The 52,837-nt window shown below is 63.7% G+C and carries 60 protein-coding genes, 2 tRNA genes and 1 pseudogene (2 of these 63 only partly in view); 37 read left to right on the top strand and 26 right to left on the bottom strand.

Annotated features, from left to right (window positions below; all coding sequences use genetic code 11):
* From HAP54_RS41790 to HAP54_RS41740, 11 genes are all read left to right on the top strand, one after another.
* Positions 1-424, top strand: the 3' portion of a protein-coding gene (locus HAP54_RS41790; protein WP_176422110.1) for a hypothetical protein. The gene continues 410 nt to the left of window position 1, outside the view; only the last 424 of its 834 coding nucleotides appear in the window; the start codon falls outside the window, past its left edge; it ends in the stop codon at positions 422-424.
* 531 nt (positions 425-955) lie between these two features.
* A complete protein-coding gene (locus tag HAP54_RS41785) occupies positions 956-1,507 on the top strand; it encodes a hypothetical protein (RefSeq protein WP_166297090.1) in 552 nt (183 codons plus the stop codon).
* Positions 1,500-1,748 (top strand): hypothetical protein, encoded by a 249-nt coding sequence (locus HAP54_RS41780; protein WP_166297088.1) that lies wholly within the window; start codon positions 1,500-1,502, stop codon positions 1,746-1,748. Before HAP54_RS41785 ends, HAP54_RS41780 begins: the two co-directional genes overlap by 8 nt.
* A complete protein-coding gene (locus HAP54_RS41775; protein WP_166297085.1) occupies positions 1,748-2,167 on the top strand; it encodes a hypothetical protein in 420 nt (139 codons plus the stop codon). Before HAP54_RS41780 ends, HAP54_RS41775 begins: the two co-directional genes overlap by 1 nt.
* Complete coding sequence (locus HAP54_RS41770) at positions 2,164-2,502, top strand: YkgJ family cysteine cluster protein (protein WP_166297083.1); 339 nt, start codon at positions 2,164-2,166, stop codon at positions 2,500-2,502. Before HAP54_RS41775 ends, HAP54_RS41770 begins: the two co-directional genes overlap by 4 nt.
* Positions 2,495-2,911 (top strand): helix-turn-helix domain-containing protein, encoded by a 417-nt coding sequence (locus HAP54_RS41765; protein ID WP_166205726.1) that lies wholly within the window; start codon positions 2,495-2,497, stop codon positions 2,909-2,911. The genes HAP54_RS41770 and HAP54_RS41765 overlap by 8 nt, the downstream gene beginning before the upstream one ends.
* Before the next feature lie 2 nt (positions 2,912-2,913).
* The gene (locus HAP54_RS41760) at positions 2,914-3,096 is read left to right on the top strand and encodes a hypothetical protein (protein WP_166205725.1); all 183 of its coding nucleotides are present in this window, start codon (positions 2,914-2,916) and stop codon (positions 3,094-3,096) included.
* Complete coding sequence (locus HAP54_RS41755) at positions 3,096-3,605, top strand: hypothetical protein (protein WP_166293450.1); 510 nt, start codon at positions 3,096-3,098, stop codon at positions 3,603-3,605. Before HAP54_RS41760 ends, HAP54_RS41755 begins: the two co-directional genes overlap by 1 nt.
* A 219-nt stretch (positions 3,606-3,824) precedes the next feature.
* Positions 3,825-4,034 (top strand): hypothetical protein, encoded by a 210-nt coding sequence (locus HAP54_RS41750; protein ID WP_166297081.1) that lies wholly within the window; start codon positions 3,825-3,827, stop codon positions 4,032-4,034.
* Positions 4,035-4,039: 5 nt separating this feature from the next.
* Positions 4,040-4,282: a hypothetical protein gene (locus HAP54_RS41745; RefSeq protein WP_166297079.1), complete on the top strand. Its 243-nt coding sequence runs from the start codon at positions 4,040-4,042 to the stop codon at positions 4,280-4,282.
* A gap of 28 nt (positions 4,283-4,310) precedes the next feature.
* Complete coding sequence (locus HAP54_RS41740) at positions 4,311-4,529, top strand: hypothetical protein (protein WP_210297469.1); 219 nt, start codon at positions 4,311-4,313, stop codon at positions 4,527-4,529.
* 157 nt (positions 4,530-4,686) lie between these two features.
* Here HAP54_RS41740 and HAP54_RS41735 read toward each other — a convergent pair.
* From HAP54_RS41735 to HAP54_RS41720, 4 genes and pseudogenes are all read right to left on the bottom strand, one after another.
* Positions 4,687-5,004: pseudogene (locus HAP54_RS41735) on the bottom strand (IS21 family transposase); the annotation flags it as partial.
* Between the two features lie 35 nt (positions 5,005-5,039).
* Positions 5,040-5,357: a hypothetical protein gene (locus HAP54_RS41730; protein ID WP_166297075.1), complete on the bottom strand. Its 318-nt coding sequence runs from the start codon at positions 5,355-5,357 to the stop codon at positions 5,040-5,042.
* A gap of 409 nt (positions 5,358-5,766) precedes the next feature.
* Positions 5,767-6,165 carry a hypothetical protein gene (locus tag HAP54_RS41725; RefSeq protein WP_166297073.1) on the bottom strand — a complete coding sequence of 133 codons (399 nt, stop codon included), beginning with the start codon at positions 6,163-6,165 and terminating at the stop codon, positions 5,767-5,769.
* 269 nt (positions 6,166-6,434) lie between these two features.
* Entirely contained in the window at positions 6,435-7,778 is a 1,344-nt protein-coding gene (locus HAP54_RS41720) for an IS1380-like element ISBdi2 family transposase (RefSeq protein WP_166204320.1), read from the bottom strand.
* A gap of 378 nt (positions 7,779-8,156) precedes the next feature.
* Here HAP54_RS41720 and HAP54_RS41715 point away from each other — a divergent pair, with 378 nt between their 5' ends.
* Positions 8,157-8,528, top strand: coding sequence for a hypothetical protein (locus tag HAP54_RS41715; RefSeq protein ID WP_166297071.1), 372 nt, complete (start codon positions 8,157-8,159; stop codon positions 8,526-8,528).
* Positions 8,529-8,575: 47 nt separating this feature from the next.
* Here HAP54_RS41715 and HAP54_RS41710 read toward each other — a convergent pair whose 3' ends face one another.
* Positions 8,576-8,722, bottom strand: a complete 147-nt coding sequence (locus HAP54_RS41710; RefSeq protein ID WP_166297069.1) for a hypothetical protein — start codon at positions 8,720-8,722, stop codon at positions 8,576-8,578.
* Positions 8,723-9,838: 1,116 nt separating this feature from the next.
* On the opposite strand from HAP54_RS41710, the gene HAP54_RS41705 reads away from it, so the two are divergent.
* A complete protein-coding gene (locus HAP54_RS41705; protein ID WP_166297067.1) occupies positions 9,839-11,185 on the top strand; it encodes an IS5 family transposase in 1,347 nt (448 codons plus the stop codon).
* 11 nt (positions 11,186-11,196) lie between these two features.
* On the opposite strand, the gene HAP54_RS41700 is transcribed toward HAP54_RS41705, so the two are convergent.
* The 3 genes from HAP54_RS41700 to HAP54_RS41690 form a co-directional block, all read right to left on the bottom strand.
* Complete coding sequence (locus HAP54_RS41700; RefSeq protein ID WP_166306962.1) at positions 11,197-11,553, bottom strand: PBECR2 nuclease fold domain-containing protein; 357 nt, start codon at positions 11,551-11,553, stop codon at positions 11,197-11,199.
* 121 nt (positions 11,554-11,674) lie between these two features.
* The gene (locus HAP54_RS41695; protein WP_283843147.1) at positions 11,675-11,800 is read right to left on the bottom strand and encodes a hypothetical protein; all 126 of its coding nucleotides are present in this window, start codon (positions 11,798-11,800) and stop codon (positions 11,675-11,677) included.
* Positions 11,801-11,825: 25 nt separating this feature from the next.
* Complete coding sequence (locus tag HAP54_RS41690; protein WP_166297065.1) at positions 11,826-12,464, bottom strand: P63C domain-containing protein; 639 nt, start codon at positions 12,462-12,464, stop codon at positions 11,826-11,828.
* 53 nt (positions 12,465-12,517) lie between these two features.
* Here HAP54_RS41690 and HAP54_RS41685 point away from each other — a divergent pair, with 53 nt between their 5' ends.
* Entirely contained in the window at positions 12,518-12,658 is a 141-nt protein-coding gene (locus HAP54_RS41685) for a hypothetical protein (protein WP_224741554.1), read from the top strand.
* A 91-nt stretch (positions 12,659-12,749) separates the two neighbouring features.
* A complete protein-coding gene (locus HAP54_RS41680; RefSeq protein ID WP_166297063.1) occupies positions 12,750-13,346 on the top strand; it encodes a hypothetical protein in 597 nt (198 codons plus the stop codon).
* On the opposite strand, the gene HAP54_RS41675 is transcribed toward HAP54_RS41680, so the two are convergent.
* A complete protein-coding gene (locus tag HAP54_RS41675; RefSeq protein ID WP_166297061.1) occupies positions 13,343-13,633 on the bottom strand; it encodes a hypothetical protein in 291 nt (96 codons plus the stop codon). The genes HAP54_RS41680 and HAP54_RS41675 overlap by 4 nt on opposite strands.
* 774 nt (positions 13,634-14,407) lie before the next feature.
* Here HAP54_RS41675 and HAP54_RS41670 point away from each other — a divergent pair.
* Positions 14,408-14,776: a hypothetical protein gene (locus HAP54_RS41670; protein ID WP_166297059.1), complete on the top strand. Its 369-nt coding sequence runs from the start codon at positions 14,408-14,410 to the stop codon at positions 14,774-14,776.
* A 16-nt stretch (positions 14,777-14,792) separates the two neighbouring features.
* Here the strand turns inward: HAP54_RS41670 and HAP54_RS41665 are convergent.
* Together HAP54_RS41665 and HAP54_RS41660 are read right to left on the bottom strand one after the other, a co-directional pair.
* A tRNA-Arg gene (locus HAP54_RS41665) sits at positions 14,793-14,869 on the bottom strand.
* Between the two features lie 99 nt (positions 14,870-14,968).
* Positions 14,969-15,244, bottom strand: a complete 276-nt coding sequence (locus HAP54_RS41660) for a hypothetical protein (RefSeq protein WP_166297057.1) — start codon at positions 15,242-15,244, stop codon at positions 14,969-14,971.
* A 212-nt stretch (positions 15,245-15,456) separates the two neighbouring features.
* Here HAP54_RS41660 and HAP54_RS41655 point away from each other — a divergent pair, with 212 nt between their 5' ends.
* The 4 genes from HAP54_RS41655 to HAP54_RS41640 all read left to right on the top strand — a co-directional run bounded on the left by HAP54_RS41655 (position 15,457) and on the right by HAP54_RS41640 (position 19,538).
* On the top strand, positions 15,457-15,903 hold the full coding sequence (locus HAP54_RS41655; RefSeq protein ID WP_166297055.1) for a hypothetical protein: 447 nt from the start codon (positions 15,457-15,459) through the stop codon (positions 15,901-15,903).
* A gap of 346 nt (positions 15,904-16,249) precedes the next feature.
* A complete protein-coding gene (locus tag HAP54_RS41650) occupies positions 16,250-16,372 on the top strand; it encodes a hypothetical protein (RefSeq protein ID WP_283843148.1) in 123 nt (40 codons plus the stop codon).
* A gap of 583 nt (positions 16,373-16,955) precedes the next feature.
* The gene (locus HAP54_RS41645; protein WP_248114368.1) at positions 16,956-17,393 is read left to right on the top strand and encodes a hypothetical protein; all 438 of its coding nucleotides are present in this window, start codon (positions 16,956-16,958) and stop codon (positions 17,391-17,393) included.
* 1,272 nt (positions 17,394-18,665) lie between these two features.
* Positions 18,666-19,538, top strand: coding sequence for a DMT family transporter (locus HAP54_RS41640; RefSeq protein ID WP_166297053.1), 873 nt, complete (start codon positions 18,666-18,668; stop codon positions 19,536-19,538).
* Here the strand turns inward: HAP54_RS41640 and HAP54_RS41635 are convergent.
* Positions 19,535-20,998, bottom strand: a complete 1,464-nt coding sequence (locus HAP54_RS41635; RefSeq protein WP_176422112.1) for a cryptochrome/photolyase family protein — start codon at positions 20,996-20,998, stop codon at positions 19,535-19,537. The genes HAP54_RS41640 and HAP54_RS41635 overlap by 4 nt on opposite strands.
* A 21-nt stretch (positions 20,999-21,019) precedes the next feature.
* Positions 21,020-21,679 carry a peroxiredoxin gene (locus HAP54_RS41630; protein ID WP_166297051.1) on the bottom strand — a complete coding sequence of 220 codons (660 nt, stop codon included), beginning with the start codon at positions 21,677-21,679 and terminating at the stop codon, positions 21,020-21,022.
* Between the two features lie 387 nt (positions 21,680-22,066).
* Between HAP54_RS41630 and HAP54_RS41625 the strand changes: the two genes are divergently transcribed.
* Positions 22,067-22,648, top strand: coding sequence for a hypothetical protein (locus HAP54_RS41625; RefSeq protein WP_166297049.1), 582 nt, complete (start codon positions 22,067-22,069; stop codon positions 22,646-22,648).
* A 60-nt stretch (positions 22,649-22,708) separates the two neighbouring features.
* Here HAP54_RS41625 and HAP54_RS41620 read toward each other — a convergent pair whose 3' ends face one another.
* The 5 genes from HAP54_RS41620 to HAP54_RS41600 all read right to left on the bottom strand — a co-directional run bounded on the left by HAP54_RS41620 (position 22,709) and on the right by HAP54_RS41600 (position 29,910).
* On the bottom strand, positions 22,709-24,550 hold the full coding sequence (locus tag HAP54_RS41620; protein WP_166297047.1) for an alkaline phosphatase family protein: 1,842 nt from the start codon (positions 24,548-24,550) through the stop codon (positions 22,709-22,711).
* A 138-nt stretch (positions 24,551-24,688) separates the two neighbouring features.
* Entirely contained in the window at positions 24,689-27,913 is a 3,225-nt protein-coding gene (locus HAP54_RS41615) for an efflux RND transporter permease subunit (RefSeq protein WP_166297045.1), read from the bottom strand.
* Positions 27,906-29,126, bottom strand: coding sequence for an efflux RND transporter periplasmic adaptor subunit (locus HAP54_RS41610; protein ID WP_166297043.1), 1,221 nt, complete (start codon positions 29,124-29,126; stop codon positions 27,906-27,908). Before HAP54_RS41610 ends, HAP54_RS41615 begins: the two co-directional genes overlap by 8 nt.
* Positions 29,127-29,239: 113 nt before the next feature.
* Positions 29,240-29,608 (bottom strand): hypothetical protein, encoded by a 369-nt coding sequence (locus HAP54_RS41605; RefSeq protein WP_166297042.1) that lies wholly within the window; start codon positions 29,606-29,608, stop codon positions 29,240-29,242.
* Between the two features lie 74 nt (positions 29,609-29,682).
* Positions 29,683-29,910 (bottom strand): hypothetical protein, encoded by a 228-nt coding sequence (locus HAP54_RS41600; protein ID WP_166306953.1) that lies wholly within the window; start codon positions 29,908-29,910, stop codon positions 29,683-29,685.
* Positions 29,911-30,002: 92 nt separating this feature from the next.
* Between HAP54_RS41600 and HAP54_RS41595 the strand changes: the two genes are divergently transcribed.
* The 4 genes from HAP54_RS41595 (at position 30,003) to HAP54_RS41580 (ending at position 34,525) form a co-directional block, all read left to right on the top strand.
* The gene (locus HAP54_RS41595) at positions 30,003-30,497 is read left to right on the top strand and encodes an ArsI/CadI family heavy metal resistance metalloenzyme (protein WP_166297040.1); all 495 of its coding nucleotides are present in this window, start codon (positions 30,003-30,005) and stop codon (positions 30,495-30,497) included.
* A 290-nt stretch (positions 30,498-30,787) separates the two neighbouring features.
* Positions 30,788-31,318, top strand: a complete 531-nt coding sequence (locus HAP54_RS41590) for a hypothetical protein (RefSeq protein WP_166297038.1) — start codon at positions 30,788-30,790, stop codon at positions 31,316-31,318.
* Positions 31,319-31,425: 107 nt separating this feature from the next.
* Entirely contained in the window at positions 31,426-34,137 is a 2,712-nt protein-coding gene (locus HAP54_RS41585; RefSeq protein ID WP_166297036.1) for a bifunctional diguanylate cyclase/phosphodiesterase, read from the top strand.
* Positions 34,138-34,183: 46 nt separating this feature from the next.
* Entirely contained in the window at positions 34,184-34,525 is a 342-nt protein-coding gene (locus HAP54_RS41580) for a septal ring lytic transglycosylase RlpA family protein (protein ID WP_312022780.1), read from the top strand.
* 19 nt (positions 34,526-34,544) lie between these two features.
* On the opposite strand, the gene HAP54_RS41575 is transcribed toward HAP54_RS41580, so the two are convergent.
* On the bottom strand, positions 34,545-37,007 hold the full coding sequence (locus HAP54_RS41575; RefSeq protein ID WP_166297034.1) for a hybrid sensor histidine kinase/response regulator: 2,463 nt from the start codon (positions 37,005-37,007) through the stop codon (positions 34,545-34,547).
* 91 nt (positions 37,008-37,098) lie between these two features.
* Positions 37,099-37,890 carry a thermonuclease family protein gene (locus HAP54_RS41570; protein WP_166297032.1) on the bottom strand — a complete coding sequence of 264 codons (792 nt, stop codon included), beginning with the start codon at positions 37,888-37,890 and terminating at the stop codon, positions 37,099-37,101.
* 243 nt (positions 37,891-38,133) lie between these two features.
* Here HAP54_RS41570 and HAP54_RS41565 point away from each other — a divergent pair, with 243 nt between their 5' ends.
* The 4 genes from HAP54_RS41565 (at position 38,134) to HAP54_RS41550 (ending at position 41,775) form a co-directional block, all read left to right on the top strand.
* Positions 38,134-38,340, top strand: coding sequence for a hypothetical protein (locus HAP54_RS41565; protein WP_016840474.1), 207 nt, complete (start codon positions 38,134-38,136; stop codon positions 38,338-38,340).
* Positions 38,341-38,517: 177 nt separating this feature from the next.
* Entirely contained in the window at positions 38,518-40,533 is a 2,016-nt protein-coding gene (locus HAP54_RS41560) for an acetyl-CoA carboxylase biotin carboxylase subunit (RefSeq protein ID WP_166297030.1), read from the top strand.
* Positions 40,534-40,612: 79 nt separating this feature from the next.
* Positions 40,613-41,479, top strand: a complete 867-nt coding sequence (locus HAP54_RS41555) for an isocitrate lyase/PEP mutase family protein (RefSeq protein ID WP_166297028.1) — start codon at positions 40,613-40,615, stop codon at positions 41,477-41,479.
* Complete coding sequence (locus tag HAP54_RS41550; protein ID WP_166297026.1) at positions 41,476-41,775, top strand: acylphosphatase; 300 nt, start codon at positions 41,476-41,478, stop codon at positions 41,773-41,775. The genes HAP54_RS41555 and HAP54_RS41550 overlap by 4 nt, the downstream gene beginning before the upstream one ends.
* A gap of 9 nt (positions 41,776-41,784) precedes the next feature.
* On the opposite strand, the gene HAP54_RS41545 is transcribed toward HAP54_RS41550, so the two are convergent.
* Positions 41,785-42,597: a class I SAM-dependent methyltransferase gene (locus tag HAP54_RS41545; protein ID WP_166297024.1), complete on the bottom strand. Its 813-nt coding sequence runs from the start codon at positions 42,595-42,597 to the stop codon at positions 41,785-41,787.
* A 242-nt stretch (positions 42,598-42,839) separates the two neighbouring features.
* Between HAP54_RS41545 and HAP54_RS41540 the strand changes: the two genes are divergently transcribed.
* Genes HAP54_RS41540 through HAP54_RS41525 form a run of 4 tightly spaced genes read left to right on the top strand, consistent with a single transcriptional unit; the run spans position 42,840 to position 45,772 of the window.
* Entirely contained in the window at positions 42,840-43,397 is a 558-nt protein-coding gene (locus HAP54_RS41540) for a GbsR/MarR family transcriptional regulator (protein ID WP_166297022.1), read from the top strand.
* Between the two features lie 23 nt (positions 43,398-43,420).
* Entirely contained in the window at positions 43,421-44,086 is a 666-nt protein-coding gene (locus HAP54_RS41535) for a DUF4166 domain-containing protein (RefSeq protein WP_166297020.1), read from the top strand.
* Entirely contained in the window at positions 44,083-45,519 is a 1,437-nt protein-coding gene (locus HAP54_RS41530) for a TIGR01777 family oxidoreductase (protein ID WP_166297018.1), read from the top strand. Before HAP54_RS41535 ends, HAP54_RS41530 begins: the two co-directional genes overlap by 4 nt.
* Positions 45,520-45,529: 10 nt before the next feature.
* A complete protein-coding gene (locus tag HAP54_RS41525) occupies positions 45,530-45,772 on the top strand; it encodes a hypothetical protein (RefSeq protein WP_166297016.1) in 243 nt (80 codons plus the stop codon).
* 204 nt (positions 45,773-45,976) lie between these two features.
* Here HAP54_RS41525 and HAP54_RS41520 read toward each other — a convergent pair whose 3' ends face one another.
* Complete coding sequence (locus HAP54_RS41520; RefSeq protein ID WP_166297014.1) at positions 45,977-46,831, bottom strand: LysR family transcriptional regulator; 855 nt, start codon at positions 46,829-46,831, stop codon at positions 45,977-45,979.
* Positions 46,832-46,950: 119 nt separating this feature from the next.
* Between HAP54_RS41520 and HAP54_RS41515 the strand changes: the two genes are divergently transcribed.
* Positions 46,951-47,379, top strand: a complete 429-nt coding sequence (locus HAP54_RS41515) for a tautomerase family protein (RefSeq protein WP_166297012.1) — start codon at positions 46,951-46,953, stop codon at positions 47,377-47,379.
* Positions 47,380-47,406: 27 nt separating this feature from the next.
* Here the strand turns inward: HAP54_RS41515 and HAP54_RS41510 are convergent, their stop codons facing one another.
* Entirely contained in the window at positions 47,407-48,069 is a 663-nt protein-coding gene (locus HAP54_RS41510) for an SGNH/GDSL hydrolase family protein (protein ID WP_166297010.1), read from the bottom strand.
* A 4-nt stretch (positions 48,070-48,073) separates the two neighbouring features.
* Positions 48,074-48,805, bottom strand: a complete 732-nt coding sequence (gene lipB / locus HAP54_RS41505; RefSeq protein WP_166297008.1) for a lipoyl(octanoyl) transferase LipB — start codon at positions 48,803-48,805, stop codon at positions 48,074-48,076.
* Positions 48,806-48,865: 60 nt separating this feature from the next.
* On the opposite strand from lipB, the gene HAP54_RS41500 reads away from it, so the two are divergent.
* The gene (locus tag HAP54_RS41500) at positions 48,866-49,111 is read left to right on the top strand and encodes a FliM/FliN family flagellar motor switch protein (protein ID WP_021080574.1); all 246 of its coding nucleotides are present in this window, start codon (positions 48,866-48,868) and stop codon (positions 49,109-49,111) included.
* A 92-nt stretch (positions 49,112-49,203) separates the two neighbouring features.
* Positions 49,204-49,288, top strand: a tRNA-Leu gene (locus tag HAP54_RS41495).
* Positions 49,289-49,382: 94 nt separating this feature from the next.
* Here HAP54_RS41495 and HAP54_RS41490 read toward each other — a convergent pair.
* Positions 49,383-50,774 carry a polysaccharide deacetylase family protein gene (locus HAP54_RS41490; RefSeq protein ID WP_166297005.1) on the bottom strand — a complete coding sequence of 464 codons (1,392 nt, stop codon included), beginning with the start codon at positions 50,772-50,774 and terminating at the stop codon, positions 49,383-49,385.
* A 95-nt stretch (positions 50,775-50,869) separates the two neighbouring features.
* Positions 50,870-51,697 carry a polysaccharide deacetylase family protein gene (locus tag HAP54_RS41485; protein WP_166297003.1) on the bottom strand — a complete coding sequence of 276 codons (828 nt, stop codon included), beginning with the start codon at positions 51,695-51,697 and terminating at the stop codon, positions 50,870-50,872.
* Positions 51,698-51,781: 84 nt separating this feature from the next.
* Here HAP54_RS41485 and mgtE point away from each other — a divergent pair, with 84 nt between their 5' ends.
* Positions 51,782-52,837, top strand: partial view of a magnesium transporter gene (mgtE, locus tag HAP54_RS41480; protein ID WP_166297001.1) — the 5' portion only. 366 nt of this gene lie beyond the right edge of the window; the window shows 1,056 of its 1,422 coding nt (coding positions 1-1,056); the start codon lies at positions 51,782-51,784; its stop codon lies beyond the right edge, outside the window.

Here is a 52,837-nt window from a genome sequence, read left to right as displayed (position 1 = left end):
GCAGCGCGACGGCACCATGAAGCGGATCAACCGCGAGTACACCCAGCTCAAGGACCGGGTCCACCGCACCCATGAGAACCGCGAGGCCTATGACGCGCTGACCGAGCTCTACAACGGGCTCGACCGCGCAGATCGCGACCGCCTCAAGGCCGAGTACAAGTCGCGCAAGGAGGGCTCGCCCAAGCTGTCGTGGTCGGCCTTCCTCGGGGAGAAGTTCGCCAAGGCCACCGTCAAGGAGCCCGGGCAGGGCGCCAGATCGCAGGGACATTCGCAGGGACATTCGACGGGACAATCAGGGGACAATGGGACATTGTCGGATGTCCCCCTCGACGAATCAGCTGTCAGCTACACCGAGTGGCTGGTCAAACGCCTCGGTTCCGAGCTTTCATCGTGCACCAGCATGGTGCATTTCACGAAAACGTGATCAGAGCCGATCCCGTCGATGCTTCAAGCCGCTTAGCCGGTGCATCGACCCTCTGTTCCAAGTCGTAAACGCAAATTAATCTTGTTTTTGCTGTCAAAACCGTGGCCTACACACGCCCGGGCGCGGCCACCACTGCGTCATGAGGCACCCCGAGCATCAAGCGAGGGTGTGCCGTTCACTCAGGAACATCGTCAGATTGATTGTGGGGGAAGGTATCCATGAGGGTACCTCCTAACGGGAAGCTGCGCCCGGTCACCCAGACCGGAGACCGCGCGGTCCCGATGGTCCCGCGTCACCCGAAGCGACGTCCCTCGTAGTCCCCAACCAGTTTCCCCCGATCCGGCCCTCCGATAGCCGGTCACGTGAGGTCAGCGCCAGCCCTCCTAGGCACGGCTGACGCTGGCCTCCGTCGCTTTCCGCCCCCGCTTCCGTCCCGCCCCCGCCCATCCTGGCCGGGAAGGGGGAGGCGGGGAAACACCATTGGACGTCCACGTCCAGTTCCGCCCAGCCCCCATCGTTGGACCCCGCCCGATGTCGAAAGACCTCACCGTCGGCTCGATCGTGTTCGAGCCGGCTCAGAACGCGCCTCGGACTGTCGAGGAGCTGTCGAAGCTCGTGCTTGAGCAGGCGCCGTCGCTGACCGAGTTCCACAGTCGGTACTCGGGGTCGGCGACCTTCCGGCCCGATGGCGTTCAGACGCAGCCCGAGGTGATCGCTGGCCGTCAGGCGCCCGACCCGCTCTCGCGGTACCGCTCCGAGGATGTGTTCAAGGTCCTCGACCCGGCGGTACTCGGTCAGGCCGCGGCCTCCGGGGTGGAGACGATGGTCGGGACCGGCGCAGCTCAAGCGAAGCCGGGCCCCGGCACGGGCGCTGACCTTAGCGACCTTCTGGTCGCCCCTCCGGGGTCCACCACCAAAGCTCCCGAGCTGGACCCCGAAGCCGTCGCCTACATGCGCGACGTGTTCGCGGCTCATGCGATGTCCGGGCTGTTGGCCTCCTGCGTCGTCGATCATCGCGACCTGGCCTCGACCGCTTACGACGTCGCCGAGCTGATGCTGGCCGAGCGCGCCCGACGTGGCTAACGGCGGCACCGGCTTCCTCTCGCTCGACGAGATCAGGCTCAACCCGTTTATGGCGATCGCCTACTGCGACGACAACCGGTCCTGCTGGTTCGTCGCGGCCTCCACCCGGGAGAAGGCGGTCGCCAAGGTGCACGAGCTGAAGCATCAGCTGGGCGTGCCCGAGTATCTCGTCGTCGCGCACTTCAAGGTCGCCGACCTCGAGCTCTACTTCGCGCACCCGGCGAACTACAGGCCGATCTGATGAAGAGCTTCCCGCTGCACTGCTCCGAGAGCTGCTTCACGCGCGCAGCCTGCATCAAGGACAGCTGCAAGGCGCCCGCGCAGCCGGACCTCCGGCTGGTCTGCGAGGAGTGCGAGCACTTCTTCGACGCGGCTGACCCGCGCGCGTCCGTCCTCAACACCGACGAGTTCGGCCCGAGGTGCCCGGCCTGCAATATCCAGTTGCACGGCGGCACCGAGGCGTGGGCCCTCGCCAACGACTGCCAAGGCATCTGGGGCGACACCATCCGGTGGACCAAGGCCGAGGCGGTCGAACTGCTGAAGGACACTCACAAGGATACCGAGAGCCGGGTGATCCCGGTCCGGGTCTATGAGGAAGCCGACAGCTATCGCATCGAGCTGCGCGAGTATCGCGAGCGAGAGTGGGAAAAGTCGCGGTGAGCCTCTGTGATCGCTGCTACGCGCCCGGTCAGTGCTGCCGGGTGATGCATCTGTCGCAGAACGGCGAGCCGCTGACGGTCTGGACCGACAAGGACGTGAGCGCGCAGGCGCGCGCGCACGGTCTGCCGTTCGAGCCCATCGCGCCGCTGTCGAGCTACGTCGATCCGGAGAGCGGGCGGTCTTACGCCACCTTCGAGTGGACGTGCCCGAAGCTCGGCGCCGACGGCCGCTGCACGATCTACGAGGACCGTCCGGACGTGTGCCGATCCTTCGAGGCCGGCTCCGATCCGCTATGCGTGCATTTCAACGGCGCCGAAGCGGGGACGCATGACTGAGCTCGAAGCGCTGCGCGATCGCGTTGCCCAGCTGGAGGCGATCCTCGGCGTCGACGAGCCGTTCCTCGTGCAGCTGCGCCTGGCCTTCGGCCTCACCGGTGCCACGCAGCCGAAGATCCTCGGCATGCTTCTGAACCGCTCCTTCGTCACCCACGACGCGCTCTACGCCATGCTGTACGGCCACCGGCCGGACTGCGATCTGCCGTGCGACAAGACGGTGGACGTCCACCTCAGCAAGCTGCGCAAGACGCTCAAGGGTCACGGCATCACGTTCCGCACCGTGGTCGACGGCGGGTACGCGATGGACACCGCGAACAAAATCAAGGTCCGCGCCAAGCTCGGGCTTCCCACCCAGTCGCGGCCCCATCCGGGGCACCCCGACTTCCCGGCGATCCAGACGGGGCGCTGACGGTGTCCAACGTCGTTCCCTTCACCACGTTTCAGTATCTGCGGCTGCAGCACGAGATCGAGCGCTTCACGCGCTCTCTCCCGCCAGCCGCGCCGCTGATCGGCTCGCGCCAGCAGCGCGAGCGCGACGCGCTCATCGACCTGATCGGTTTCGCCAAAGAAGGCGCCCCACCGGAGATCGCCTGATGTTCGCTGAACTACTCGACCTCATCAACATCCACCGCGCCAAGCGCAATCAGCGCCGCGCATCTCGTCCTCCGCATCTCTCGATGGAGCAGCGGATGGCTCACCTTGAACTGGAGCTGCAGCATATGTCCGCTGAACAGGATCATCTCACCACCGCCGTCGCCGCATTGCTTGCCGCGATCCCCGCCGCCGTCTCGATCATGCAGACCGAGACCGCCAAGATCGTCGCCATCGCGAGCCAGGTGCCCGGTGTCGACCCGGCCGTCGTCGAGTCCTCGGCCAACGCCATCGACGGCGTGGTGAAGGCGCTCGGCGATGCGGTCAACGCCGCGCAGACCGCGCTGGCTGGTCAGCCGGCTCCCGCTGCTGCTCCCGCTGCGGCCCCGGCTGCTGCTCCGACCGACGCCACTCAGGCGCCGGCGGCGGCTCCGGCTCCGACCGATCCGGCTGCGGCTCCTGCTGCTGACGCCGCCGCTGCTGCGGCTCCTGCGGCTCCCGCCGCGCAGTAACCGACCACGACAACGGCCTCGCCTCTGGACCAACAGGGGCGGGGCCACCTCTAGGCCATGGGGAGAGCCGCGTGCCTAGCCGACGAGATTGGTCTCCCGTCGGGCCCTCGCTGTGATGTCCGTGGGGGCGCATCCGGCTTTGAGAACAGCGGCAACTATCCTGATGCCCGGGCCCAGCCCGGGCATTTCCATGTCAAGCACCCACGCAGGTCCCCCACCATGTTCAAGAACGCCATCGCTTCCGCTGCCGCATCCGCCGCTGCCGCTGGCAGCTATTACTCGCGCCGTTACATGCGCTGGCTCACGCGCGGTCAGCGCACCGCCGCCTACTACAAGAACGGTCTCAACGGTCCCCGCGCAGTGGCGCGGCGGCTCCGCCAGATCGAGGCGGGCTCGCTCACCGAGGCCAACGGTCTGGTGCGCGCGTGACCCCGGTGGGAAGCGTCACGTTCCGCGATGGCTTCCGCGCCGTCGGTCCTGCGCGGACCGCCACTGAACGCGCCTTCGATCACGTGCGCGGCTACCGCGCCGGCATGACGGTCCGCACCAAGTGCTTCCCGAACACGCCGCGAGTGATCACCAAGGTGATCGTCCCCGAGATGGGCGCCCGCGTCTACGTGCTCGACGGCGGTAAGGCCTTCGTACCGCAAGACCAGATCGTGGATGCGTGGTGGTGATTTCTCACGATTTTCAATCAGAAAGAAGATGCCGGTTACCAAGAAGCAATTTATCGTTCAATACGTCTGCGAGCTGAGGGACTTCAACACGGCGGGCGTGGTCGCAGCGCATCTTGGTACGCCGTTGTCTAAGATGCGGCAGGACTACTACCCCGTTCACAATGATCCCGATGTGAAGGTGAACAAGTCTCAGCTCGTAGCGGGGCTCAAAGCTATAGATGAGGTGGTTTCCGCCATCGATCCCTAGCCCGTCCTATTCGTGAGAGTGCGTTTTTTTAGTCCGATTGATGTGGCCGCACATCTGCTCTGACGAGGCGCGCGGGATTGCCTTCGGCTTTTCACCGCCTGACGACCGGTACTTTGCAACGCGCTTGAGGGATGGGTTGGGCGAACGGGGGGCGGACGCGCAGAGCGGCAAGATCGGGTAACTGTCCGGCGTCCAGATCCATCGCGATCACCTCGGCGAGTTCTGCTTCGCAGGCGCGCTCGTGAGCCAGCGCCAGAAGCTCGACCGTCACCTTGCAAGCGCGCCGGTCATCATCATGCTCCCGCAAGGTCTCGAACAGACGTTTGTAAGCTGCACGCGGGAAGAGTTGGTCGCGATAAACGAGATTGAGGAGCGCCATTGGCTTGCGCCGCAGGGCATGGATGACGTGCCGGTAATCCACAACATGACCGCCCTGGCGCTCGGACACAGGCCGACCGCGCCGCAGCGTCACGACCCTAAGGGGGGCCGCACAATGGACCCCCTTCGAGCTCAATCGTCCGCCACCGTCTTATCGAGAGTGCTCTTCAAGCTTTGCAGCGCTCCGTAAGCCCAAGCGCGATGTTGCTCGGCGGGATGGCCGTTATCGATGTCAAAGCCGAGAGCGGCTCCAATGTGCCATTTTGCGCTTCCGATTTTCTCGAGTGCGTAGGTGTTTCCCCCCGCCTCATTCGCGACAAAGCCGTGCAGATCTGAAAGTAGAAGCCGAGCGCCAGCGTACAGTCCCGCTCGTTCGCCTTCTGTCGCGGCGATGGCAGTCTGTTTCACAATCTCATCTAACTTGCGGACAGCGAGCGCCCAATCATTCATGAACAAGCATCCCGTCAGGTATAGGGGCCCCATTTGCGGATGTTTAGCACCGCGTCGAGACATTCTTTGTAAGTCTCGAGCACCCAGTCCTTGGTCGCTCGTTCAGTACCAAGTGGCTTCTTCTCTGCGAGCGCGATGGCCTCCAAGAGCTTGTAAGCAACCGCTTGCGGTGAATCGCATTAATCTCGTTCGCCATGTTCGCTCCCTTATTTACCCGATTTAGGCGCTTCGGTGCTAACCGGAGCAGCCAGCGGTCTTCGGAGGATCTCGTTCTTCAGATCGGTGATCTGCGTCCCCACGCGCCACCAGATGATTCCCATAAACAGTGGAATCAAAAATGCAGCGGTTGCGAATGCGCCTCGAAACGTGCTCGCAGAAGTGCTTCCGTTCCCTATCGTACTACGCCACATCACTTAGTCTGGACAGCAGCAATCTCTTTGATGACGGCTAGAAAAGCCGCAATTGAAGATAATGTCAGGGCTGCGGTTATGGCGGACGCGACCAATATTAGGAATATTCTGAGTAGGATATCGACGCCGGTTGGGCCGCCTTCTCTCGCGGGTCCTAGATTGAACTGCGCTTGGTTGACGTATGCAAAAACGAACTGGTAGAGGGCGATGGCCCCGACTATTGCCAAGCCCCACATGTACCACTTCCCCGACATCTCAGCGATGAAGAACAGGAACGCGACCACGACGAAGTTGCGCAGGATATCCAGTACCCATTTTGCATATTCCTCGCCCAGCTTCCCGGCACGCATGCCATTCTCGTCAATGGACATAAACGGTAACTTCTTATTCTCAGCCATGTTTCCCCTCCGACTCGAGGCCTTCGCGAGAGTAGCAAAAAGTACTTCCTGCGAGAGCAATATGACTGGGATGCAGCGGAGAAGAAGCCCCGCCTTGTTAGCCCGTCCTATTCGTGAGAGTGCGTTTTTTTAGTCCGATTGATGTGGCCGCACATCTGCTCTGACGAGGCGCGCGGGATTGCCTTCGGCTTTTCACCGCCTGACCGACCGGTACTTTGCAACGCGCTTGAGGGATGGGTTGGGCGAACGGGGGGCGGACGCCCCGCCGGTCAAGGACCGAGCGGCAGCAGCGCGCCTGGCAAGCCGCGGATCAGGTCGGCTTCGGGACATGCCGCGGCAAACGCAAGGCGAATGCGGCTCGTGGTCTCGACGACACGGGCAGCGAGTTTCAAGAGACGAAGACGCAGCGTCGCGAACTCGGCTGTGGCCAATTCCCGGGCTTTGGGAATCGCGTCGCGCACGGTCAGCATCAGCCAATAAGCGGCGGTGTGGAGAACGAGGCGGACTTGATTGGCGAGCGCCGAACGGCAGCTGGTGCGATCGGAGGCGAGCTGTGTCTTATGCAGCTTGATCAGATTCTCGGCTTGGCCGCGCGCGCAATACAGGCTGTCGTAGATCCACTCGGCCGAGCCGACATCGAGGCTGGTGACGACGAAACGGATGTCGAGGCCGAGCATCGTCGCCTCAATACGGGCGACGGTACGCCGTTCGCGATCCCAGGACTTGGCCTTGTGGCGCGTCTCGGTATAGCCACGCAGAACCGGCAGGTTCTCGATGGCGCGTCGCGTGCGGATGTCGTCGGCGGCCTCGTCGAGTTTTCTGGCGAGCGGCTTGGTGCCGGACAGACCGAAGATGTAGTCGATGCCGTTGGTCTCGCACCACGCCATTGCCTCCGGCCGGGCATAGTGCCCGTCGCCACGGAACGTGATTCGCGTGTTGTGCCACCGCGTCCGGATATGCCGTATCAGGCGGCGCAGATGGGCACGCACCTCGACGCCGCCCGGCGTCTTGCCGGGCCGCAACACGACCGCCACGGGCCGGCTCTTCTCCGTGTCGTAGACGTGGATCGGCAGGAAGCAGCGTTCGTCATAATGAGCGTTGAACAGCGAGAGCTGCTGATGGCCGTGGACGACATCGCAGGTATCATCGATGTCGAGCGTGACGGATGCCGGCTCGCGCGGGTAGCTATCCATCCATGCGTCGACCAAAGTGTAGGTCAGTCGGATCACGTCGCGCAGGCGCGGAGCATTCTCCAGCCGCGACAGCGTCGGTTGGGAACACAGATCGCGACCCGTGTCCGGCAGCCGTCCGCAGGCCAGCTTGAATGCGGGATCGGACCGCAGATGATCGAGGTCGTCGGCGTCCTCGTAGCCGCAGCAGATCGCGAACATGCGCGCGCGGAACATATCGACAAGGCTGTGCACGACCCGCGTCGGATCGCGCCGATCCGGGAACACCCGGGCCAAATTGTCGGCCAAGCCGAGACGCCGCTCGGCCATCGCCAGAAGCATCACGCCCCCGTTCGAGGTCAGCCGACCGCCATCGAAGGCAGCTGTGACTTTCTTGGCGTGAACGGCTGGAAACGAGAAGGGCAGAATCGTATCATCGGTCATGGCGGGCCTGGCGTTCGCGGTTGAGGTGATGGGGTTGGCTTTGCAACCGAATCCTACGCCGCATCAGCGCTTTACACCACGCTCGCCAGCCTCTCAGGCGCACTCTGACGAATAAGACGGGCTAGAACAGAATACAGCGCCTTGTAGTGAGGGTCCTTATCCCAGATTTCATCACGGGCTATCGCGTAAGTTTCCAGCGCGTCCGACATGACTGACCTCAGAGAATCACTTCCTAGTATCACTAATTGAACCGGCTTAGCAGCAACGCCGTTAAAGCCCTTGCCGCTCCCCGCAGCCCGCGAGCGGCAATCATCCGAAAGTAGAGGTTGCATAGAGCAGCGACTCCAATCACCGGAACACGGGTATTGGGAGGTCGAAATGGACTCTTGGGAGTTTACGAAACGGACGGGAACTATTCTCAGCCTCGCGAGTGTTGTGACGGCGTTCGCTTGGTTCTGCTTCAGTACGGTTTCCCGGATCAGCACCCTCGAAGCACAGATGCAGGCGCTGACCATCTCAGTTCCCGCTCAACAGGCCGCGCCCAGCACGCCTGCCGTTCCGCCGCAGCCGGGATCACCTAAAAGCACGACCCAGCCGTTAGGCGAGACGGTGAGAGTAAACCCAATAGCGCAGGTTTGCGCTGACCTCGCTTTGCAGTTGGCCGACAAGCACAAAGGCAGCAACGCGATAGGTGCCTTGGACCCCATTGCGACGACCATGGATCACTTGAACTGCAAAGGGCAGCGCTAAGCACGTTGACGGCAGCAACTCGCCGCGGTCGACCAGAAGCAGGCGGCCTAGTGGCTGCGGTAGAGGTATGCAGCAATCGCAATTGCCAACCTCGTGAATGGCCCGAACATGCGGCGGAGAAAACTCTTGGCAGCAGGCGGCGTCGTGGTCTCCTCGACCTCTTCGGTGATGGTAAGCTTATAGGTACGTTTCATCAGACAAAGCTCCAGCGCGGCGCGAAGCGACATCGCGCGACAGGTTGACAGCGCGCCTGGAGGAAGCGACAACGGTCGCTGTCAGGGCGGGACAGTCATCGACTTCCCACCAGGCGGCGGGCGACGCCTCCAACAGCGTCGTCCGTCCACCCTTCTAAGGCCTGATTCTGCAAGCCGACACGCCGATTCGGCGTGTATCCACCGTTATACCCGAAAATCTTCGGGCCCGATTTTGACCACTTGGTAGTTGCTTTTTTGCCGATTACCGATTTTAGGTAAAATCCCAAAGCCTTACGTTGTGCATAAGTCGATGATCAAAGCCATTGACATTGAATAACTTATTTTTGCATCGCAACGACGATCAATAAGACCATCGCAATCGTCATCGCAAGCTCGTCGAGACGCGCGCGAACGGTAACCTCACGGGTGAGGCGGAGGCTGCCTGAAGAACGCGAGCGCCCCCATGAGACCGCCGATGATGCCCATTACGGTGCCGACGAGTTGCAACCGGCTCTGCCAATAGTCCCACCGAGCTTTCTGCTCCGACCGGATGTCTGAGCGGAGCTTCGCGGCCCCCTTCCGGGAAAGGTGCCTAGCTAGTTCCCAGAAATAGGGCCGGTTCGGGCTGGAAATCCTATTTTCCATCCCCATATCGAACCTGAAGCTGGAAATTTGGCACAAATTCCCCGGCGGAAGTAACCAAAGTGTCACTGTTTTGGGCTACTCCCGCCTTGCGGAAACAAAACCGCTATGCGAGAGTTTCCTTACGGAAGATCAGTTTTTGAGGTGAGAACGGCCTCCTCACGCGCCTGGTGATCGAACGTTCGTCAGGCAAAGTAGTCGGCTTGAAAACCCGGCGAAGAGATCTGGGTGTGGGCATCCCAGCAAAATCTAACCTCCCGGAAATATTCTAAAGGGGCTCCGACTTCGGTCGGGGCCCTTTTCTAGTCGCCCGTTAAGAAGCTTCCAGGCGACTGATCTGGAATCGTAATTTGGCTGGAATGACGTTCTGAGATTGCAAGGTTTTGGTGTTTTGTGCATCGGAAGCTTGCAATTTCGTTTTCGAGATTCCCTCGACGGGCGAAGCATGATTCCCTGTCCGCATCGGAGGGCACGATGCGGCCGAAGAAGCACAAAACGACGGGAGCGAACGATTTTTTCCGGGCGCGGCTCGACCAGATCATCAATCTGAAGCACGAGCTGGTCCGGCTCACCGGCAAGATCGATTGGGACTGGATCGACGGCGAGATCGCGCCGCTCTACAGCGAGAACGGCCGGCCGGGGATTGAGACCCGCTTCGTGATCGGGCTGTTGTTGCTCAAGCACATTTACGGGCTGTCCGATGAGGGGGTATGCGAACGCTGGGTCCACGACCCGTATTTCCAGTACTTCACTGGCGAAGAGTTCTTCCAGCACGCATTCCCGCACGAGCGCTCGGACCTGAGCCATTGGCGCAAGCGGCTCGGCGACAGACTGGAACTGCTATTGGCCGAGAGCCTGCGGGTGGCGCACGACGTCGGCGCGTTACGCGGCAAGGACCTTGAGCGGGTCACGGTCGACACCACGGTGCAGCCGAAGGCCATCACCTTTCCGACCGATGCCAAGCTGCTGCATGCGGCGATCCAGGGGCTCAACCGCCTAGCGAGGAAGCACGGAGTGCGGCTGCGGCAATCCTATTCTCGGATCGCCAAGGCCACCGCGATGATGGCGGGACGCTACGCCCATGCCAAACAGTTCAAGCGGCACCAGCGGCAGTTGCGCATCCTGCGCAGCCGCCTGGGCCGGATCATCCGCGACATCCGCCGCAAGATCGAAGGCCAGGATGCGCTCGAAGAGGCGTTCGCACTCCCGTTGAGCCGGGCCACGCAGATCCGCTCGCAGCAGCAGCGCCAGCGCGGCTGGAAGCTGTATTCCTTCCATGCCCCCGAGGTGGAGTGCATCGGCAAGGGCAAGGCCAGCGCGCCTTACGAGTTCGGCGTGAAGGCTTCCATCGTCACCAACAACCGGCCTGCTCCCGGCGGCCAGTTCGTGCTGCACGCCAAGGCGCTGCCCGATAACCCTTACGACGGTCACACCCTGCGGGACGTCATCGACCGAACCGAGACACTCACCGGCTGCGCGATCCAGTGCGCCTTTGTCGACAAGGGATACCGCGGCCATGACGCACAGAACCCGCGCCGCGTCTTCATCTCCGGCCAGAAGCGCGGCGTCTTCGGCACTATCAAGCGCCAGCTGCGGCGCCGCTCCGCTATCGAGCCCGTGATCGGCCATTTGAAGGCTGACGGACACCTCGGCCGCTGCTACCTCAAAGGCCGCGCCGGCGATGCCGCCAACGTCATCCTCTCCGCCGTCGGTTACAACTTCCGCCGCATCCTCGCCTGGCTAAGGGCTCTTTGGTACCTCTTCCTGGCTGCCTTCTTCTCAGTCACCAGCCACCGCACACCACTCAAATCGGCTTCTTAACCGACGACTTTCTATTCTAGGACGACGACCTTCAAGAACCCCTTGAGGCGACGTGCCTGCGCTTTCTTTTCCGATACCATATAGAAGCTAGATATCTGGTATCGCCCATGCTCATCGGGGATCAATTCAATCGCGACCAAAACCATTGTCGAGAGTGTCGCAACGTATCCCCAAATCTCTATCCCACTATTGGTGTGGTCATCGCCAATGTATCTAGGATTAGCGATGACATTAGCGAGATGCGGCAAGCACTTGGGGTAGTCTACAGGGTGGCGCTGATTGGCGTGCCGTTGCGCACCTCGCGTTAAAACGACCTCGCCGGCCTCCAGCTCAGTGCCAAGGGTCTTATTGACCGCGATCACCGGCATGAGCCCGATTATCAAGTCGGGATTTTTGGGAGGACGATGTTTCGACATAGCCACGCATTGAGTATCAGCAGAATAAAACTTGCAATAGAGTGAGGCCGCCTAAGTTGGCGGCCTCTTTCAATCAAATTCCCTTGCCGTCGTCCGCAGCCGGTTCATAGTCAAAGGGCAATTGGTACTGCTCGCTGTATCTTGGCCGGAAGCGGTCCAGCTTTTCAATGAAGTCCGGATAGTCCTTGCTGATAGTCATGTAAGCGATTGCAGCGTCAAGGTGCTCACGCAGTTTTGGGTAGGCCCACGTTTCGGGTTAAGGCCTGTGAAAGCGCCCCTTTCCGTCGCCCTGATTCAGTTTTGGGGATGACCTTCTTCAATTCGGACAGCACGCCGGGTGCAAGCCGCTTGTACACGATGTCGTTCGTCAGCGTCCCGAAATACTGAGGGCGCCTAACGGAGTCGGCGCGATAGTCGAGACCGCGCAGCCTGAATAGCTGCGCGTAATATTCATCGGGAAACGTCTTGACCCAAGGCTGCAATTCCTTCGCGACGAAGGCCTCCAAAATACGGGCTAGGGCAAATTTTGTTCTGCTGTACTGAAATCCGGTAGCCTCATCAACGAGGGCAATAATGCCAACGCGGGCGAAGCCGCGTACAAGCAACTCACATTGATCCGCGATATGTATCTGCTGCGGCATCAAAGCGCCCTGCTTGCGAGCACTCAGAACGACATCGCAAATGTCAGCCAATATCGTGGCTTCAAATCCGTAGGCCGCCCGTCTACTGCCGTCCGGCAAACGAAACTTTATGGGGTTTCTGATGCGCAAAGGCAGGTCTTTGACATCAATACCCTTTTTCGCAAATGAGTCGATAAAACCGGCCATCCGCTGCTCGCCGAAAGAGCCGCCGCTGATCGACATTCCGATGCCGGTCTGAAGTCCTCGTTGAGACAGAACGCGGGTTTCGTCATCAAGTGGACAACCACGTTGCAGCCGTCGCGCTGTACGTTGCGCACTACAATCTGTGCCGCACCCATGAAGCCCTGCGCACGACGCCAGCGAAGGCGCTGGGCGTGGCGGACAAGGCGTGGTCGTCGGAAGTTCACGGTAATTAAGGGTGGCAAGCAGGGGTGAGTCACTCTGACTCACGAAAAACCCTTGCTGAATCAATGATTCTGTTACTTTGCCATCAAAGGAGAGATTCGGATGGCAGATCCAACTTACAACTTGAACGGTGGCTTCAAACCTACAATGAAAAGGTTCGCTGACCTCAGCGGGCCTGATTTTTTCCCAACGCCGCCATGGGCAACGTTCGCCCTAATCGACAATGAAAAGTTCAGCGGCGAGATTTGGGAAAGCGCATGCGGCGATGGGACTATGTCCCGCGTGCTGGAGCAGACCGCACAGCCTGTCCGCAGTTCTGACTTGTACGATCGCGGCTACGGAGAAGCAGGCTTTGACTTCCTTCAACCGAAATGGACAGCCGACAACATCGTAACAAATCCGCCATACAATTGCGCTGAGGGCTTTGTCGCAAGCGGCGTCAAGCATTCGAACCGTAAGTTCGCGCTGCTTTTGCGACTGGCTTTTTTAGAGGGCGCGAACCGAGCAAATACAATCTTCGCTAAGATACCGCCCGCCCGAGTCTGGGTCTTCAGCGAACGCATCACTTTCTATCCAAGTGGGGTCGAGCCGAAAGGCAGCGGGACAACGGCCTATGCTTGGTTTGTTTGGGACAAGGACGCGCCGGGCCAAACCGAATTGAAGTGGTTCAAGCCCGGCTACAAGGCGAAGTTTGCCTAAGCCGCGTCTTCATGGCCGGGGAGCGCAAGGCCGCCACGAATAGCGACAAGCTTGCCTTCATAGATCGCATTGCCCGGCGACGACTTGTGCGAGGTAATGTTGCGGACTTGCTGTTCCCAGAGAGCCTCCCCCGTTCGCGTCGGAGATTGCGCTAGGTCTTCGGCCGACAGCTTGAGATGGTTTGGCACCTCTTCGATGAGTTCTCTGATCGTGGCACGACCGTTCGCACTCGCGGCCAAGACCTTTTCGACGGCTTCAGCAACCTCTGCTTCAGTAACGCGGGACATATTTCCTGCCTCCATTCTGGTGGAGTCCAAAAATAGGTTCGCGCTACGGTAGCGGGAGTCCGTAATATTACTGGCCTATGACAGTGGCCCTATTTCGCATCTGCGAATGGCCGCAAAACGACAAGTCCCAGCGCCCGGGGAAGAGCGCTGGGACCTAACGGTGAAGGCGGTCGGGGGCACAACCGGGGGCTCCCTCACCCAATTGGCTAATTTTCCAGGGGATCAAACGTTCCAAATCAGTGGCCTGTTTTGAAATGGCGAGTGGCCTATTTCGGCCAGTACCCGATCTTTCGAGCTGGTGTGCGGGCCACATAAGGGTGAATTTCTGATTTTCTTCGCCGCATTTCCGCCACCAACCGACGAATTTTGGGTCTGCGCAAGCCTGGAAATTCCGAAATGAACATTCGTCCAAAGCCCAACCCTCTGAATTTTCACGCGAAAATATTGGGGTGTTTATAAGCCGCATAACCTCAAAAAAAATTAGATTTAGCGCGCGGACCGGACCATACGGGGAAATCTCGTTTTTAAAGGGGGTTTTGAAATGTCCCGCGCGGCGCACGACTTTAAACGCACAAATCTAACGAGGGCTATCTTGGCGGTCCGGAAGGCGGGCCTTCAACCAACGCAGGCGCAAATTGACAAGGACGGAAAGATCACCGTCACATGGGCGAAGGACGGTGATGCACCGGAGCCGGCCGACGCTGCGGATGATCTCTACGCTTCTATGCCGATGCCGAGGAGGTGCTGGCTAAGCTGCCGCGGCTCGGAGTGCCCATGATCCTGCGCGACCTCGGCGACGGGAACGCCCAGAGGTGGCGTTACTCCTCGTTGAATCACGTCGTGGCCCGTCTTCGTAAGAAGATCGACGGTGTGCCGTCGCACTTCACGTTGGACGCCTGCCGGCATGGCGGCATGACCGAATTGGAGGAGGCCGAGCTGACCGATGGTCAAGGCCGTGCCCTGTCGACGCATAAGACCCAGCAATCTTACGAGGGCTACGCCAAGCGCACGGCCAAGCGGATGTTGTCGGCGACGCGGAAGCGGCACGCGCACCGCCTCGCGAACGAAACAGCGACATCCGTTCAGAATGAAGCATCTGACGGTGTTCAGAATGAAAAACGGAGGCCAGAGAAAATTGCTTGAATTACAAATAGATAAGTGGCGCGCTCGGAGAGATTCGAACTCCCGACCCTCGGAATCGAAATCCGATGCTCTATCCAGCTGAGCTACGAGCGCGTTGCGGGTCGATTATCAGACTTGGGCGGTGAGGGCCAGCAGCCCCGCGCGGCCGCCAGGCGGTGTCCGCGCGTCCGGCCGGCCGTTGCCGCAAGGCCCTCAGAAGCAGGGATGGCGGCGGTGATCCTGGCCGATATAGGCGGCCGAGCTCTGGTAGCACTTGTTGCGCGAGGGGCCGTCATAATAAGCGAAAGTGCCGGCGGCCGGGCCCGGGCCGTAATTGTGCAGATAGCTGATGTGGTAGGGCAGCCCCCAATGGGCGTGGTGGTGGTGATGCCGGTGGTGGCGCGGGTGGGCCGAGGCCGCCGGGGTGAGGGCCAGGACGGCCAGGGAAACAGTCACGGTGAGGGCGGCGAAAAGCTTGGTCTTGGTCATGGGCTGCCTCCGGGCATTCACACTGGAATCGGCATTTCGGGCCGATCCGAAGCCCATTTAACCCGGAATCAGGCGAAAAGCTGCGGGGAATCAGTCACAGCGCGCCAAATTTTGCCTTTTTGCGGATGCTTAACGGATTGCCAACACAGTCCGGCCAGAGTCTTGCGGTCAGGTCCGCCCGGATCTGGCATTCCCTCGGTCTCGAACGTTCCATGCGCATCACGCTCCTTGCCGCCTTGCTGCTCCCGGTTCTGGCTGCGACGCCCGCGCGGGCCGTGCTGCACATCACGCGCGACCATGGCGGCTATGTCGAGGAGTACAAGGCCAAGTACAAGCAGATCCGCGACCGCCGCGAGCGCGTCGTCATCGACGGCATCTGCAACTCGGCCTGCACGCTGGTGTTCGGCATCGTGCCGCTGAACAACATCTGCGTCACGCCGAAGGCCAGCATCGGCTTCCACCAGGCCTATTACGACAAGGCCTTCACCTTCGGCATCAAGGTCACCAGCCTCGAGGGCACCTCCGACCTGATGTCCTACTACCCCGACGCGGTGAAGAACTGGATCCGCCGCAATGGCGGGCTCACCACCGAGATGAAGAAGATCAAGAACGGGGTCGATCTCTGGAACATCGTCGATCCCTGTCCCGAAGAGTGGTAGGCGCGGGCGCGCTAGCTCTGACCGCAAAAGCGTTTGACGTAAAATCGGCATTGCTGCTTCAACTCGTCATGCCCGGCCTTGTGCCGGGCATCCACGTCTTTCCCTCCGGCGGAGCTGGAGACGTGGACGGCCGGGACAAGCCCGGCCATGACGAGAGCGGCTCAGGTCCTGGGCCTGACGTCGCCGTCCGACACCAGCGGTACTGACAGCCTCGACTTGCCGGGCTCAGCTTCGGCGATGCGGCCGTTCGCTCATGATCCGTTCATCGGCGTGATGGGATGGTGCTCCACCAGCGAGCTCGACCGCCGGAGCGGCAGGGCCTGGCGCGCACGCACAGGAGGTTGTGATGGCAACCAGATCCAATCTTTCGAAGGCTGAACTCGCTCGCAGCGTTGCCGGCGCCGCGTCGGCGCTGGTGCTGAGCGGGCTTGTGCTGTTCGTGGCCGCCCATCATTTCAGCGGCGGCTAAAGCATGAAAAGTGCGAAGCGGTTTTCCCTCGCGACAAACGCGGAACGCGTTTGCGCGGAGATCATGGCGCGATGACGATTCAACCCAATCTCATCGCGCTTCAGGGCGCGCGGGCGCGGGCGCCACATGGTCACGCGTGACGATGAATTACGAGAGCCAAAACACCCCGATCAGCAGACCGGCCGCAAACGCCCAAAGCCCCAGTGTGCAGGCCGAGATGACCCGCACAAAATTCCGCAAGTCGACATCTTGCATTGAATCGCGGGATCGGTCGCTCAATTGCAGGCACCCCCCTGCGGTGGCCGCCTTGGCATGCCATCCTGGCATCTCCGCAGAATAGCCTGTTCCCGATCGATGCCCAAATGAAGGCAGGGAACGGTCACGCAGGATCACGCATTTGCGAGGCCCGCCGGCCCGGCCGGGCAGCTGGGATGCCTGTTCCTGGCCGTATCTCCAGGGAATTTGGGCCGTCTCGAGACGGTACCCGGGGGCAGGGAACGTCTCGCCGGCCGAGTCCTTCGGCCTGACGCCGGTGTTGCCCTTCGGCTGCGCGGCCTTTGCGGCCTCGGTCGAGGCCCAACCATTGTCCGCGATCAAGGCGCGCGCTAGAGGAGGGGCCCGGCAAGCGAGAGCCCGAGAGAACGTGTCGTTCAGGATATCTGCCACCACCCGCATCGTGATCGGATCGGCGCTTTTTGCCCTGGCGTCGAGCGCATTGCTTTATCTGTTGCCTCCGAGCCCGGTCGATCGAACGCTCCGCGGCACATTCCGTTTTTTGCAGGGACACGCCTACCTGATCCCCGTCAAGTATTTCAGCGGCGAGCTCAACGCTGCGCGACTGTATGAAGACGATCGACCTCTCGGCCCGGCCAATAGCGACCAACGGGAAATCGAGTCCAAAGGCGCCGGCCGGTTCGAACTGCACCGGGACACAACAAATTGGTTCGGCCCGGTCCTGGTGTTCTCGACAAGCGACAATACCGACCCGAATAAGAATGGAAGAAAATATCGCCTCGAGTGATGACGGCGTTTTGAGGCTGCGCGAGGCTAGAGCATGATCCGGAAAAGTGCGAAGCGGCTTTCCCTCGCGACAAACGCGGAGCGTTTGCGTGGAGATCATGCTTAGACAAAGAACTATAGCGCGATGACGATTCGACCCAATCTCATCGCGCTTTAGGGAGCGATCCAAATGCCAAGCGCGATGATCGCGATGGAGATCGCGATCACCAGCATGTCCGTCGTGAGCCAGTCGGGCATTCCGGTTGATGGCTTGTCGCTCATGTCAGCGACTCCTCTGTTCGCGTCGAGCCCGCATCTTGGAATGCCTGCCTGCGAACGCAGGTGAAGCAGTTCACACAGAAAACGGGAAAGGTGTCAACTCGAATTTTGATCACCCGCGCGCGTTGAAGTTGCGGCGCGCGATGCGGATGTCGTCTGGGTTTCTGAACATGTTCTGCAGGCAAGGTCGGCGAGAGCGAGTGAGATCAAGGATGCAGGTTGCCGAACCCGATGTTGCGCTCATGCAGGCCGGTGGCGAACTGTTGTTCGGCGCGACAAGGCGACCGACGGGCAACTCAGCAAAACCTGTCAAGCCTCGCGCGCGAAAATGTTTCGCTTTATCAGAAATGCAACTCAGTGTATGGTTTGCCCGTCTCACCCGATCGAGGGGCGCTGCGCATCGTCACGGGTGTTGCGGTGAGATGCGGTGGACGCGGATCATGCAAGCGACGAACGCATGTGAGGCGGACGGTGAAGTCGTGTGGTCCTGACGCCCTAGCGGCAGGTGTCCTCTCGCAAAACGCGTAAGCGTTTTTGCGAAAGCGGTGACAAACAAGCAAAGCGGTGACAAACAAGCCAAGTCTCGCCGGGGAGAGCACGAAGTAAGCCGTAACCCATCGCGCAGGGAAAGCCGGATTGCTCCGGTTACACCTGTGGTCCTACCCCCGAGCTTTCTACCTTTTGCTCGGGGCCCATGGGTGCGATCGGCACCCGGCTTTCCCTGCGCCCTCTGTTCAAGGAGAGGGCGGAACGAGAAGCAAAACTCGGACAAGTCATGTCGCGAGAATGCGAAGCTGTGTCCCCACCCTCACTGTCATCGCCCGGCTCGACCGGGCGATCCAGTACGCCGCGGCCTCCCGGTTCAAGCTCCGGCGTCTCTGAAATACTGGATCACCCGCATGCGCGGGTGATGACACCGTCTGCTTAAACGCGAACGCCAATGGCATCGGCGCATCGCCCCCTCCAAAAATTCGCGATTGCCGGCTGCCTTATCTTCAGGCAATGACTGTCGGCAATGAACAAGAGCTTCGAGGAAACTGCCGCTCGCCTGGCGCCGGCGATCTTTGTCGTGCTGTGGAGCACGGGATTCATTGGCACCAAATACGTCATCAACAATGCGGAGCCGCTGACCTATCTGGCGATCCGGATGGCGTTCGTTGTGGTGGTGATGGCTGTCATCGCCGCGGTCGCGCGGCCGAAATGGCCGGACCGGACGGGCGTCTACCACAGCGCGGTGGCCGGCATTCTGGTGCACGGCTTCTATCTCGGCGGCACCGCGATTGCGATCGCGCATTCGATTCCCGCCGGGCTCTCGGCTTTAATCCCGGGGCTGCAGCCGATCCTGACCTCGACCATCGCCAACCGCTGGCTTGGCGAGCGCGTCACGCCGCTGCAATGGGGCGGGCTGGTGCTCGGCCTCGCCGGCGTCGTGCTGATCCTGCACAACCGGCCGATGACAGGCGAGGCGGGGTGGGGTTGGCTCGCCTCCGGCGTCTCGTTGATCTCGATCACGCTCGGCACGCTCTATCAGCGCCGCTACTGCAACCAGATCGACTGGCGCGCCGGCAATCTGGTGCAATACGTCGCGGTGACGATCTTCTTCGGCATCGGCGCGTGGCTGTTCGAGACCAATGTCGTGCACTGGACCAGCGAGTTCGTGCTTGCGCTGGCCTGGCTGGTGTTCGCGCTGTCGATCGGCTCGATCGGGCTGTTGTACTGGCTGATCCGCCACCATGCCGCGACCTCGGTCGCGAGCCTGTTCTATCTGGTGCCGGCAGTGACCGCGCTGATGGCCTATGTGCTGTTCGGCGAGCGGCTCGATCCGGTATCGATCGCGGGCATGGCGGCCTGCGCCGCGGCGGTGCTGCTGGTCAACCGCCGCGCTTAATCCCTCACGCGAATCTTCGCGTAGGCCGCAAGCGCACGTTCGCGGCCCTGCTTGTGATCGACGATCGGCCGCGGATAGCTCTTGCCGAGGTCGACCTCGGCGCCGGCGAGCTCGATCGGCGTCGCGGTCCAGGGCTGATGGATCAGCTCGTTGGGCAATCGCGCAAGCTCCGGCACCCAGCGCCGCACATAGACGCCGTCGGGATCGAACTTCTCGCCCTGCAGGATCGGATTGAAGACGCGGAAATAGGGCGCGGCATCGGCGCCGGAGCCGGCGACCCATTGCCAGTTCGCCGGATTGGAGCCGGCATCGGCATCGACCAGCGTGTCCCAGAACCATTGTTCGCCGGCGCGCCAGTCGATCAAAAGGTGCTTCACCAGGAAGGAAGCGGCCACCATCCGCACCCGGTTGTGCATCACGCCGCTGTGCCAGAGCTCGCGCATGCCGGCATCGACGATCGGATAGCCGGTCAGGCCGAGCTGCCAGGCCTTCAGCGCGTGGGCGTCGCGCTTCCACGGAAAGGCGTCGAACTGTTGCTGCAGATTCCGCTCGGCCAGGTCGGGGACGTCGAACAGCAGGTGACGGCAGAACTCGCGCCAGCCGAGTTCGCTGAGGAATTTGTCGATACCGCCGGCCAGACGTGGGTGCTTGGCGGCGGCGAAACGGGCGGCGTGCCAGAGCTGGCGCGGGCTGATCTCGCCGAAGCGCAGATGCGGCGACAGGCGCGAGGTGCCGTCGCGGTCGGGCCGGTCGCGGTCGTCGGTGTAGCCGCGGACGCGATCGTCGAGGAACGCCTTCAGCCGCGCCTGCGCCGCGGCTTCGCCGGGCGTCCAGTTCTCGCGCAGGCCGCCGGCCCAATCGGGCCTGACAGGCTCGAGGCCCCAGTCGTCGAGGGCTTCGCTGGCAATGCCGCCGATCGATGTGAGCTTCTTCGGCGCCGGCAACGGCTTTGGCGGATCGCCAAGCCCCTGCACACGACGCCAGAATGGCGTGAAGACGCGCAGCCCCCGGTTATCCTTGTTGCGGATGGCCTTGGGTTCAACGAGCAGGTCGCCAGGGAAATTCTGCGAGTCTCTTCCGTCACTTGCCAGCGCGGACTCAACGTCGGCGGTGACAGCTTGATGCGGCGCCTGCGCGACGTCATTCCAGAACACGGCGCTTGCATTGGTTTCGCGCGTCAGCGTGGCGATCACGGACGCTGCCGGTCCGGTGCGCAGCACCAGCGTTCCGCCGATCGCCTCGAGGCCCTTGCCGAGCGCGCGCAGCGATTGCGCCAACCACCAGCGCGTCGCGCCCCCGAGGGGGCGCGCGGCTGGAGGTTTCAAGGCAGCGCTTTGTTGGTCGCGGACATAGAGGCCAACGACGGGCACGCCGCGGCCGGCGGCTTCGTGCAGGGCCGGGTGATCCGACAGCCGCAGATCGTCGCGGAACCAGACGATAACAGGCTGCGCGCGGGCCACCCGGAGGATGCGTATCTGCCGTTACTTCGGGTGCGGCACGATGCGGATATAGGGCTTCGGCTCCTTCCAGCCCTGCGGATAGATCGTCTTGGCCTCGTCGTTGGTCACCGAGCCCGCGATGATCACGTCCTCGCCCTGCTTCCAATCGGCAGGCGTGGCGACCCGATGCTTGGCGGTGAGTTGCAGCGAGTCGATGACGCGCAGGATCTCCTGGAAGTTCCGGCCGGTGGTCATCGGATAGACCAGCACCAGCTTGATCTTCTTGTCGGGGCCGATGATGAAGACGTTGCGAACCGTCTGATTGTCCGCCGGCGTGCGGGTGAGGGGATCGCCGGACGTCGAAGCCGGCAGCATCTCGTAAAGCTTGGAGACGTTGAAGTCGGTGTCGGCGATCAGCGGATAGTTCGGGGCGGCGCCCTGCGTCTCCAGGATGTCCTCGGCCCATTTGGCGTGGCGATCCGCGGGATCGACCGACAGGCCGATCAGCTTAATGCCGCGCTTGTCAAATTCCGGTTTCAGCTTGGCCAGCGCGCCGAGTTCGGTCGTGCAGACCGGGGTGAAGTCCTTCGGATGGGAGAACAGCAGGGCCCAGCTGTTGCCGATCCAGTCATGGAACTTGATCTTGCCCTCGGTGGTCTGGGCCTCGAAGTCGGGAGCGGTCGCGCCAATCGGAAGTGTCATGATCTTACCTCATCTCATTGATGTTGCAGGATAATTTGTATCTGAGGTCGTCTGTTCCAGTATAGGACGGAACAAGGCTTAAGTGAACCGGTTCATGAAAAAGGTGAGATTGTTCTCATAGCGGGGGAATTCCAAGCAACTTGTTTTGATCGATATCCCTGCGGCGAAATATCAGATGCGGCACAAAAGCTTGGAAATGCCCAGATAAAGCCGCTTATCGCCGTCATCACGCCGGCCCCGGCTGCTATAGGACTGAACCACGAAAGCTTCCAAAGCGACCAAATGGCAACCATCTAAAAATCTCGGAACGCAAGTTTCGAATCATTAACCACTCGTTTACGCCCGCATGGAAAAGCTGGCCTGAGATAGGAATTGAAAGCTCCCACAATGTCTGCCCCAAGTACCAAGACCGCTGAGGCTCTCAGCGGTGCGTTGCATCCATCCTGCCGCAAGACCGCTGCCCATGCGCTGACCATCGTGCGCGACGGCGTGATCACCGGCGAAGGCCCGACCACCAAGGGCCGTATCCATTTCTCCCGCTCACTCGACGCCGATGACGCAGCCTGGTGCGCGCGCATCCTGACGGCGGCCGCGGTCGAGCATCAGCCGGTCAGCCGGGCCGAAATCGAGGCGCTGTTTTCGATCAACGAGGCCGCCGCCGAGCGCAGCGATGACGGCAGGTTCGACGATCTGCTCGCCAAGGCGATCGCCCATCATGCCGCCTCGGAGTCGGGCCTGCCGGTGCCGCCGCGCACGGTCGCGCTGTCGCCCGACACCGAGATCGATCGCTGGGCGCCGATCCAAGGCGCCAAGATCGACACCAAGGTATTGGAATGGATCGCGGGCCAGATGCGTGGCCAGCGCCGCACCGGCCGTGCGCTGGCGGCGATGGTGGCGACGCTGGTCGGCGCCGCCGCGCTGCCGCTCGCAGCCCAGCTGCCCAACGTGTTCGACATCGGGATGATGTGATCATCCGGGATGATGCGTGCATCATCCCGAACGAACGGCATCAAGCGAGAGCGGCGGGGATTACTTCCCCGCCGTTTTCTGTTTGCCGCCGGTCTCCTCGAGCCCGAGCGTCCGCCCCGGGAACCCGGCGACGTCGAAATAGCGGGTCGAGAGCACGCGCTGGAATTTCAGCACGGTGCGCAGGCCGTTGGCCGAAGGCTTCTTCGACATCAGGGTGCCCTCGGCCATCTTAGGCACGATGCCGTTCGGCAGCGCTTCCGACATCACCCGGCCGATCAGCCCGCCATTGTTCGGCGCGCGCAGGCCGAGCAGCTGCGCTGCGGTCATGCCGACATCGGCGTTGCTGACCGGCAGCGGATCGACATAGCCCGCCTTGAAGTCGGGCCCGATCGCGGCGGTAAAGTTGAAGGTGTCGCCGCGGCTGAAGCTGCCGTGCATGCCCTGGCCCTGGCGCAGCACGGTGTCGGCGATCTGCACCGAGCAATTGGTCGGGATCGCGCAGCCGCTCGACCAGGAGCGGAAGTTGACCACGATCGACGGGTTCGGCGTCACCGCCTTGCCCTTCAGATTGAGGTTCGACATCGGCAGCGTGCCCGGGAAGTTGCCGAGCTTGTCGTCGACAAACAGGCCGCTGACATAGTCCTGCTCGAGCAGCGCCTTGATGACGCGGTCGGCGAGCTTCTTGTCGCGGTTCGGCAGATAGATCAGGTCCGAGCCGCCATTGGTAGCGATCACGACATCGGGCTTGGCCGGGTCCTGGCCGAGCACGCCGTTGCCGGCCTTCGGATGGGCATTGTCGGCGACCTTGGCGTTCTTGTCGTTGGGGTCGAACAGCGGCAGGTTCAGCGCCTTGGCGAGATCGATCGCCAAAAAGCCCATAGGCAGGAAATCCTTCGGCGTGTCGTCAAAGGCGATCTTGGCCGAGGGGCTGGTCTTGCTCTCCTTCGAGATCGTCGAGAAGCCGTGGTCGGAGGAGACCATGATGTTGGTGTTGGCGGAAAGCCCGAGCTCGTCGAGCGCCTTGCGGAGCTGGGCGAGGTTGTTGTCGGCATTCTTGATGCCGGCCATCGAGGTCGGGCCATTGATGCCGGGGGTGATGGTGTTGAGGCTGTCGCCGGTGTTGTGCTGGCTGCCGTCCGGATCGCGCGACCAGAACACCAGCACGAACGGCTTGTTGCGCGCCTTGAACATCGGCAGCACGACCTTGGTCGCGACATCGGCCATGTAGGCCTGCTGGGCGACGTTGGCGACCGTCGTGCCTGGCGTCTTGGCGTCGCCCGCCTTGGCGTTATCGCCGCGGCTCGGGGTGGCGAGCGGCAGGCCGGCCTTGGTCAGTGCCTCCTTCACCTCGTCGGAGAGCGGCACGCCGGTCTTGCCGCCGGTGGAATCGTCGACCACGATCGTGTTCTTGCCGCGATCGGTGTGGTCGAACAGCAGGGTCGGGCCGACCTTGCCGATGGCGGCGGTGCTAAAGCCCTGGCCGCGGGCCATCTTCAACAGCGTCTCCTCGTTGAGGTAGTCGCCATTGAAGTGATCGTCGACATCGGCGAGCACGGCGTCGTTCTCGATGAACGGCACCACGGTGTCGCCGGCCGGAACCGAGGTGTAGCCGGTGTAGATCGTGTTCGAGAAGGTGCCGGTGTCGCCGAGATAGTGGCCGGTCGAGAGCGCCGAACTGTTCGCCATTGTGAAGGTCGGGAACAGCGAATGCGAATTCTTGAAGTTGACGCCCTTGTCGCGGATCTCGGCCATCGTCGGTGCCGTCTCCGGCGTCACGATGCCGCCGCGCAGACCATCCGGGACGAACAGGATGAGGTTGCGGGGCTTGGCGTTCTGCGCCGCGGCGCCGCCCGCTGAAAGCGCGATCATGCTCGCGGACAGTAACGTAATGGCTCGACGCATTCTTTAATTCCCCCAAATGAAGCCCGCGGCAGCCCGCCGCCGCCTTCGTTTAGTTTTGCCATATGACAGAAATGTTACAGCGCGTGGTCAGCGCTGTAACTGCCGGATTTTTCTTGGCGGCGGCCAGTCAACCCACCGTCATTCCGCGGGCTGAATCGCGGCTCGCTCATTGCGCGCAGCACTGCCGGCATGTCCGTACCGTGCATAGAGCGCCGGCAGCACGGCAAGCGTCAACAGGGTTGCGCTGATCAGGCCGCCGATCACGACGGTGGCGAGCGGCTTCTGCACCTCGGCCCCGGTGCCGGTGGCGAAGGCCATGGGCACGAAGCCGAGCGAGGCCACCAGCGCGGTCATCACGACGGGCCGGAAGCGGGTGAGGGCGCCTTGCTCGATGGCCTCCCGCAACGGCACGCCGCGCTCGCGCAACTGCCTGACGAAGCTCAGCATCACCAGCCCGTTCAGCACCGCAACGCCTGAGAGCGCGATGAAGCCGACCGCCGCCGAGATCGAGAACGGCATGTCGCGGAGCCACAGCGCCGCGATGCCGCCGGTCAGCGCCAGCGGCACCGCGCTGAACACCAAGAGCGCATCGCGCGCCGAGCCCATCGCGGCCAGCAGCAACAGGAAGATCATCGCAAAGCAGGCCGGCACCACGACGGCAAGGCGCTGGCGCGCTGCCGCGAGATTTTCCGACTGGCCGCCCCAGGTCATCCAGTAGCCGGGCGGCAGCTTCACCGATTGCGCGACGTTTGCCTGGGCTTCCTCGACCACCGAGCCGAGATCGCGGCCGCGGACATTGGCCGTCACCACGATGCGGCGCTTGCCGTTTTCGCGGCTGATCTGGTTCGGCCCTTCGGTGAAGGAGAACTGCGCGACGCGGTTGAGCGGCAGGCTCTGCACAGGTGAGTTCGGCGTTGCCTTCGGCAACGCGACCGGCAAATTGCTCAATGCTTCCAGATCGGAGCGCACGCTCTCCGGCAATCGCACCACGATGTCGAAGCTGCGATCGCCCTCGTACACGACGCCGGCATCCTGGCCGCCGACCGCGGCACCGATCACGTCGTGCACAGCGGAGACGCTCAAACCGCGCCGGGCGATCGCCGCCTTGTCGACCTTGATCTCGAGGATGGGGAGGCCGCTCGTCTGCTCGACCTTGACGTCGGTCGCGCCGCGCACGCTCCGTAGCGCCGCCGCAACCTGGTTGGCGGCCTTCTGCATCGGCTCGAACTCGTCGCCGAACACCTTGACTGCGATATCGCCGCGCACGCCGGCGAGCAGCTCGTTGAAGCGCATCTGGATCGGCTGGGTGAATTCATAGACGTTGCCCGGCAGCCGGCCGACCGCCTTCGAGATCTCCCCGATCAATTGCTCCTTGGTCAGCGACGGATCCGGCCACTCTGCGCGCGGCTTCAGGATGATGAAGGTGTCGGATGCGTTCGGCGGCATCGGATCGCTCGCCACCTCGGCCGTTCCGGTCTTGGAGAACACGAACGATACTTGCGGAAAGCGGCTGACCGCCCTCTCGACCGAGAGCTGCATCGCCTGCGACTGCGACAGCGCCGTGCTCGGAATTCTGAGCGCGTGCATGGCGATGTTCTTCTCGTCGAGCGAGGGGATGAACTCCTGGCCGAGGCGGAAGAACCCGAACAGGGCGGTCGCGAACAGCACGACCGCTACCGCGATGATGGGGACCGGCGTTGCGATCGCTCGGTGCAACAACGGGCTGTACCAGCGCTTCAGTGCCGCAACGAGCCAGTTTTCCTTCTCCTGCACGCGGCCGCTGATGGAGATCGCAATCAACGCGGGAACCAGGGTCAGCGACAGCACGAAGGCGGCGGCGAGCGCAAGGATCACGGTCAGCGCCATCGGCTCGAACATCTTGCCTTCGACGCCGGTGAAGGTAAGCAGCGGTACATAGACCAGCAGAATGATGGCCTGGCCGTAGAGGCTCGGCTGGACCATTTCGACCGCGGAGGCATGCACCGTCGCCAGCCGCTCGTCGCGCGTCAGCACGCGGCCGAGCGCGTGCTGCTTCTCGGCGAGGTGACGCAGGCTGTTCTCGGTGATGATGACGGCACCGTCGACGATCAGGCCGAAATCGAGTGCACCAAGGCTCATCAGATTGGCGCTGATGCGCCCCTGCCACATGCCGATGGCCGTCATCAGCATCGCGATCGGGATCACCAGCGCGGTGATCAGCGCCGCCCGGAAATTGCCGAGCAGCATGAACAACACCGCGATCACGAGCAGCGCGCCTTCGGAGAGGTTGCGTGCCACGGTGCCGATGGTCGCATCGACCAGCTGGGTGCGATCGAGTACCGTCTTGACCTCGATACCCACCGGCAAGGATGGGGTGATTGTGCGCAGTTTGGCGTCGACCGCGGCCGATACGGTGCGGCTGTTGGCGCCGATCAGCATCAGCGCGGTGCCGACCACGACCTCGCGGCCGTTCTCGCTGGCGCTGCCGGTGCGCGTCTCGCCGCCGATCGAAAGCGTCGCGAGGTCGCGGATCCGGACCGGGACGCCGCCGCGGGTGGTGACGACGACGGCGCCCAGTTCCTCGATGGTCTCGAGGCGGCCGCCGGAGCGGACCACGATGCCTTCGCCGTTGCGCTCGATATAGCGCGCGCCGCGGCTGACATTGTTGCTCTCGATCGCCTTGGCGACGTCGGCAAAGGTGAGGCCGAGCGCGATCAGCTTCGCCGCGTCGGGATGGACCTGATACTGCTTGAGGTATCCGCCGATCGAATCGACGCCGGCGACACCCGGCACCATCTTGATCTGCGGCTTGATGATCCAGTCCTGCACCGTGCGCAGATAGGCGTCCTTCTCGACATCGCTTTGCAGCATCTGGCCATCGGCCGTGAGGAAGCGGCCGTCGCTTTGCAGGCCCGGCGCGCCGTCGGTCTGCACAGGTTGTCCGGAGAAATGCACAGTCCACATGTAGATTTCGCCAAGGCCGGTCGAGGTCGGGCCGATCCGCGGCTCGATGCCTTGCGGCAGGCGCGCGCGGACTTCGGTCAGGCGCTCGCCGACCTGCTGGCGGGCGAAATAGATGTCGGTCGCCTCGCTGAACACCGCCGTGATCTGCGAGAAGCCGTTGCGGGAGAGCGAGCGCGTGCTCTCGAGCCCCGGCGCGCCCGCCAGCGCGGTTTCGATCGGGAAGGTGATCTGCTTCTCGATTTCCGCCGGCGACAGCGCTGGTGCGACGGTGTTGATCTGGACCTGCTTGTTGGTGATGTCGGGCACCGCGTCGATCGGCAGCCTGGTCAGCGCAAGGCCACCGAGGAACGTCGCGATCGCGGCGAGAGTGACGACGACCCAGCGCCGCTGGATCGCAAGGCCGATGATGCGCTCAATCATGGCCGTGCTCCGCCTCGTCCTTCTCGATTTCGGCCTTCAGCGTGAAGGTGTTCTGCACGGCGATGGTTTCGCCCGCAGCGAGGCCGGCGACGATCTCGATATCGTCGTCGTCTTCACGGCCGGTCCGCACGGACCTCGCCTCGAAGCCGTCGGCATCGCGCACGAACACGGTCGGCGTCCCCTTGATGGTCTGGATCGCCTTCTTCGGGACGATCACGGTCGATGGCGCGCCCGACAGCGGGACCTCCGCGGTGACGAACGTGCCTGGTTTCCAGCGGTGATCCTTGTTGGGCATGGTCGCGATCACGCGGGCGTTGCGGGTCTCGCGGTCGAGCAGGGGGCTGACGAAGATCACGCCGGCGCTGGCTTCATCCTCGGTGCCGATGGCGCGGATCTTCACCGAGACGCCTTCGCGGACTGCGTTGATGTCTTCGGGCGAAACCGCCAGATCGACCCAGATGTCGTCGAGATTGACGATGACGTAGAGCTCGCTTTCCTGCCCCTCGCGCCCGATCAGTCCGCCGAGGTCGACGCGCCGTTCGGAAACCCGGCCGCTGATCGGCGCGCGCAGGAACTGGGTCCGCAGGCTCTCCGGGGGCTGGTTGGGCAGGTCGGCGATCTCGCTTTCCGACAGACCCAGCGCAAACAGCTTCTGGCGCGCGCCGTCGAGCTTGATCTGGGCGTCGTTTGCGGTCAGCCGTGTGCGCAGGAACTCGTTCTCCGACACGATCCGGGTCTCGACCAGCGTCTTCTGCCTCGCATAGAGGGTCTGCTGCAGATCGTTGGTGAGCCGCGCGGCGAGGTATTCGCTCTTGGCGTCGGCCACCTCGCGACTTTCGATTGCAGCGACGATCTCGCCCTTCTCGACGACATCGCCGAGACGCTTGCGCAGTTCCGTGACCGTCGCGAGCACACGCACCGAGACGCGCCCGATATGGTCGGCATCGGGGATCACCGATCCCGGCGCGAGGAAATGCCGCTTCAGCATGCCGCCACCGGCTTGCGCGAAGGTGATGCCGGCGTCGCGAATCTGGTCTTCGCTCAGCTCGATATGTCCGGGAGCCTCATGGCTCGCCTCGGTCTTCGTGTGTGTGGCCGCAGTCTGCCGCGTCGTCGCCGGGAACTTGACCGGCCAGCCGATCCATCCGGCCGCCACAACGACCAGTGCGATGCCGGCGGCGACGCCAGCGAAAAATACAACAACCCGTTTCATATGCGCCTCTCCGCAGCGCATGCCGGTGGCCCTGCGCTGTCGCGACATCGATTTGTGCGGAAGCGTGCCCGCTGCCTGATGGCGGCGGCGCACGGCCGGTCATGTCGACCGGATCAGGCGCGGGGTGGTTTGAATGGAGAGAGGCGGTCGGCCGATGCGGGCTGGCGGATGCTGCTGTCGCCATAGCTATTCGGTGCATAGGCGATGGGGAACGCCGTCTCCTGCGGAGCCACCGAGGCGACGTGCGTCAGGCAGTGGTCGCCGTGCAGTGAAGCCGGATGCGCGGGAGCCTTGCCGCCGGTGTCGTTGATCGACTGTGCGATCGGGAAGCCGGGAGCTGCATCGTCATCGCCGTCGAAGGTCCAGCCGTGGAAGAACGACAGCACCAGCGCAAGCGAAATCAGTCCCGCAAGCAGGCTGCGCCAGCGGCGCGTTTCCGTTGCGTGAGAGGAAGACTGAATCATGGTGCGCGAAGCGGCCATGAGCCCTCATTAGCGCTGTGACTGCGCGCATTCAAGTTCGAACCCGCGACAGATTGGCCGTGGATACTATAACGTTACACGCTATCTGCGGTTCGGCGCATCAGCCAGCGGCGCGCCGCGACGATAGCCCAGATCGCTTCGACCAGGCCGAACGGCCAGGCGCCCTGCAGGAAGCCGTAGGCCGAGCCGAGCGTGCAGGAGACCGCGAAGGCCAGGATGAACCAGGGGCTGCGATCTTCGGCCGCATAGCAGACGAGCATCATGGTCACGGCGAACAATCCGAACAGCGTGAGCGCATCCATCGCGCAGGTGAACCCCGTTACATCGATGTTGATATCTGAACATGCCTGGGGTGGAATATCCATCCAGCGTCGCCGCCCGGAAGGACTGCCCCATGAAGCGCATGCATGTTCACGTCGCCGTCAAGGACATTTCGCAATCGATCGGCTTCTACTCGGCGCTGTTCGGGGCCGAGCCTACGGTCGTGAAGTCAGACTATGCCAAATGGATGCTCGACGATCCCCGCGTCAACTTCGCGATCTCGAGCCGCGGCCGCGAGCCGGGCCTCGATCACCTCGGCATTCAGGTGGAGAGCGCGGAAGAACTCGGCGAGGTCTATGGACGGCTGCGCAAGGCAGGCGGCGAGGTCATCGAGCAGGGTCAGACAGTGTGCTGCTATGCCAAGTCGGAGAAGTCGTGGATCGACGATCCCGCCGGGATCGCTTGGGAGACGTTCCATACGACGGGCGAGAGCATCGTCTATGGCGACGGCACCGGCGAGCGAACCGCGCGCGTCGCTCACGAGAAGCCGGGCGAGACACAAGGCGCGTGCTGCGCGCCGCAGCCCCAGATCGTGCCTTCTGAGGCATCGAACTGCTGCCGTTCCTGAACAGAACAATTCGCGTCCATGAATTGCGTCGACGCGTTCGTTGGTCATGGGCAATTCCGTCGGGCCATCGGATGGGACTTCGGAGCCCACTGCAATCGGCGGTGGTGGACTCGGCCTGCTGCCTATCGCCGCTTGAGTGCGGCGGTAGATTCTAGCCGATCTCTGCATGAAGACGGTCTGCGGCACCTCGCGGGCACTGACGCACCACGCTACCGCTGTAAGCAAAGGCTTAATGCCTGCTACATAATATCCCGCGGTCAACTGCCCCCCGCGCTAACCGCCGGTCAACCATGCGGCTTCTGCCACTCAAGGATCCCGAGCGGTCCTGGCGTCACATCAAGGCACAATGGAAGAAGGACGCTGAAGGCGTCGGTGAGGATTTTGTCACCATCGGAGGCATCACCGCTTTCGAGGCGCTGGCGTCGAGGGAGGGCGACAGCCAGGGGCTGTATCACCTGAGCGACGGCGAGCGCGTCCATGCGGTCTGCCAGGTCAGACGTCTCTTGATGAGCAAGTATACCGGGCCGGCGCTCAGCGCGCGGTTCGTCAACGTGTCTCCGATCTATGATCTCGGCCTCACCGATTCCGGCAGTTACGGGCAGATGCTTGTGGCGCTGTTCTCGGGTGTCGTCTGGCTGTCGAGGGATGCGCTGTCGGCCACCCATATCCGGTTTCTTCTGAAGAGCCCGGGCGATTCGCAATTCTTCGCTGCGCTCAAGGTCGCGACGCCATATTCACCGTTCTCGAAATTCACCATCGAGGGGGCGCTGATCGAGTGCAGCCTGAAGGAGGCCGGCGCGGCGTCCGGAGCTGTCTCCTGACGGTGGATCGCTTCTGGTCCGCATTCGTCTTAACCGTCCGATAACTGATTTTCCTAACCGCCCCTTGGGTTGTGTTCCCCTACAAGGGCAGCCGCAAGGGGCGGAAAATGTCGGTTGTCTCCACGAACAGCGCGATGCCGGAATACCGGCGGCTGTCGATCAAAGGTGTGTCGCGCGCCACAAGGATGGGCGCCATCCAGTGGCTCGTGTTGAGTGCCGCGCTGCTGGTGCTCGCGATCACGCTTGGCACCGGCTATCTGGCGCTGCAGTTTCGCGAGCGTGCGCTCGAGATGTCCGAACGCGAGCTCAACAACACCGCGCTGTTGCTGTCGCGGCATTTCGACCAGCAGCTTGTCGATCTCCAGCACGTCCACGACGACGTCGTGAATTATTTGCGGGCCGAGCAGGTCGAGACCGCCGATCAGTTCGAAAAGAGCATGTCCCTGCTGAGCGCGCACGAAATGCTGCGCACGCGGCTGGCGACACTGCCGCATGTCGGCGGGCTCAATCTGTTCAATGCCAAGGGATGGCTGATCAACTCGTCCGAGATGTGGCCGGTGCCCGACATCAGCGTCGCGGACCGGCGCTATTTCCAGGAGTTCACCTCGGGACGGCCCACGTCGCCCGTGATCGTCGAACCGGCGATGAGCAAGGTGACCGGCAACTGGACCACGATCTTTGCGCGCAAGATCACCGGGCGCAATGGCGAGATCATCGGCTTCGCGAGCCGCGGCGTCGAGCCGAGCCATTTCGAGGATTTCGTGGCCTCGCTGGCGCTGAACGGCGACACCGTGATCTCGATCATCCACCGCGACGGTACCATCATCGCGCGCTATCCGCAGGATGCCAGCGTGGTCGGTCGCAACATCGCCGATCAGCCGGCGTTCCGGAAGGTCATCAGTCTTGGCGGCAATCTGTCGGGACGCTTCGTCGGCGCGTCGGGCGACGAAAATGTCGGGGCCGTGAAGTCACTGTCGCACTTTCCGATCCTGATCCTCGCCACCACGCGAACCTCGAGCGCGCTGGAGGACTGGCGTGCCCAGACCAAGCTGCAGTTCTGCGCTGCGGTGCTGGCGGTGCTGATTGTCATCATGACGATCTTCCTGATCGTGCGGCAGCTGCGGCGGCAGCACGACGCGGCGCAGCGCCGGCTGTCCGAGCAGAGCCAGCAGCTCGACACCGCCATCAACACCATGACGCAGGGCCTGCTGTTGTTCGATGACTCGGCGCGGCTCGTGATCTGCAATCAGCAATATATCGACATGTTCGGCCTCTCGCCCGACATCGCCAAGCCGGGATGCCATCTGCGCGACCTGATCCTGCATCGCCAGGCGACCGGCTCTTTCGTCGGCGATGTCGATGCGTACTGCGCGCGCTTCATCAACCCGGACAGCGACAAAGTCCAGGACGCTGTGATCACGATCCCGGACGGCCGCAGCATCCATCTGATCTACAAGCGCTCGCCCGACGGCGGCTGGGCCACCACGCTCGAGGACGTCACCGAAGGGCGGCGCGCGCAGGCGCGCATCGAATATCTCGCGCATTACGATGCCCTGACCAATCTGCCGAACCGGACGCTGCTGCAGCGCCACGCGGAAGGGCTGCTGCTCGGGCCGACGGCGCGCGAGTTCGCGATTCTTTATATCGATATCGACGCGTTCAAGCGGATCAACGACACGCTGGGTCATCTGATCGGCGACGAATTCCTCCGGCGCGTTGCCGAAAAGCTGCGCCAATCGGTCGGCCCGGACGACTTCATCGCGCGGCTCGGCGGCGACGAATTCGCCATCGTCCAGCGCGACATTGTCTCGGATGACGACGTCAGCGACCTGGTTGCGCGCGTCTATCAGTCGCTGCGCACGCCGTTCGACTGTCTTGGCCATCGGCTGTCGAGCGATGCCAGCATCGGCATCGCGATCGCACCACGCCACGGCTCCGACCTGTTCGACTTGCTCAAATGCGCCGATCTGGCGATGTACGCCGCCAAGGCGGCCGGTCGCAGGACCTATCGGTTCTTCGACCCGGCGATGGAGAAGCACGCCAATCTGCGCCGGGCGCTGGAGGCGGACTTGCGAACCGCGCTGGCGGACGGCGGCTTCGAGCTGCACTATCAGCCGCTGGTCGATTTGCGCAGCGACGAGGTGACCGGCTGCGAGGCGCTGCTGCGCTGGCGGCACCCGGTGCGCGGCATGATCTCGCCGGCCGAGTTCATGCCCCTTGCCGAGGAAACCGGCCTGATCGAGGAGATCGGGCAGTGGGTGCTGCGCACTGCCTGCACCGAGGCGGCGGCCTGGCCCGCGCATGTTCGGCTCGCGGTCAACGTGTCCCCCGTCCAATTCAAGTCGGAGACGCTGGCGCTGAAGGTCGCGAGCGCGCTCGCCGAGAGCGGGCTCGACCCGCGCAGGCTTGAGCTCGAGATCACCGAGGCGGTGCTGATCGCCGACGATGATGCGGCGCTGGTCACGCTCGGCCAGCTCCGCGCGCTCGGCGTCCACATCGCGCTCGACGATTTCGGCACCGGATACTCGTCGCTGCAGTACCTGCAGCGCTTCCCGTTCGACAAGATCAAGATCGACCGCAGCTTCGTCAAGGAAGTCACCCGCAACAGCGGCTCGGCCTCGATCATCCGCGCGGTGGTCTCGATCGCCGCCGACCGCAACATGATCACGACCGCCGAGGGCGTCGAGACCGACCAGCAGCGCGACACGGTGCAGATGCTCGGCTGCACGCAGATGCAAGGCTATTTGTTCAGTAGGCCGGTTCCGGCGCAGGACGTCCGGATGCTGCTCGCGGCCGATGCGGTCGAGGACGCAGCCTGAGGGGCCGCCTGACCGTCATCTCCCCCCAATTTTGACGGGAACTGTTTTGCCGGAACCGCGTTCCCTTGCAGGGCTCGACCGGCAGGCGATCAATGAAAACCGCAGCTACGTCCGCGGCGATGCTGCTGTTTGCCTCGTCCATGGCAAACGCAGAGAGTGGCCTTGCGTCCTATTATCACGGCATCGGCAGGAGCGGCGAGATGACCTGTGCGCATCGCAAGCGCCGTTCGGCAGCATGGTCACGGTGTCCTATGGCGGGAAATCGATCCGGTGCCGCGTCAATGATCGCGGCCCGTTCATTCGCGGACGGATCATCGACGTTTCGACCACGGCGGCCCGCGCGCTTGGCATCCTTCAGCTCGGCGTCGCGCATGTGGTGATCGAATAGTTCGCGACCGAAGGCGGGATCAGGGCTTGGAAGCCCGCTGCTCGGCGATCGCCTTCCTGAGCGTGCGCGACAGCGCCTCGACCGAATAGGGTTTCTGGATCAGCTCGAAGCCGCTGTGCGCGTTCTCGGCGAGCACGTTGCTGTAGCCGCTGGTCAGCACCACCGGCAGGCCGGGAAAGCGATGGCGGATCACGCCTGCGAGCTCGACGCCGTTCATGCCGGGCATGATCACGTCGGAGAACACGAGGTCGGCGGCGAACTCGTTCTCCGACAGGATCGCGAGCGCTGCGTTGGCATTGGCGGCGCGCTTGACCGAATAGCCGAGATCCTCGAGCAGCTCGGTGGAGAATTGGCCGACATCATCATTGTCCTCCACCACGAGAACGCGATAGCCGCGGCCGATCGAGGTCTGCTCGGTGCCCGCGCTGGCTGCGACCTTGGTGTCGGCCGGGCGCATCGCCTGCGGCAGATAGATGGTGAAGGTCGCGCCGTGCCCGGGCGTAGAGGTGACTTCGATGTCGCCGTCGGATTGCTTGACGAAGCCGAAGGCCTGGCTCAATCCGAGGCCCGTTCCCTTGCCGACCTCCTTGGTCGTGAAGAACGGTTCGAAGATCGCGTCGAGGTTTTCCGGCGAGATGCCGGTGCCGGTATCCTGGATCGAGACCGTCACGAAATCGCCGCTGCGCGAGGCCTGGCCGCGCAGGGCAGGGATGCTCCTGGCCTTCCTGACGCGGATCGTCATCAGGCCTTCGCCGTTCATCGCGTCGCGGCCGTTGACCGCAAGATTGATCAACGCGGTCTCGAACTGGCCGATATCGGCGATCGCAAAGCAGTCGGGGTCGTCGATCCTGATCTCGATGTGGATCCGTCCGCCGACCAGCGGGCGGATCAGCTGGGTCACGCTGTCGACCTGGGTGCCGACATTGAACACTTCGGGATTGAGCGGCTGCCGGCGCGCAAACGCCAACAGCTGGGCGGTCAGCTTGGAGGCCCGCTCCACGGTCTCGGCGATCGCGTCGATGTAGCGGCGACGCCGCTCATCCGGCAGCTCGCGGCGGCGCAGGAAGTCGGTCGCCGAACGAATGATGGTGAGCAGATTGTTGAAGTCGTGCGCGACGCCGCCGGTGAGCTGGCCGACGGCCTCCATCTTCTGCGACTGCCGCAGCGCCTCCTCGCCGCGGCGCCGCTCGGTGATGTCGACGGCCTCCGGCACCGCGCCGACGATCGTGCCGTGCTGGTCCTGCAGCGGCCGCATCGCGAAATCGAAATAGCGCTCGCCCGCCGGCAGGCGCAGTAGCAGCTCGATCTTGACCTCCTCGCCGCGCATTGCGGTCGCGAAGGCATTCTGGATCAGGCGCGGCATGCCGTCGGTCGCGGCGAACCACGGCGTGTCCCAGAACGGCTTGCCGACGACATCGGCGGCATCGGTGCCGATGCCGGCGAGCGCAGTCTGGTTGGTGTAGAGCAGGACGCCATCCCGGTTCAGCAGCATCTGGTATTGATGGCTGGTTTCCAGGATCGCGCGGGTCTGGGCTTCGCGGGATTCGAGCTGCGCGGTGCGCTCGAGGATGCGCCGCTCCAGCGACTCGTTGAGCTTGCGCAGCTCGATCTCGGCTTCCTTGGCGGCCGTGATGTCGTGGGCGACGCCGATGAAGCCGATATGCTTGCCGGTCGGGTCCCAGCGCGGCTGCGACTCCGAACGCAGCCAGCGCCAATCGCCGGCCGCATTGCGGTAGCGCGCCTCGAGCACGAACGGCTTGAGCGAGAGCTCACCGGTGATCTGCTCCTGCAGGATATTCGGCAGATCATCCGGATGCAGCGCCTTGCGCCAGTCGAACACGACCGCTTCCTCGAATGGCAGGCCGAGGAAATCGAGATAGGCCTGGTTGGCGAAGGAGCGGGTGCGGTCGAGCTTGGTCACCCAGATCGGCACCGGCGCGCTGTCGGCGATCAGGCGGAAGCGTTCCTCGCTCTCGCGCAGGGTCTCTTGCGCCAGCATCTGGTCGGTGACGTCTAGATCGGCGCCGACCAGCCGCAACGCTCGTCCGCTGCGGTCGCGCTCGATCTTGGCGACGACGCGGATCCAGCGGCTCTCGCCGTCGTTCGGGCGGATGATGCGGTATTCGGCCGTGTAGTCCTCGCCGCCGGCCTTGAGCACGCCGAACAGATGCTGGATGGTGCGTTCGCGGTCCTCGGGATGAATGCGCGCGACCCAGTTCTCATAGGTCTCGTTGACCTCTTCGGGCGGCAGCCCGTGCACCAGGAGATATTCGGGAGAGCGGCGGTTGCGCACGCCGTCGCGGAAATCGATCTCGAGCCCGCCGACCCGCGCGATGCGCTGAATCCGCGCCAGCTCGGCCTCGCGCTCCTGGAGCTCGCGATGGGCGCGATCGCGTTCGCGCGCGATCTCCTCAAGGTGCTGCCGCAGCCGTTCGGCTGCCGCAGTTTCGGGGAGCACATCAGCGGGATCGGGTGGGGTCATACGCGCCGGCAACCTCTTGGCGCATTTTCACACAGGACAAGGCGGCTTTGCCAGCGTGATTTATCGCGGTCACTTGCTCTTCACTTGCGCTTCACTTGGTCTTGGCTTGGTCTTTGGGCGGACGGCAATTATAGGCCCTGCGGAACCCGGCGGCCTGGGCATCCTCCTCGGAGCAGAACCAGCGATCCGGATTGTTGAGGCCGGGGTAACTGCGGCACGCCTGCAAGTGATAGATGCCGACATTGCCGGTGACGCGGGCGCGCACGGCGTACTTGCCCTTGATGTTGCAACTTGCCGGCATCGGCAGGTCGTCGGGGAAGAGCGCATCGCGGATCTGCTTGTCGCGGTCGGCCGGACAGGCGTTGCCGAGCAGGGCGCCGTCCTTCTTGCCGGTCCGGAAATCGCGCGGCGCCACGAAGCAGCCTTTCCAGAGCCCGGCACGATTATCCCTCGCGGTCGCTTCATCCGGCTTGAATCGGCCAGTGGCCGACGTCTCGACATTGAGGGCGTAACCCTTCTGGACCAGCAGCTGGCTCAGGCTGGTCGGGTCGCCCTCGATCTTGCAGACGCCGAGGCGGCGCTTCTTGAAGGTGGGGTCGACGCCGATATCGTCGCAATGAATCGGCTTGCCGCCGATCAGCTTGGTGAGCTGGTCGCGCGCCTCGATCCCGCAGCTCCAGACATCGGCATGCTCGTCGATGCAGAGCTGATCGGCGGCCGGCGCGTCGATGCCGTCGAGCCGATAGGTCGTGTTGCCGAGCTGAACGGCGCCGGCATCCTTGATGACCGCTGAGGCGGCGAGGGCGGGGGCTGCAGACAGGCCAGGCGTCGCAGACAGGCAGGTCAGGAGAAGCGTCGTGGCGACCGGATTTCGAAACCGCATCATTCTCACTTCAGGTCTTTGGACGTCAGGGCTTGGGCGTCAGGGCTGGGCGTCAGATCTTGATGGCAGGTCTTCGGCGGGCAGCCGAACTTCTAGCACAGGCCGGCACGATCCAACCAAGGCCCGTTCGAGTGCGGGCCCGTTCGTGCGAGCCGCGTGCGTGGTGGCATCAGATCAAAGATCCGATTGACTTGGTGAGAACAAAATAGGAACATGATGCACCAACTGAATCCCGGATACCTCATGATGTCTGCACGGCCCGAATCTGACGACGATGACGGGCTGGAAGCGGCCGTCGATCAGGCCATCTCGGCCTGCGGCGGCAATTTGCGCGCGACCATCCGGGCGCTGATCGTTGCCAATGAATTCCTGGAGAACGAGGTCAGCGAGCTGATGAAAGCCGTGGCGAAGGCGCATTCGCGCGGCCGCTTCAAGACCTATTCGGGCTGAAATACCCCTCAGGCTACCGCCAAGGACTGGCCATGCACCCGGCAGGGTCTGCATTAGACCGTTGCCTCCGGGGCAATTTGCTGTACCACGGAGTGGCCAATCGCCCGTGCCGGATTGCGCGGGGAGGATCCTACCCAATAGACAAATTCAAGTCGAAAAAGCCCAAGCAAGAAGAGCATGTTCAAACGAATCCTGATCGCAAATCGCGGCGAGATCGCCTGCCGGGTCATCAAGACTGCGCGTCGTATGGGGATTGAGACGGTCGCCGTCTATTCCGAGGCCGACCGCGATGCGCTGCATGTCGAGATGGCCGACGAGGCCGTGTTGATCGGCCCGCCCGCCGCGGCCGAGAGCTATCTTTTGATCGACAAGATCGTCGAGGCCTGCCGCAAGACCGGCGCTGAGGCCGTGCATCCGGGCTACGGCTTCCTGTCCGAGCGCGAGGCGTTTCCGCGCGCGCTGGAAGCTGCCGGCATCGTGTTCATCGGCCCGAACCCCGGCGCGATCGCCGCGATGGGCGACAAGATCGAATCCAAGAAGGCCGCGGCCAAGGCCAAGGTCTCGACCGTGCCGGGTCATCTCGGCGTCATCGAGGACGACAAGCACGCCGTCCAGATCGCCGACGAGATCGGCTATCCCGTCATGATCAAGGCGTCCGCCGGCGGCGGCGGCAAGGGCATGCGCATCGCGCATTCGAAGTCGGAGGTCGCCGAAGGCTTCAACCTCGCCAAGGCGGAGGCGAAGTCGTCGTTCGGCGACGACCGCGTCTTCGTCGAGAAGTTCATCACCGATCCCAGGCACGTCGAGATCCAGGTGCTCGGCGACAAGCATGGCAATGTGATCTATCTCGGCGAGCGCGAGTGCTCGATCCAGCGCCGCAACCAGAAGGTCATCGAGGAGGCACCGTCGCCGCTGCTCGATGAGCAGACCCGCCGCAAGATGGGCGAGCAGGCGGTCGCACTGGCCAAGGCCGTGAACTACGATTCGGCCGGCACCGTTGAGTTCGTCGCCGGCCAGGACAAGAGCTTCTACTTCCTGGAGATGAACACCCGCCTGCAGGTCGAGCATCCCGTCACCGAGCTGATCACCGGCATCGACCTCGTCGAGCAGATGATCCGGGTCGCGGCCGGCGAGAAGCTCGCGCTCACGCAGAAGGACGTGACGCTGACCGGCTGGGCGGTGGAATCCCGCGTCTATGCCGAGGATCCGTTCCGCAACTTCCTGCCGTCGATCGGCCGCTTGGTGAAATACCGTCCGCCGGCCGAGGCCAGCCATGACGGCATCACCATCCGAAACGATACCGGCGTGCAGGAGGGCGGCGAGATCTCGATCCATTACGATCCGATGATCGCCAAGCTCGTCACCCACGCCCCGTCGCGCGCAGCCGCGATCGAGGCGCAGGCGACCGCACTCGATGCCTTCTATGTCGATGGCATCAGGCACAACGTTCCGTTCCTGTCGGCGTTGATGAACCACCCGCGCTGGCGCGAGGGCCGGCTCTCGACCGGGTTCATAGCAGAGGAATTCCCGAAAGGGTTTTCTGCGCGCGCGCCCGAGGGCGAGATCGCGCGGCGGCTGGCCGCGGTCGGTGCTGCGATCGATCACGTGCTGGGCGAACGCAAGCGGCAGATTTCCGGCCAGATGGGTGGCCGCGTGGTGCAGCGTGAGCGCCGCCGCGCGGTGTGGCTCGACCGCGCCGAGATCGCGCTCGACGTCGCGCGCGAGGATGACGCCATCGCGGTGCGCTTCATCGGCACCGACGGGCTGCCCGGCAATCCGCACAACCTCGTGTCGAGTTGGGCGCCGGGCGAGCCGGTCTGGCAGGGCACCATCGACGGCAATTTCGTCGCCGTGCAGGTGCGCGCCATCAACAACGGCTTCCGCCTCGCGCATCAGGGCTATGAGGTGCCGGTCTACGTCTTCACCGAGACCGAGGCGACCTCGGCGCGGCTGATGCCGGTGACCTCGGCGGCCGACACCGGCAAGAAGCTGCTGTGCCCGATGCCCGGTCTCGTGGTGTCGATCGCGGTGACCGAGGGCCAGGAGGTCAAGGCCGGCGAGACGCTGGTGGTCGTGGAAGCCATGAAGATGCAGAACGTGCTGCGCGCCGAGCGCGACGGCACGGTCAAGAAGATCCACGCCGCCGCCGGCGCCACGCTCGCGGTCGATGCGCTGATCCTGGAGTTCGCTTAAAAGAGCTCCGCCTTCGCGAAGGCATCGGCGGGCCAGTTGTCGCCGGCGCCGTCGCAAGGACGAACAAGGAGTCCCAGACATGGCTTTCCGCAAACGCCGCGAAGCACTGCGATCGATTCTGAGTGGGTCAACCTGCATTCGCCCGGGCTCGGTCTATGACGCGACCTCGATCCGGATTGCGGAGGATCTCGGTTTCGAACTCGGCATGTTCGGTGGCTCGGTCGCCTCGCTCGCCGTGCTCGGCGATCCCGATATCGCGCTGATCACGCTGACCGAGTTCGCCGAGCAGATACGCCGGATGTCGCGTGCCTCGACCCTGTCGGTGCTTGTCGATGCCGACCATGGTTACGGCAATGCGCTCAATGTTCGCCGCACCGTGCAGGAAGTGGAAGCCGCCGGTGCCGCCGGCCTCACCATCGAGGACACGCTGCTGCCGCAGGCGTTCGGCCAGGCCAAGACGCAACTGATCTCGCTCGAGGAAGGCGTCGGCAAGATGAAGGCCGCGCTCGACGGCCGCAGCGATCCGTCGCTCGTGATCCTCGGCCGGACCGGCGCCGTCTCGATCACAAGTCTCGACGACGCGATTGCACGCGCCAGGGCCTATGAAGCGGTTGGCGTCGACGGGCTGTTCTTCACCGGCATCAAGTCGCGCGGCGAACTGGAGGCGCTCTCGGCCGCGACGACGTTGCCGATCGTGCTCGGCGGCGCGCCGGAGGAGATGACCGCGCTGGACTATCTGGCCAGCCAGCGTGTCAGGATCGCGCTGCAGGGCCACGCGCCGTTCGCCGCCGCAACCCAGGCCGTCTACGAGACGCTGAAGGCGCTGCGCGAAGGCACCTCGCCGAAGAACCTCAAAGGCATCGCCTCTCCCGAACTGACCGGCCGCGTGATGCGCGAGGCGGAGACCAAGGCGCGCAGCGGCGAGTTCCTCGGTCTGAAGAAATGAGCGGCGTGATCCGCCACGTCACCATCAGCGGCCGCGTCCAGGGCGTCGGCTATCGCGCCTGGGTCGACGAGCAGGCGACCTCGCGCGGCCTCGAAGGCTGGGTCCGCAACCGCCGCGACGGCAGCGTCGAGGCGGTGTTTGCCGGAGCTGAGGACGTCGTCGCCGACATGATCGCAGCATGTAACCGCGGTCCGTTCTCTGCGCGCGTCGATGCCGTGCAGGCTACGGCGGTCAATCCCGATCTCTTGAACCAGCGCCGGGCAGGGGAGCGGTTCGCGGTCCTGCCGACGGTCTGAAGCACGTTGTTACGCGACGGCTGAAATCACCAGCGCCTGAATGCGGCCTTCGATCGCGCCATTGCCGAATCGGTTCGCCAGAGCCGATGCGGCGTGCTCGGTCGCAGCATCAAGGCCGATCCCGCCGCGCGCCTCGATTTCGCCGCGCAGCGGTGAGCCCTGGCAAAAACCGATCGCCGGATCGTGAGGCGCATTCGCCCGGCTTTGCTTCCGGACGGTATCGATCTCGATCTTGCTGAAGCCCGCGGCCGCAAGATCTGCCCGGATCGGGTCGACCGCATAGTGCCCATGAGGCGTGCGTGCCAGGAATCGCGGCGGATCGGCTGGAAAGACCTCTGCCAATGCCTGGGTCACCACGTCGGCAAACTCGTTGTCCTCGATGCGATCCCAGATGTTGAACAGGAAGCGGCCGCCCGGCTTCAGGACACGACGTGCCTCCGAGTAACCCTTGGGCTTGTCGGGGAAGAACATCGCGCCGAATTGGCAGGCGACGACATCGAAGCTCGCATTATCGAACGGCAGGTTGAGGGCGTCGGCCTGCCGCCACCTGATATCGGCAGCATCCGGCATCCGCGATTTCGCCCGTTCGAGCATCGGTTCATTCAGGTCGGTCGCTGTGATCCTCGTGGCGCGGCCGAGCGCCGACGACAGCGCGCGGGTGACGGCGCCGGTGCCTGCGGCCGTCTCGAGCAGGTCGTGCGGGCCAAGAGCCTTGGCGCTTTGCGCCAGATCGCGCGCATAGGGTTCAAAGATCATCGGCACCAGCAGCCGGTCGTAAAGCTCTGGAATGGACCCGACGAACTCCTTGTCTGACGCTGGCATCGGCAATCTCCCTGGCGGCCGTGAAGCTGGCTCACGTCGACAGCCCGGCGTACGGCCCAAAATGGTCGACCCGGTTCAGCTTGGCCGAAGACCTCGGCAACCACAAAGGAAAACTCGTCACCTGCGATCAATTGCAACACCGCTACGTCACACAGGGCAGGAGACCTTGCGGGTCGCGCGAGCCCCTCACGGCGGCGCTGGCGGCCCTTGACTTCTACTCCGAACAGTCTGATATTTCTGTTATGACAGAAACAACCGCCAAGAAAAAACTGCCTGCCGTCGTCGAGCGCTTCATCCTGCATTGGGGCGACATGGGCGACGAATGGGGCGTCAACCGCTCGGTCAGCCAGATCCACGGGCTGCTCTACCTTGCCGAGGCGCCGATGACGGCGGAGGACATCGCCGACACGCTCGGCATGGCGCGCTCCAACGTCTCCAATTCGATCAAGGAGCTGTTGTCCTGGGGCTTGATCCGGCGGGTGCCGATCCTTGGCGACCGTCGCGACCACTTCGAGGCCGAGACCGACATCTGGGAGGTCGCGGCCAAGATCGCGGCCGGGCGCAAGGAGCGCGAGATCGATCCCGCGCTTGCGGCGCTGCGCGCCTGCGTCACCGACGCGGCCGACGATCCCGCCATCAGTCCGGTTGCCAGCAAGCGGCTGAAGGAGATGCTGACATTCACCGAGCTGGTCGACCGCTGGTACACGCAAATGCTGAACGTGCCGCGGCCGCGCCTGGTCGCACTGATCAAGCTCGGCGAGAAGATCGTGAGTTTCCTGCCCACAGGCAGGGCCAAATAGAGGCGGCGTAACGGGAGTGTGCGATGGCGTCAGCAAGGATATCCAGCCTCAAGACATCGCCGGTCCCGGATACAAAACTGCTCGACGACCATCGCTTCCGCGCATTGCTGCCGGATGAGGATTGGGGACGCCTGCCGGTTGCGATCTGGCGGCGTTTTTCGAAACGCTTCGAGGACGGCAACACCGTCGTCTATGTCGGCGAGGTCGAGGAAGCTTCGAGCAGCCGCGCCGGCTGGTGGCTGGCACAGGCCGCACGGCTGATCGGCGGTCCGCTTCCGACCGGCACCGAGACCGGCGTGCCGATGATCGTCACGGTCACCGAGGACGCGGCGAGCGGCGGCCAGATCTGGACCCGCATCTGCGCGCGCCGCGACGGCTTCCCGCAGGTGATTCATTCCGCCAAGCGTTTTGCCGGCTCCACCGGGCTTGAGGAGTATGTCGGCTTCGGCGTCAGCATGGCGCTGCGGATCGCGGTCGAGCACGAGGCGCTGGTGTTTCACAGCGTCGGCTACTCGCTGCAGTTCGGCCCGTTTCGCCTGCAGCTGCCCGAAAGGCTCACGCCCGGCGCTCTCACCGTGACCCATTCCGATCTCGGCTGCGGCGACTTCCGCTTCACGCTCGAGATCATCCACCCGCGTTTGGGCCGGCTGATCCGTCAGTCCGCCGTGTTCAGGGAGGCCTCGTCATGACGCCGCTGCTTTGGAGGCTCGTCGCCATCCAGATCGCGATGGGCGCCTTCGACACCTTCTATCACCATGAATTCACCGAGCGGCTGGCCTGGCGTCCGTCGCAGCGCCATGAGCTGCAGCTGCACAGCGTTCGGAACTTGCTCTACGCGCTGCTGTTCCTGGTGCTGGGCTGGTTCGAGGTGCACGGCATCTTCGCGATCGCCATCATGGTGGTGCTGGTTGTCGAGGTCGTCATCACGCTGATGGATTTCGTCGAGGAGGATCTGAGCCGAAAGCTGCCGCCGAGCGAGCGGATCAATCACACGCTGCTGGCGATCAATTATGGTGCGATCCTGGTACTGCTGGTGCCGGTGCTGATCGGCTGGGCGATGCTGCCGACGGCCGTCGCGCCGGCCTCTGCGGGTCTGCTCAGCCTGTTCGCGACGGCCGCGGCCTTCGGCGCTGCGCTGTTCGGTGCGCGGGACTTTGCCGCGGCAAGACGCCTCGGACGGATGGCCAGCGTGCCGGCCACGACGCTGGTTGAGAAATTGCCGGCGCGGCAGACCGTGCTGGTCACCGGCGCGACCGGCTTCATCGGCAGCCGTCTGGTCGCAAGCCTCACCGCGTCAGGCCATCAGGTCATCGCGCTGATCCGCAATCCGGCGAAGGCCGAGATGCTGGCACCGCCGGTGACGCTGATCACAAGCCTCGACCAGTTGCCCGCCGACTCAGGGATCGACGCCATCGTCAATCTCGCGGGCGAACCGATCGGCAATGGCCTGTGGACCGAGGCCAAGCGGCGGACGATCCTCGCCTCGCGGATCGACATGACGGCGGAGGTCGTCAGGCTGATCGCGCGTCTCGAGCGCAAGCCTTCGGTGCTGGTAAGCGGCTCGGCGATCGGCTGGTACGGGCTCTGGCAGGACCAGGTGCTGACGGAGTCGGCGAAATCCCACGCCTGCTTCAGTCACGAGCTGTGCGAGGCCTGGGAGAATGCGGCGAAGCCGGCCGCCGATCATGGCGAGCGCGTCGCGTACTTGCGGATTGGTCTCGTGGTCGGCACCGATGGCGGTTTCATCACGCGGATGCTGACGCCGTTCGAGTTCGGTCTCGGCGGGCCGCTTGGCTCGGGCAAGCAGTGGATGTCGTGGATCGAGCGCGACGATCTGGTGCGCCTGATCGCGCATGTGATCGCGAGGCCCGAACTGTCCGGCCCTGTCAACGCGACCGCGCCGATCCCGGTGACCAACACGAAATTCACCGAGGAGCTGGGGCGCCGCCTGAACCGGCCCGCGATCTTCCGCGTTCCTGCCGTGCTGCTCCGCGCCGTCGGCGGCGATTTTGCCGATGAGCTGCTGCTGGGCGGCCAGCGGGTGCTGCCGAACAAGGCGTTGAGCAACGGTTTTGTGTTCCGGCACGAAACCTTGCGCAGCGCGTTCGATGCGATCCTGTGAGGAGGGCGATATGTCCAGTGGCTGTTCCCGTGCATTCGGAGGCTGGCTTGCAGGCTGCGGTGCCGCAACGGCGGTGATTGCTGCTATCGGCCAGACCGTGCTGATGTTTGCTGCGCGCGGCGATCTCGCCCGGCTTCTGTACGGCATCGTGGTGCTTTTGATTCCCTCGGCCGTGATCTTCGTCATCACATGCCTGCTGACTGCGATTCCCGCAGCGATCGCGATCTGGCTCAGCGAGGAGCTCCGGATATGATCCGCCGGGTTCTTCGCCGGCGCAGGCGCCGCGATCGGCGCGCTCAGCATCACGGTGCTGCTGCGGTCTCCGGCCGTCTGGACATCAGGACTTGTCTGTTTGTTCGCCGCAGCCGGATTTGTCGCAGGTCTGACTTACTGGTTTGTCGTGCGAGAGCTGGAAGCGGGCGAGCACTGCTCGTGATGCCACAGAGCCATGCCCGCACTACGCTGCAGACGCCACGCTGCGGAACGTCGCGGCCAGTGTCCGCAATGCCGCCAGCTTGACGGGATCGCTGACCTTCGAATGCAGCATCACCTTTGACGTGCCGAGCCGCGGCAGCTTGTGCGCGGGTCCAACGTCGATCAGACCCGGCGGCGCGATGCGGCGGACGAGCGGAGCAACTGCAAGCCCTGCGAGCGCAGCCGCCACCACCGCAGTGACGCCGCCGCCGCCGAAGCTTTCGGTCCACGCGATGCCGGCCTTGTCAAGTGCCCGCACGGCGAGGGCGCGCACACCGCACGGCGGCGCGAGTGTTGCGAGCGGCAGGGCGTCGCCGCGCGGCCACACGAACCGCTTGGTGGCAAACCAGCCGAATTCGTCCTCGGCCAGTTTCTCGCTGCCGCGCCGGCTGCCTTCCTGGCGCACGATGACAGCATCGAGCTCGCCCGCATCGTAGGCATCAAGCATCTCGCGCGAGAAGCCGATGGTCACGGCGAGCGCAAGCTGGGAGGCCATCGCGTGCAGCCGCTCCAGCAGCGGTACCAGCTCCGGACCTGCGGCATGGTCGCTGATCCCGAGCGTGAGCTGCTGCCGCGCCGGTTTCTCGCCGGAGAGTGCACGGTCATGCACCTCGATCAGCGCGCGGGCGTGATGCAGGAAGGCGGCGCCGTCGGCGGTCAGCCGCACCGCGCGCGGCGAACGCTCGACCAGCCGCTTGCCGAGCAGCGTTTCGAGCCGCTGCAACTTCATGCTGATCGCCGCCTGCGTGGTGCCGAGCGCCTCGGCGGCGCGGGTAAAACCCTGCAACTCGGCGACGAGGAGGAAGGCCTGCACGGTATCGATATCGAGCGTCGTCATTGATGATCAGATATTATTATCATTGCTATCCGTATAGATAAGATACCAAGATGATGGCGAAAGGTCTAGTGAGAGGAGGCGCGGTTGACCCGCGCCAACCGAATTCAAGGAGACCGATCATGCCGCTTATCACCGTCACCTATGCGACCTCGCGCGAGAGGCCGTCGCTGAAGTCCGACATCGCCGCCGCCGTGTCGGAACTCACCGCTGACATCCTGCACAAGGATCCCAAGGTCACCGCCATCATCGTCAAATCGGCCGCCGCCGCCGACTGGTTCGCCGGCGGCAAGTCGCTCGCCGAGCAGGGGCTCGCGAGCTACTGGCTCGACATCCACGTCACCGAGGGCACCAACACCAAGGACGAGAAGGCGGCCTATCTCGCTGCGCTGTTCAAGCGGATGGGCGAACTGCTCGGGCCGTTGCACACCGAGAGCTATGCCCATGTCGACGAGGTGAAGGGCGATGCCTACGGCTTCGGCGGCCTCACCCAGGAGCGCCGCTACATCGCCGGCAAGCTGGAGGTCGCGCCGCAGAAGGCGGCGGCATGATTGCCAGTTGTCCGGCTGGCGCGTGCCTCAAGGACACTGCCCGCCGATCGTGCTCTCGATCGTGCCGGTCCAGGCGGCATAGCCATCTGCGCTGAGATGGATGCCGTCCTCGACCTGGGGGCTCGCCTGCGTCTGCAACGTGCCGACATCGATCAGCGGGATCGAACGATCACGGGCGGTCTGCCGTATCACCCGGTCGATGTCGGCGAAGCGTGACCGGTCGATGGCATTGGCCAGCACGCCCGAGCCGGCAATCGGCGCCAGCGACACGACGAAGACCTTGGCGCCGAGTGCGCCGGCCCGCTGCACGATCTCCTGATAGGACTCGGCAAAGGGGCGCCGATCGACCACGAGGCCGTCATTGACGCCGACCGAGATCACGACAATGCCCGGGGAAAATTTGATGCGGTCGAACTCCTTGACCAGTTGAAGCACGCCGCTGGCGATCGCACCGGCATAACCCGCGTTGAAGACGGGTCGTCCGCAGATCGCAGGTGAAAAGTTGGCGCTTTCGACCAGGCTGTCGCCAACAAAAGCAACCGGCTTCTCGCTGCCATGACGCGCCATGAAATCCTGGACGCGCTGCAGTGTTGCGTTTTGTCGAAGTTTTTCGACCGGAGTGTCCAGCAGGCGATACACCAGGCTTGCGGAGGCCAGAACGATAAACCCGACCAGGAACCGCTTGCGCATCAGATCACAGCGCCGTCGCTTCCGGCAGGCGCGCCGCGGTGTCGCTGAACACCTCGGCGAAGGCTTGCCGGAGCGCGATGTCGACATCAGCCATCGTGACCGGCAGCCCGAGATCGACCAGCGAGGTGACGCCGTAGCGCGGATCGACCACGCCGCAGGGCACGATCGCCTGGAAATGCGAGAGGTCGGGCTCGACATTGATGGCGATGCCGTGGAACGAGACCCAGCGGCGTAGCCGGACGCCGATCGCCGCGATCTTGTCCTCAAAGCCCGGTCCCTTGTCCGGGCGCCGCACCCAGACCCCGACGCGGTCTTCGCGGCGCTCGCCGCGGACGTTGAAGGCGGCGAGCGTGCGGATGATCCATTCCTCCAGCGAGGCAACATAGGCGCGCACATCCGGCCGCCGCCGCTTGAGGTCGAGCATCACATAGGCAACCCGCTGGCCCGGGCCGTGATAGGTGACCTGGCCGCCGCGGCCGCTCTGGAAGGTCGGAAAGCGCGGGGCGAGCAGGTCATCTGCCTTGCCGCTGGTGCCGGAAGTGTAGAGCGGCGGGTGCTCGAGCAGCCACACCAACTCGGTTGCTTCGCCGGCGGCGATCGCCGCCACCCGGGCGTCCATCGCGGCGAGAGAATCGGGGTAGGGCACCGGACCGTCCGAAATCCGCCATTCGACCGCGCCGCCGCCCGAAGGGCGCGCAAAGGTCGTCAAATCGAGGCTTTGGCGGTCGTTAACCATTGGCTAACCCTAACGTGGTCAGGTGAATCCACAATTTAGTTCCCGTTCGGCGGTTCAGAAGTGCCCACCCTCGATAAAGTCAGCGTAGATCTCATGGTGGTCCTCGGCACGACCACCATGCCGATTCATCAGGTCATGCGGCTGTCCCGCGGCGCCATCATCGAACTGGATGCCACCGAGGCCGACGAGGTCAAGATCCTCGCCAACAACCTGCCGGTGGCCAGCGGCGTGGTGCTGGTCGACCGCAACCGGATTGCGGTCGAGGTCAAGCAAATGCTGCCGAAATCTCCCGGAGTTCGCAGTTAATTCTCGCATTTAGCGCCTTGTCCCTGCATGCATGATTTGTTACATCGCCCCGTCGATGCGGCGGCGCCTTAGGGTTCCATCCGACATCCTTAGCGCTCGTGGCGGAATTGGTAGACGCGCTGCCTTGAGGTGGCAGTGGGTAACACCGTGGGGGTTCGAGTCCCTCCGAGCGCACCATACCTCAGCTGATCCTTGAAATCGCTGGATTTTTCGAAGCAGGAGCGGTTGCTCCGGCTTCGCGGCAAGCCACGTCCCGAGCCAGGATCACGCTCTAATCGGGCACGCGCTTGCTGGCCGCCGCCGAGGCCTCGGCACGCGGGGTGCGCTTCTTCAAATTGGCGACTCGGACAGACGCGTTGCTCTCATTGGGCTGCGCGACAGGCCGGGGCGCGGCGTGGGCTCTGCTGTGAGCTGCAGCGGGAGGTTGATGCGCGGCCTGCTTCGGATGCCTGGCCTGGCGCGCGGAGATCGCCTGCGCACGCGGTGCGACAGCGCCCGGGGCAATTGTCGGACGCTGCGCGATCCGGCGACTGGCCGCCGATAGCGTCGCGAGCAGGGTCAGGTCCAGCGCTTCGGGAACACGAAACACGTCGGACGAGGGAATCGGCAATGTCGAGACCGCCGCCAGCTGCGCGAGCTGCGGCTGCGGCCACAGCGTGCGGACGGGCCCAGCGATTCGGCTGCGCTGTGCGTGATCGAGGATGATGTCGGCGTCGCGCCAATCCATGTCGGCAAACACCGGTGCTGGCAGCGTCCGCGTCGCGGTGAAGACGAAGTTCGGAATTTTCGGCCAGCGCGTGATCGCCACCGTCTCGGTCGGCGGATGCATGAACCATTGCTGCGGCTCGGTCGGTGTCGCCGGGCGGTCGGCCGTGGCGGGGACGACGTGAACGATGCGGTAGCCGCGCTCCTTCAGCGTGTTGAGGATTCGCGGCAGCGCCGCCACCGTGCGCGGCTGGATGTCGTGCAGCAGCAGGATGCCCTTGTGCTTGGCCTCGATGCGCTGGATCGCGAGATCATAGACCCGCTGCGGCGAGACGTGGCGCCAGTCGTCGGCCGGGAAGTCGGCGCTCCACACCTGGATGCCCTGCGACGCCAGATAGGCTTCCGGGATCTCGGCGCGCATCAGGCCGGGAATCCGGAAGAATGGCGCAAGCTTGCTCTTGTCGCCGTTGAGCGCGGCCAAGGTCGAGGCGATGCCGTCGTCGACCTCCTGCCGCACCTTTTCGAGCGGCATCTTGTTCATCGTCAACGGATGGTTCTGGCTGTGCGTGCCGACGGTATGTCCGGCCGCGATCAGCTTGCGCACGCCTTCCGGATTGGCCCTGGCCTGGCCGCCGATGGTGAAGAAGGTCGCCTTGACGCACTGGCTGGCGAGGATCGCCAGCACCTGGTTGCTGTATTTCGGCAGCGGGCCGTCGTCGAAGGTCAGGACCACCTCGTGATCGGCCAGCGGCAGTGTCTCCGGATACTGCATGGTGCCGATCCGCGGATGCTCCTTGGGATCGACGACGAGGGTTCGCGAGGTGCCGAGTGCGTTGGGGTTACCCGGGCAATCCGCGGCGCGGACGGCCTGCGGCGTCATGAAGCTGCAGCTGAGCAGCGTCGCGCCGATCACGGTCCGCGACCGCTTCCGGATAGTTACCAGGACGTTCGCAATCATCAAATTCGGCCGCATTCCAAACGCACTGACGAATCCTTAGGTATGGCGCCATGAACGCCGCCTTAACGGTCTGTAATCCAGTTCTGGTTCCGGGTTCAATGTGACCGGTCGGACACGGTCTTCATCGCCGCCGGGACGATGTGGACGACGTGATAATTATGCTCACGCAGATACCTTAAAAAGGCCGGCAGCATCTCGGCTGTTCGCATTTGCGCGTCATGCAGCAGGATAATGCCCTTGCGGTGGCCTTCGAGCCGCCCGGTGAGCAGCTTGAGTTCCTCCTCGGGCGTCATCTTGACCCAGTCGCTGGCCCAGAAATCGGCTCCGAACACCGCGATACCGCGCTTTTCCAGGTGATCCAGCAGGGTGGGCGTCGACTCGAAATAGGGGAACCGGAAGAACGGCGTGCTTGGGGTCGTGCTCTCGGTTCCGCGCAGGGCCTTGCCGACCGCCTCGATCCCCCGATTGATGTTCGCCTCGGCCTGGTCCAACGGGAGCTTGTTGAGATGCGGATGGTCCCAGGTGTGATAGCCGATGGTGTGGCCGAGGCGCGCGACCTTGCGGACCATATCGGGATGATCAGCCGCGTTGCGGCCGACCATGAAGAAGGTGGCGCGCACGCATTCGCTCGCCAGCGCTGCCAGCACCTTGTCGGTCGTGCCCGGTGTCGGGCCGTCGTCGAATGTCAGCACGATCTCGCCGTCGCGCAGCGGCAGGGTCTGCGGGAAGCTCTTCAGCCCGACGCGCGGATAGGTCGCAGGATCGACCTCGAGCACACGCGCGGTGCCGAGCGCGTCGTGGCGCTGGCACTCGGCGGCCCGCGCGGGGCTAAACAGTGCAGCCGGCACCACGGTAATCAGCGCCGCGACGACGCTCAGGCAAGTGTTCAGGATTGGCCGAGAGCCGCTCGACATATTTCTCATTGCGCTGGGCACCGCCGATTAGGTAATCCGTTCCGCACTCATCAGAGCAGTTTTTCCCCTCCTGTCAAACCGGCGAAACACGGCATGGCCGAGAATTTCGACGTTGCCGAACCCGCCGAGACCGACCCGCTGGCCCGGATGCCGATGCGGGACGAGGAGGGCGAACTGCGCCCCGAATTCGTCGCGGAGGTCACCCGGGCCATTCACGCCGCGGACCGGCCGCTGCTGTGCGAGGTGGTCGCGGAACTGCACGAGGCCGATCTCGGCGACCTGATCGCGGCGCTGGAGCCGGACGACCGCGTCACCCTGGTCGAGATCACCGGCACGGATTTCGACTTCTCGGCGCTCAACGAGGTCGACGAGACCGTCCGCGAGGAGATCCTCGAGGAGCTCGAGCCGGAGACGGTGGCGGAGGGTGTCCGCGAACTCGAATCCGACGACGCCGTCGAGCTCCTGGAAAGCCTCGACGAGGAGGACCAGGAAGAGATCCTGGAGAAGCTGCCGGCGGCCGAGCGCGAGGACATCGAGCGCAGCCTGCTGTACCCGGAAAATTCCGCCGGCCGGCGGATGCAGACCGAGTTCATCGCGGTGCCGCCGGACTGGAATGTCGGGCAGGCGATCGACTACATGCGCGACACGCCCGATCTGCCGGACCGCTTCTACGAGATCTATGTCGTCGACGCCGACAAGCATCTGCTCGGCGCCGTGCCGCTCGACGTGCTGTTGCGCACGCGCCGTCCGGTCGCGGTCAAGGACCTGATCGACGAGGACCGTCGCCGCGTCTCCGCGCTGGAGGACCAGGAAGAGGTCGCGCGGATGTTCGGCAAGTACAATCTGGTCGCAGCGCCCGTGGTCGACACCGTCGACCGGCTGGTCGGCGTCATCACCATCGACGACGTCGTCGACGTGATCGAGGAGGAGGCCGACGAGGACCTCAAGGCGCTCGGCGGCGTCACCCATCCGGAAGAGCTGTCCGACACGGTCTGGACCATCGCCCGCGGCCGATTCAACTGGCTCTTGGTCAATCTCGCCACCGCGTTCCTGGCCTCGTCGGTGCTCGGCCTGTTCGAGGGCCAGCTAGAGAAGATGGTGGCGCTCGCGGTGCTGGCGCCGATCGTGGCGAGCCAGGGCGGCAATGCC

Origin of the sequence: Bradyrhizobium sp. 2S1, assembly GCF_011516625.5 — a bacterium.
Classification (GTDB): Bacteria; Pseudomonadota; Alphaproteobacteria; order Rhizobiales; family Xanthobacteraceae; genus Bradyrhizobium; species Bradyrhizobium septentrionale.
This window is presented reverse-complemented; position numbering and strand designations above follow the sequence as displayed.

Excerpts from the sequence above, each read along its gene's own strand:
- HAP54_RS41785 (WP_166297090.1), top strand. The coding sequence starts at position 956 with ATGTCGAAAGACCTCACCGTCGGCTCGATCGTGTTCGAGCCGGCTCAG.
- HAP54_RS41775 (WP_166297085.1), top strand. The coding sequence starts at position 1,748 with ATGAAGAGCTTCCCGCTGCACTGCTCCGAGAGCTGCTTCACGCGCGCA.
- HAP54_RS41765 (WP_166205726.1), top strand. The coding sequence starts at position 2,495 with ATGACTGAGCTCGAAGCGCTGCGCGATCGCGTTGCCCAGCTGGAGGCG.
- HAP54_RS41755 (WP_166293450.1), top strand. The coding sequence starts at position 3,096 with ATGTTCGCTGAACTACTCGACCTCATCAACATCCACCGCGCCAAGCGC.
- HAP54_RS41750 (WP_166297081.1), top strand. The coding sequence starts at position 3,825 with ATGTTCAAGAACGCCATCGCTTCCGCTGCCGCATCCGCCGCTGCCGCT.
- HAP54_RS41740 (WP_210297469.1), top strand. The coding sequence starts at position 4,311 with ATGCCGGTTACCAAGAAGCAATTTATCGTTCAATACGTCTGCGAGCTG.
- HAP54_RS41730 (WP_166297075.1), bottom strand. The coding sequence starts at position 5,357 with ATGAATGATTGGGCGCTCGCTGTCCGCAAGTTAGATGAGATTGTGAAA.
- HAP54_RS41725 (WP_166297073.1), bottom strand. The coding sequence starts at position 6,165 with ATGGCTGAGAATAAGAAGTTACCGTTTATGTCCATTGACGAGAATGGC.
- HAP54_RS41720 (WP_166204320.1), bottom strand. The coding sequence starts at position 7,778 with ATGACCGATGATACGATTCTGCCCTTCTCGTTTCCAGCCGTTCACGCC.
- HAP54_RS41715 (WP_166297071.1), top strand. The coding sequence starts at position 8,157 with ATGGACTCTTGGGAGTTTACGAAACGGACGGGAACTATTCTCAGCCTC.
- HAP54_RS41710 (WP_166297069.1), bottom strand. The coding sequence starts at position 8,722 with ATGAAACGTACCTATAAGCTTACCATCACCGAAGAGGTCGAGGAGACC.
- HAP54_RS41705 (WP_166297067.1), top strand. The coding sequence starts at position 9,839 with ATGCGGCCGAAGAAGCACAAAACGACGGGAGCGAACGATTTTTTCCGG.
- HAP54_RS41700 (WP_166306962.1), bottom strand. The coding sequence starts at position 11,553 with ATGCCGGTGATCGCGGTCAATAAGACCCTTGGCACTGAGCTGGAGGCC.
- HAP54_RS41695 (WP_283843147.1), bottom strand. The coding sequence starts at position 11,800 with ATGACTATCAGCAAGGACTATCCGGACTTCATTGAAAAGCTGGACCGC.
- HAP54_RS41690 (WP_166297065.1), bottom strand. The coding sequence starts at position 12,464 with ATGTCGATCAGCGGCGGCTCTTTCGGCGAGCAGCGGATGGCCGGTTTT.
- HAP54_RS41680 (WP_166297063.1), top strand. The coding sequence starts at position 12,750 with ATGGCAGATCCAACTTACAACTTGAACGGTGGCTTCAAACCTACAATG.
- HAP54_RS41675 (WP_166297061.1), bottom strand. The coding sequence starts at position 13,633 with ATGTCCCGCGTTACTGAAGCAGAGGTTGCTGAAGCCGTCGAAAAGGTC.
- HAP54_RS41670 (WP_166297059.1), top strand. The coding sequence starts at position 14,408 with ATGATCCTGCGCGACCTCGGCGACGGGAACGCCCAGAGGTGGCGTTAC.
- HAP54_RS41660 (WP_166297057.1), bottom strand. The coding sequence starts at position 15,244 with ATGACCAAGACCAAGCTTTTCGCCGCCCTCACCGTGACTGTTTCCCTG.
- HAP54_RS41655 (WP_166297055.1), top strand. The coding sequence starts at position 15,457 with ATGCGCATCACGCTCCTTGCCGCCTTGCTGCTCCCGGTTCTGGCTGCG.
- HAP54_RS41650 (WP_283843148.1), top strand. The coding sequence starts at position 16,250 with ATGGCAACCAGATCCAATCTTTCGAAGGCTGAACTCGCTCGCAGCGTT.
- HAP54_RS41640 (WP_166297053.1), top strand. The coding sequence starts at position 18,666 with ATGAACAAGAGCTTCGAGGAAACTGCCGCTCGCCTGGCGCCGGCGATC.
- HAP54_RS41630 (WP_166297051.1), bottom strand. The coding sequence starts at position 21,679 with ATGACACTTCCGATTGGCGCGACCGCTCCCGACTTCGAGGCCCAGACC.
- HAP54_RS41625 (WP_166297049.1), top strand. The coding sequence starts at position 22,067 with ATGTCTGCCCCAAGTACCAAGACCGCTGAGGCTCTCAGCGGTGCGTTG.
- HAP54_RS41620 (WP_166297047.1), bottom strand. The coding sequence starts at position 24,550 with ATGCGTCGAGCCATTACGTTACTGTCCGCGAGCATGATCGCGCTTTCA.
- HAP54_RS41615 (WP_166297045.1), bottom strand. The coding sequence starts at position 27,913 with ATGATTGAGCGCATCATCGGCCTTGCGATCCAGCGGCGCTGGGTCGTC.
- HAP54_RS41610 (WP_166297043.1), bottom strand. The coding sequence starts at position 29,126 with ATGAAACGGGTTGTTGTATTTTTCGCTGGCGTCGCCGCCGGCATCGCA.
- HAP54_RS41605 (WP_166297042.1), bottom strand. The coding sequence starts at position 29,608 with ATGGCCGCTTCGCGCACCATGATTCAGTCTTCCTCTCACGCAACGGAA.
- HAP54_RS41600 (WP_166306953.1), bottom strand. The coding sequence starts at position 29,910 with ATGGATGCGCTCACGCTGTTCGGATTGTTCGCCGTGACCATGATGCTC.
- HAP54_RS41595 (WP_166297040.1), top strand. The coding sequence starts at position 30,003 with ATGAAGCGCATGCATGTTCACGTCGCCGTCAAGGACATTTCGCAATCG.
- HAP54_RS41590 (WP_166297038.1), top strand. The coding sequence starts at position 30,788 with ATGCGGCTTCTGCCACTCAAGGATCCCGAGCGGTCCTGGCGTCACATC.
- HAP54_RS41585 (WP_166297036.1), top strand. The coding sequence starts at position 31,426 with ATGTCGGTTGTCTCCACGAACAGCGCGATGCCGGAATACCGGCGGCTG.
- HAP54_RS41575 (WP_166297034.1), bottom strand. The coding sequence starts at position 37,007 with ATGACCCCACCCGATCCCGCTGATGTGCTCCCCGAAACTGCGGCAGCC.
- HAP54_RS41570 (WP_166297032.1), bottom strand. The coding sequence starts at position 37,890 with ATGCGGTTTCGAAATCCGGTCGCCACGACGCTTCTCCTGACCTGCCTG.
- HAP54_RS41565 (WP_016840474.1), top strand. The coding sequence starts at position 38,134 with ATGATGTCTGCACGGCCCGAATCTGACGACGATGACGGGCTGGAAGCG.
- HAP54_RS41560 (WP_166297030.1), top strand. The coding sequence starts at position 38,518 with ATGTTCAAACGAATCCTGATCGCAAATCGCGGCGAGATCGCCTGCCGG.
- HAP54_RS41555 (WP_166297028.1), top strand. The coding sequence starts at position 40,613 with ATGGCTTTCCGCAAACGCCGCGAAGCACTGCGATCGATTCTGAGTGGG.
- HAP54_RS41550 (WP_166297026.1), top strand. The coding sequence starts at position 41,476 with ATGAGCGGCGTGATCCGCCACGTCACCATCAGCGGCCGCGTCCAGGGC.
- HAP54_RS41545 (WP_166297024.1), bottom strand. The coding sequence starts at position 42,597 with ATGCCAGCGTCAGACAAGGAGTTCGTCGGGTCCATTCCAGAGCTTTAC.
- HAP54_RS41540 (WP_166297022.1), top strand. The coding sequence starts at position 42,840 with ATGACAGAAACAACCGCCAAGAAAAAACTGCCTGCCGTCGTCGAGCGC.
- HAP54_RS41535 (WP_166297020.1), top strand. The coding sequence starts at position 43,421 with ATGGCGTCAGCAAGGATATCCAGCCTCAAGACATCGCCGGTCCCGGAT.
- HAP54_RS41530 (WP_166297018.1), top strand. The coding sequence starts at position 44,083 with ATGACGCCGCTGCTTTGGAGGCTCGTCGCCATCCAGATCGCGATGGGC.
- HAP54_RS41525 (WP_166297016.1), top strand. The coding sequence starts at position 45,530 with ATGTCCAGTGGCTGTTCCCGTGCATTCGGAGGCTGGCTTGCAGGCTGC.
- HAP54_RS41520 (WP_166297014.1), bottom strand. The coding sequence starts at position 46,831 with ATGACGACGCTCGATATCGATACCGTGCAGGCCTTCCTCCTCGTCGCC.
- HAP54_RS41515 (WP_166297012.1), top strand. The coding sequence starts at position 46,951 with ATGCCGCTTATCACCGTCACCTATGCGACCTCGCGCGAGAGGCCGTCG.
- HAP54_RS41510 (WP_166297010.1), bottom strand. The coding sequence starts at position 48,069 with ATGCGCAAGCGGTTCCTGGTCGGGTTTATCGTTCTGGCCTCCGCAAGC.
- lipB (WP_166297008.1), bottom strand. The coding sequence starts at position 48,805 with ATGGTTAACGACCGCCAAAGCCTCGATTTGACGACCTTTGCGCGCCCT.
- HAP54_RS41490 (WP_166297005.1), bottom strand. The coding sequence starts at position 50,774 with ATGATTGCGAACGTCCTGGTAACTATCCGGAAGCGGTCGCGGACCGTG.
- HAP54_RS41485 (WP_166297003.1), bottom strand. The coding sequence starts at position 51,697 with ATGAGAAATATGTCGAGCGGCTCTCGGCCAATCCTGAACACTTGCCTG.